Below are 57671 nucleotides of genomic sequence, written 5' to 3'. Positions count from 1 at the left end.
CCACTTCCTTGCCAAGCGCACGCAATTGCGCAATTTGTGCTGCCCAATTCGCGATGGCAGCATGATCGAGGCCCTTGCCATCGTTGGTTACCAGCGACGACCCGACCTTGATAATCAGCCGTTTGGCTTGACGGACCAGCGATTGCGGTTGTGTTGTTGCTGTCATCGGTCATCGCTCAAAAAATCACCTGCGAGTTGCTTGCTGCAGCAGGCGTAAAAAAAGCGCGAGAACAACTCGCGCCGGGGAGAGTCCTGAAACTCAGTCCATGACCTTGAAGCGTGGATCATCCGGGTCGATCGAAACGATCTGCCGTGCCTCTTCGGACATCTGGGTTTCTTCAGCGCGATATTCGAGTGCGCGCTGTTCAGCCAGGTAATTGTAGATCGCAATGACCAGTTCCGGACAACCATCGTGGTTCAATGCCGAAATTTCGAAGGTCGGACCCTTCCAGCCAAAGCGCTTGACGAAGTCCTTGACGCGCTTCTTGCGCTCGTCTTCCGGCACGACATCGAGCTTGTTCAACACCAGCCAGCGTGGCTTGTCGAACAGGGATTCGTCGTACTTCTGGAGTTCCTTGACGATCGCCTTGGCTTCCTTGACCGGATCAACCGAGTCAAATGGTGCCAGGTCGACGATGTGCAGCAGCACGCGCGTGCGCTGCAAATGACGCAGAAACTGAATGCCCAGACCGGCACCTTCTGCCGCACCTTCGATCAGACCCGGAATGTCGGCAATCACGAAACTCTTTTCGTGGCTGACGCGCACCACGCCGAGATTCGGATGCAGTGTCGTGAACGGGTAGTCAGCAATTTTCGGACGGGCGTTCGATACCGCCGAGATGAATGTCGACTTGCCGGCGTTCGGCATGCCGAGCAGGCCCACATCAGCCAGCACTTTCAGTTCGAGCCGCAGTTCGCGTCGCTCGCCTTCCTTGCCATCGCCCTTTTGACGTGGCGCACGGTTGGTCGATGTCTTGAAATGGATGTTGCCCCAGCCGCCTTCGCCGCCTTTGGCAAGCATGGCTTGCTGGCCGTGCTCGGTCATGTCGGCGATGACTTCGCCATTAACATGATCGATGATCAGGGTACCAACAGGCATGCGCAGGAAAATATCATCCGCGCCCTTGCCGTAACAATCCGCACCGCGGCCATTTTCGCCGTTGCGCGCCTTGTGCATTTTGGAAAACCGGTAGTCGACCAGCGTATTGATGTTGCGATCCGCGACAGCCCATATGGTGCCGCCCTTGCCGCCGTCACCACCGTCTGGGCCGCCAAACGGCCTGAACTTTTCCCGACAAAAGGAGGCGACGCCGTTGCCGCCGTCACCAGCAATGACTTCGATTTTTGCTTCGTCGATAAACTTCATGATGTCCCGCCATAAACTAAAAAGGCTCTACCGCTGGCAGAGCCTCTTGATTGAAGGCTTGCGCCTTGCTTGATGCTGGATGCTGCTGCTTGAAAATTAAGCAGGAACGACAGTTACGAACTGACGCTGGGTAGCACCCTTGACCACAAATTGAACTTTGCCTGGTATCAGTGCGAACAAGGTGTGATCCTTGCCCATACCAACGTTCTCACCAGGATGGGTCTTGGTACCACGCTGGCGAATGATGATGCCGCCTGCATTGATAGCCTGGCCGCCGTAAACCTTGACGCCTAAGCGCTTTGATTCCGAATCACGACCATTGCGCGTAGTGCCGCCGCCTTTTTTATGTGCCATTTCAAACTCCTTGGATTCTGGTTATCTGATCAACGTGGCTGAATCAGCCGTTGATCGAGACGATTTGCAACTCGGTATAGTTCTGACGATGGCCTTGGTGCTTCTGGTAATGCTTACGACGGCGCATCTTGAAAATCTTTACCTTGTCGTGTCGACCGTGCGACAAAACCGTCACCAGGACCGTAGCACCTTCAACCAAGGGCGCACCAAATTTAATGGTTTCGCCAGAGCCCACTGCGAGCACTTGATCAATGGTGATTTCGGAACCTATGTCTGCCGGTATCTGTTCTACTTTAAATTTTTCACCAGCGACAACTTTGTATTGCTTGCCACCGGTTTTTATGACCGCGTACATATGAAACCTCATCAATTATTAAGGGACTTTTTCTCGTTGAACTCGCTGCACGAAACGCAAAATGCTACACGCGGATTCGGGAAAACCGCAAATCATACATGATGTTTCCGACCGGGTCAAAATTTGATCAGGAATGCTTTGCGCCGACACTCCTGCCGCCAGCACTGTGCCAATCCCATGTCATCGTATAATCGCTGCAATTTCCGATACTTATCAGGCCTAACTTGTTCGCTGCTCAAGCTTCCGCAACACGTCCTCACGCCACGCAAGCCATTGCCAGCGATATGGACGCCGTCAATCTGGTCATTCGCCGACAACTGCACTCCGAGGTCGCGCTGGTCAACCAGATAGCAGAATACATCATCAGCGCCGGCGGAAAACGCATTCGGCCCGCCCTGGTATTGATGATGGCACGCGCCTTTGGCTATCAAGGCACCAGCCACCATGATCTTGCGGCAGTCGTCGAATTCATCCATACCGCGACCTTGTTGCACGACGACGTGGTCGATGAATCGTCATTGCGACGCGGGCGTCAGACCGCCAATGCCCTGTTCGGCAATGCCGCATCAGTGCTGGTCGGCGACTTCGTTTATTCACGAGCTTTCCAGATGATGGTCTCCGTCGACGACATGCGGGTCATGCGCATCCTGTCGGACGCCACCAATGTAATCGCCGAAGGCGAGGTACTGCAACTGCTGAACATGCATGACCCCGACGTCACCGAAGCGCGCTATCTGCAAGTGATCCGGTCGAAGACAGCCAAACTGTTCGAAGCCGCCGCCCAGCTGGGCGCACTCATTGCCGGTGCGTCGGAACAGGATGTGGAAGCAGCCGCTGAGTACGGGCGGTCGCTCGGCACCGCGTTCCAGCTCATCGACGACGTGCTCGACTATTCCGGCAACGCCGCTGATATTGGCAAGAATGTCGGCGATGACCTGCGCGAGGGCAAGCCGACACTGCCACTGATTCATCTGATGCACAACGGCAGTACCGAAGAGCGCGCGCTGGTCCGGAGCTGCATCGAACAAGGCGACGAACAGCATTTTGACGTCATCCTGGCGGCGATCAGCAGTTCAGGTGCACTCGACTACACGCGCAACGAAGCCGAAAAAGCAGCCGCCCGCGCCAGCGAGTCGATTGCCGGATTACCTGATAGCCAGTACAAAACTTCGCTGCTAGACTTGTGCACGTTCGCCGTCGACCGCAATCATTGATCCAAGTCAGTTCCAAGCGCACGCAGTGCTCTACCTTACTGGCCATGACCTGGTGATGCGTACCAACATCACTGCGGCCATGTTCTTCATGCTGTTCATTTCTTTGCGATGACTCTTTGGATACCGTTCCATTCTGGGCGCTACTACTAACGCTCGTCTGCCTGATCATACTGTCTGCTTTTTTTGCAATGGCCGAAACAGCGCTGATGTCGGCCAATCGTCATCGCCTGCGTCATCTGGCCAAGCGCGGCAGCCATGCGGCCATGACGACGCTGTGGCTGCTTGATCGCACCGATCAGGTTCTGTCACTGGTGCTGATCGCCAATACGCTGATCAATGCGCTGGCAACCGCGCTAGTCACCACCATCGCCATTGCCACTTTTGGCCACGAAGAAGCCGTCCTTGCCATCACCACCGGTGCGGTCGCCTTCCTGCTGATCGTGTTTGCGGAAATCGCCCCCAAGATCATTGGTGCCACCTTCCCGGAACGCATTGCGCTACCGGCAGCACTTGTACTCAAGCCACTGATGGCGGTCAGCAAGCCGGTGATCTGGTTCGTCAACCTGTTCGTCACGGCTCTGCTACGCGCGCTGCGCATCCGCAAGGAGACCAAGCGCGACCACAAACTGTCCCCGGAGGAGCTGCGCTCGATGGTGCTCGAAGGTGGTAATTTCATTCCAAAAAAACACCAGAGCATTCTGCTCAACCTGTTCGACCTCGAACATATGTCAGTCGAGGACGTGATGACACCGCGGGCCCAGATCGAGTCACTGAACCTGGCACAGAGCATCGACGAGATCAAGCGTCAACTCACGACCTGCTATCACAACAAACTGCCCGTCCACGACGGCGAGATCAACCGGATCATCGGCATCCTCCATGTACGCAAGGCCATTGGCTTGCTCAATGAAGACGAAGAACTGACCATCGATCATTTCCGCGCGCTGCTGACGCCACCGTACTTCATCCCGGAAGATACCGACGTGCTGATGCAACTGCAGTACTTTCAGGAGAACCATGAACGGCTTGCCATCATCGTCGACGAATACGGCGAAGTGCAGGGCCTGGTCACGCTGGAAGACATCATCGAAGAAATGATCGGTGAATTCACGACGTCAACGCCGGCAGCGGCACGCGCCGACAATGTCAGCTGGGACGAACACGGCACCTGTCTGCTCGAAGGATCCACTACGCTGCGCGACATTAACAAGCAGCTGGACTTGCGGTTCGCACTCGATGGTCCGAAAACAATCAACGGATTGCTGCTGGAGTACCTGCAGGATATTCCCGAGGCCAGCGTGTGCCTGAAACTCAATGACTGCGTGATCGAAATCGTCCAGGTGAAAAACCAGTCGATCAAGGTCGTCAAATTGCAGCGACCCGCAACAGCTTCCGGTAACCCGACCCGATTCGGATAATTTGTCGCGACACACCCACGACCAAAACTAGTCAACGCTGGCAATACCTTTACATTGAGAGTGCCTGTAGGCATCATCGAAGTTCAGTATCAGTAATACCAGTAGAACAGACACACCACACCGGATTCCGATCCAACATTGAATTGATAAATTTATGGCTGCAGTGTTGCCCAACCCGATTTCCAACACATCCATGTCGGGGCTGGCGCGCGCATTACTCCAGGCCGGTCGCCTGTCGGCAGTGCAAGCCGAGACCCTCAGCAAACAAGCCAGTACCGACAAGACCCAGTTCATCGACGCATTGATCTCGTCGGGCATCATCGATGCACGGTCGCTGGCCAATTTTTGTTCCGAGACGTTCGGCTATCCGTTACTCGACTTCTCGCTGTTTAATATGGCACTGCGGCCGGAAGGCGTCATCGATAACAAGCTCATGCAAAGCCAGCGCGTCATTGCGCTTGCCAAGCGCGGCAACAAGATTTCGATCGCGATCTCGGATCCTACCAATACGGCAGTCCTCGACCAGATCAAATTCCAGACCGAACTGACGGTCGAACCCGTTATCGTCGAACACACGGGTCTGCTCCAGCTCATCGAGCTGTTCGGCAAGAGCGCAGAAACCTATCTCAATGACATCAGTGGTGACGGCCTCGACATCGACTTCGCCATCGAAGAAACGGTCAGTCAGAACGATCCCGGCTTGACCGACATCGATGACGCGCCGATCGTCAAGTTCCTGCAAAAAATGCTGCTCGACGCCATCAACATGGGCGCATCCGACTTGCACTTCGAACCCTTTGAAAAGTTCTACCGGATCCGTTTTCGCGTCGACGGCGTGCTGCGCGAAATCGCCCAGCCACCGTTGGCCGTCAAGGAAAAACTCGCCTCGCGCATCAAGGTCATTTCCAAGCTCGATATTTCCGAGAAGCGGGTACCGCAAGACGGCCGCATGAAGCTCGTCTTGAGCAAGACACGTTCGATCGACTTTCGTGTCAGCACCCTGCCGACCCTGTTTGGTGAAAAAATCGTCATGCGTATTCTCGACGGTTCGCAAGCGCAAATGGGCATTGAGGCACTCGGCTACGATCCCGACCAAAAAGAAACGCTGATGAACGCAATCCAGCGGCCGTATGGCATGGTGCTGGTCACTGGCCCGACCGGTTCGGGCAAGACGGTCTCGCTGTACACCTGCCTGAACATCCTGAACCAGCCCGGCATCAACATCGCCACGGCCGAAGACCCGGCAGAAATCAACCTGCCCGGCGTCAACCAGGTCAACATCAACGACCGGGCGGGCCTGACCTTCCCCGTCGCACTGAAAGCCTTCCTGCGCCAGGATCCGGACATCATCATGGTCGGCGAAATCCGTGATCTCGAAACCGCCGATATCGCGATCAAGGCGGCGCAAACCGGCCACATGGTCTTTTCGACCCTGCATACCAACGATGCACCCTCGACGCTGACACGGCTAATGAACATGGGCGTCGCGCCCTTCAATATTGCCTCATCAGTGATCCTGATCACCGCGCAGCGGCTGGTGCGCCGGCTCTGCACCTGCAAGATCGCGGCCGATATCCCCAATGAAGTCCTGCTCGAAGCCGGCTTCAGTGCGGAGGATATCGATGGCAAGTGGACACCCAACAAGGCCGTCGGTTGCGAGCGCTGCAGTGGCAGCGGTTACAAAGGACGACTCGGCATCTACCAGATCATGCCGATCACCGAAGACATAGAGCGGATCATCCTGAGTCATGGCACCGCCCTTGAAATCGAAGCGCAAGCCAAGCTTGACGGCGTGCGCACACTGCGCCAGTCAGGCCTCGTGAAGGTCAGGCAGGGCTTGACCAGCCTCGAGGAAATCCTTGTCAGTACCAATGAGTAATCAAGAATAACCCAGGAGTAATCATGGCAACCGCAGCCCGAAAAACAGGTGGGTCACTGGCCGTCAAGGAATCAATCTACGCCTGGGAAGGCAAGGACAAGGCGGGCAAGATGGTCCGCGGCGAAATGCGCGCCAACGGCGAAGCCATCGTCAATGCAACACTGCGCCGCCAGGGCGTCATGACTACCAAGGTCAAGAAAAAAAACTTCCGTGGCGGCAAAAAAATTACCGACAAGGACATCAGCCTGTTCACCCGTCAATTGGCCACGATGATGAAGGCCGGCGTACCGTTGCTGCAATCGTTTGATATCGTTGCCAAGGGCCATGCCAATCCGTCGATGTCAAAGCTGATCATGGAAATCCGAAGTGATGTCGAAACCGGTACCAGCCTGAATCAGGCCTTCCGTAAATTCCCGCTGTATTTCGATCCGCTGTTCTGCAACCTGGTCGGTGCCGGCGAACAGGCAGGTATCCTGGAAGACTTGCTGACCCGACTGGCGATCTACAAGGAAAAGACAATCGCCATCAAAGGCAAGATCAAGTCGGCGCTGTTTTATCCGATCTCGATTCTGGTCGTTGCCTTTGTCGTCACCGCCGTGATCATGATTTTCGTCGTCCCCGCCTTCAAGGAAGTATTCAAGAGCTTCGGTGCAGATTTACCTGGACCAACGCTGATCGTGATGGCGATCTCGGATTTTTTCGTGTCCTACTGGTATCTGATCTTCGGCCTGCTTTTTGGTAGCGTCTACCTGTTTTTCCAGTCCTGGCGGCGCTCGCTCAAAGTCCAGCGCTTCATGGACCGGGCGCTGCTGCAAGCACCGATCTTTGGTGCGGTCATCCGCAAAGCGACCATCGCGCGCTGGACGCGCACGCTCGCGACTATGTTCGCCGCCGGCGTACCGTTAGTCGAGTCACTCGATTCGGTCGGCGGAGCAGCAGGCAACGCCGTGTATCTCGATGCGACCAAGAAAATCCAGTCCGAAGTCAGCACCGGCACCAGCCTCACGGTGGCGATGCAAAACGCCAACGTCTTCCCGAACATGGTGACCCAGATGGTTTCGATCGGCGAAGAGTCAGGCTCGCTCGACAATATGCTGGGCAAGGTCGCCGACTTCTATGAAAACGAAGTCGATGATGCCGTCGCCGCCATTTCCAGCCTGATGGAACCGCTGATCATGGTCGTTCTCGGTGTCATCATTGGTGGTCTGGTTATTGCGATGTACTTGCCGATCTTTAAGTTGGGAGCCGTGGTTTGATGCAGGATTTTGCAGTTTTTGCGACGCCCGGCAATGCGTTGGGCGCGGCCATTGCCGGTCTGCTCGGCTTGCTGATTGGCAGTTTTCTGAACGTTGTCATTTATCGGATGCCGAAGATGATGCAACGTGAATCCGATAATTATGTCGCCAGTGAAAGCGGGCGGCCGTTGCCGCACACCGACCGCTACAACCTGATGTTGCCGCGCTCAGCCTGTCCGCATTGTCACCACGCCATCAGCGGCATCGAGAATATTCCCGTCATCAGTTATCTGGCGCTGGGCGGGAAATGCAAGCAGTGCAAGGAACCGATTTCGGCGCGCTACCCGCTCGTCGAATTGTTCACGGCGCTGATGTCGGCCGCGCTGATCTGGCATTTCGGTGCAGGGATCACCGGCCTGGCGGCGCTGATCTTTGCCTGGCTACTTATTGCGATGAGCGGCATTGATGCCGACACCCAGTTGCTGCCGGATGATCTGACCTATCCGTTGCTGTGGATCGGCTTGTTATTGAACATCCACGCTACCTTCGTGCCGCTCAGTGATGCCGTCATCGGTGCCGTTGCCGGCTATCTGTGCCTGTGGACGATCTACTGGGTTTTTAAACTGCTGACCGGCAAGGAGGGCATGGGCTATGGCGACTTCAAGTTACTTGCTGCGCTAGGTGCCTGGATGGGCTGGCAAATGCTGCCTCTGATTATCCTGCTGTCGTCACTCGTTGGTGCCGTAGTCGGCCTCTGCCTGATCCTGTTCGGCAAGCACGGACGGGATAATCCGATCCCGTTCGGACCGTATCTGGCCGCAGCCGGGCTGCTGGCTCTGCTAGCGGGCCAGGCCCTGACGCGGTCGTACATGCAGTGGCTGGCGTGACCGTCGCCGGCTCCGGCGATTTTTCAGTCGGTCTGACCGGCGGTATCGGCAGCGGCAAGAGTACCGTTGCGGACCTGTTCGCTGAACGCGGCGTCACATTGATTGATGCCGATCTGATTGCACACCATCTGACCGAGCCCGGCGGTACTGCACTGCCAGCCATCGCCAGGTCGTTTGGTACGCAATTCCTGCAAGCAGATGGGGCGATGAACCGCGCGATGATGCGCGACCGGGTATTCAGTGATCCGGTCGCCAAAAAAAATCTCGAAGCGATCCTGCATCCGCTGATCAGACAGGAAGTGGCGCGCGCCGCCGCGCAGGCAACCGGCCTGTACACACTCTTCGTGGTGCCGCTGTTAGTGGAGTCCGGCCACTGGCGCGAACGGGTCACGCGCATTCTGGTCGTTGATTGTCCGGAAAAACTGCAAATCGCACGTGTCATGCAACGTAATGGCCTCACTGAAGAGCAGGTTCATGCCATCATGGCGACCCAGGCCACGCGCGCACAACGGCACGCGGCGGCCGATGACCTGATCTGCAATGATGGCGATACGGCTGCGCTGGTACCGCAGGTCGAGCGTCTGCATGCGCTGTACTGCGCGCTGGCCGCGTCGCCGTGACGCCGGCGCATGTCTGCGTTTGTAATTTCACGCTGCATCGTTCAGAATCATGCCAGTATCGGTTGCCGAACTTTTTAGGGATGCCATTTTGATTGTTTACGAATACCCTTTCAATGAGCGTATTCGCACGTTGCTGCGACTCGAAGACCTGTACGAAAAATTTGCTTTTTTCCTGCACCAGGAACACCCGCTGCAACACCACGTCGCGCTCTCCACGATTTTCGAGATGCTTGAAGTGGCCGGTCGCGCTGATCTGAAATCGGATCTCTTGCAGGAACTCGAACGACAAAAGCAGACCTTGATGGGCTTCCGTTCAAATCCGAACGTGCAACCCGAACGCCTCGACGCCGTACTCGCCGAACTCGACCAGATCAGCAGCGCATTAATCGCTGCCCAAGGCAAAACCGGCCAGAACGTGCGCGACAATGAATGGCTGATGAGCATCCGCGGACGCACCATCATTCCCGGCGGGGCCTGCGAATTTGATTTGCCATCGTATTACGCGTGGCAGCAGGGCCCGCCCCAAAAACGCTTCGATGACATCGCCGCCTGGTTTGCACCGATGGCACCGCTGTTCGGCGCGATCAATCTGGTACTGCGTCTGTTGCGCGAATCCGGGCGCGCCGCCCCGATGGTGGCGCACGCCGGCAGCTACCAACAAATGTTGCAGGGCAAGGTCTACCAGATGCTGCGCTTGACCATCGATGGACAGCTTGGCGCGATTCCGGAAATTTCCGCCAACAAGTACATGCTGTGGGTACGTTTTACGTCACAGGATGGCGACATGAAACCCAAACCCAGCGAAGCAGATGTGCCGTTTGAACTGACCCTCTGCAACTTTTAACACCCTCTTTTTTTAAGTGACTACCAGCACATGGCAACAGTAGTGGATTGCCCGACCTGCGGCACCAAGGTGACATGGTCGGAAGCCAGCAAGTACCGTCCGTTCTGCTCCGAACGCTGTAAACAGATTGATCTCGGCGCATGGGCCGAAGAAAAATACACCATCCCGGGAAGCCCGCCGCTCGATGACCCGGACGCGGACCCCGACGAGACACCACAACGCTGATGCGAGTCGTCAGCAAGAACAGGTGTGCGCTCTTGTCCGCGCATCAACTGTTGCTGCGTGACTCCCTGCTCTCGCCAAAACGCAGCTGATCAAGCCACGCAATCAATGGAATCGTCGCCGGTAATAGCGGCGCAAGGTCGACCCTTCCCTGCCAGGCAAAAGCCTGTCCTTCCAGACTTTGTGGCAAGCCGTGCCAATCCTCACTGATGTAAAAATGCAGCCGGACATGCGCGTGCGGGTAGACATGCTCGACGCCGCACCATGGCCGCGCACTGCGTATGTCGATACCGAGTTCTTCGACGAACTCACGCTGCAAGGCCGCGAAAATCGATTCCCCCGGCTCGACTTTGCCACCGGGGAATTCCCAGTAGCCGGCATACGGCTTGCCGGCCGGACGCTGGCCCAGCAAGACATCGCCATTCGGTTGCATCAGGATGCCGACCGCCACGTCGATCGGGACGGCCACGGGAGCATGATCAGCCATGCAGCTTGCCGGCATAATCACGCGCAAATTGCCATGCCACCCGGCCCGAGCGCGAACCGCGCTGCAAGGCCCAGCGCAGGGCATCGCCACGCGCTGCCAGCACCTGCTCGGGCGTAGAACCAAAATGCAATAGCCAGTGTCCGGCAATGGCCAGATAGTCATCCTGCTTGAACGGATAGAACGATACCCACAGGCCAAAGCGCTCGGACAGCGAAATTTTTTCTTCGACGGTTTCCCCCGGATGCAAATCCCCTGACTCATCGTTCCGGTACGTGGCGTTGTCGGCCATCCGTTCCGGCATCAGGTGGCGCCGGTTCGAGGTAGCGTAGATCAGCACGTTGTCCGATTGGGCGGCAATACTGCCATCGAGCGCCACCTTCAGTGCCTTGTAGCCATGCTCGCCTTCCTCGAAGGACAGGTCGTCGCAAAAAATGATGAACCGTTCCGGCCGACCCGCGATCAGATCGACGATGTCGGCCAGGTCGGCCAGGTCTTCCTTGTCGACTTCGATCAGGCGCAGGCCCTGTGCCGCAAACTGGTTCAGGCACGCCTTGATCAAAGAGGATTTTCCGGTACCCCGTGCGCCAGTGAGCAACACGTTGTTGGCCGGCCGGCCACGCACGAACTGCAGCGTGTTCTGTTCGATCTGTTCTTTTTGCGGTGCGATGTTCTGCAAGTCGGATAACGCAATCGTGGCGACTTGCCGCACTGCCTGCAAGCTGCCGATACCGTTACGCTTGCGCCAGCGGAATGCGGTACCGGCCTGCCAGTCGATCGCGGCAGGACTTTGTGGCAAGACTGCCTCGAGGCGAGCCAGCAGGTGTTCGGCACGTTGTAAAAATTGGTCTAGCTGGGTCATGGGTCAGGTGTCTGTTGGGAACGAAAATTAGGAACGGTAGTCGGCGTTGATGGTGACGTAATCGTGCGACAAGTCACAGGTCCAGATGGTGGCCGCTGCAGCGCCACGACCGAGTTTGACACGCACCGTGATTTCGCTCTGCTTCATCACGCGCTGGCCATCGGCTTCCTGATAGGCCGGATTGCGACCGCCATGACGCGCCACCAGGACGTCGTCGAGGTACAAGTCGAGCTTGCTCACATCCAGGTCATCAATACCGGCATAGCCGATCGCCGCAAGGATGCGGCCAAGATTCGGATCGGACGCAAAAAAAGCCGTCTTGACCAGCGGTGAATGGCCAATCGAATAGGCGATCTTGCGGCACTCCTCGATGCTCACGCCCTCTTCAACCGTGACGGTGATGAACTTGGTCGCACCTTCGCCATCACGCACGATCATTTGCGCCAGTTCACGCGACAGGTTCGTCACGGCCTCGGCCAACAAAACGTACTCGGGCGAATCACTATCAGTGATCTGCAACTTTGCGGTGCCGGTGGCGATCAGCATGAACGAATCGTTGGTCGAGGTATCGCCATCGATCGTGATGCAGTTGAATGACTGGTCGGCCGCCTGCTTGACCATATGCTCCAGCACATTTTGCGCAACACCCGCATCCGTGGCAAGAAAGCCCAGCATGGTGGCCATGTTCGGCTTGATCATGCCGGCACCCTTGCTGATACCGGTGAGAGTAATGGTTTCGCCGTTGATGACGACGGTTGCCGAGCCGGCCTTGGGCTGGGTGTCGGTGGTCATGATAGTTTCAGCGGCGTTGAACCAGTTATCGGCACGCAGGTTACCCAGTGCTTGCGGCAGACCGGCATTGACGCGCGCCACCGGCAGCGGCTCAAGGATCACACCCGTCGAAAACGGCAGGATTTGTGCAGCGTCGCAGCCCAGCAAACCAGCCAGCGCATCGCACACGGCGTTGGCATCGGCAAGGCCGGCTTCACCGGTTCCTGCATTGGCATTACCGGTATTGATGACCAGTGCACGGATCGGTGTGCCGGCGATGTGCAAGCCTTCCAGATGGGCCTTGCAGACTTGTACCGGAGCCGCACAAAAGCGGTTGAGCGTGAACACCCCGGCCACGGTAGCCGTCGGTGCCAGCGTCATGACCAGCACGTCCTTGCGATTGGGCTTGCGCACGCCGGCTTCGGCATGGCCAAGTTCGATGCCAGGGACCGGTTTCAGGTTCGCAGCAATGGGGAGAGGAGAATTAACGGCCATGGTGTCGGAGCAATCTGAGTGGTTGATCAAGGGAGCGAATAATAAGCCTGACGCTATTGTAGGCGAGTGAATTTGCGGTCGTAAAAAAAGGCAGGAAATCCTGCCTTTTTTAATCACAGTAACCGGTCAGGACAACTTGCCGTGGCACTGCTTGTACTTCTTGCCGCTGCCGCACGGGCACGGATCGTTGCGGCCGACCTTCATCGCATTGACCAGTGGCTCGTCGGTCTCGCTGGCCGGCTTGACAGTCGGTGCGAGCAACTCGGAGGGGTCCAGATCAGGATTGAAGTCGTCGTGCTGGAAATTGACATTGGCCAACCTGGTTTGCGCCAGCTGTTCTTCGGCCGCATCAATCTCTTCGCGTGACTGGATCCGTACCGTCATCACGGTCTTGACGACGTCGTTCTTGATCAACTCAAGCATCTGACCGAACAACTCGAACGCTTCGCGTTTGTATTCCTGCTTGGGATTTTTTTGCGCATAGCCACGCAGATGAATACCCTGACGCAGGTGATCAAGTGCGGCGAGGTGCTCGCGCCAGTGGGTGTCGATACTGCCCAGCATGACACTGCGTTCAAAGCCGGAAAATGATTCCTTGCCGACGATGGCGATCTTGCTTTCATACAAGACATCGGCAGCCTGGAGTACCTTGTCGAGCAACTCTTCGTCTGTCATGCTGTCGTTCGCAGCCAGGGTCTCTACCAGCGGCACATCGAGCGTCCACTCCGCTACCAGCGCGGCTTGCAGCGCCGGTACGCTCCATTGCTCTTCGACCGACTCGGCCGGAACATACTCGCGGAACAGATCATTGAATACGCCATGGCGCAGCGATGCAATGAGCGGTGTCACATCACTGGCTTCGAGCAGTTCGTTACGCTGGGTGTAAATCACCTTGCGCTGGTCGTTGGCGACGTCATCGTATTCGAGCAGTTGCTTGCGAATATCGAAGTTGCGTGCCTCGACTTTACGCTGCGCCGATTCGATCGAGCGCGACACGATACCGGCTTCGATCGGTTCGCCTTCCGGCATCTTGAGCCGGTCCATGATCGCGCGTACCCGGTCACCGGCAAAAATACGCAACAGCGCATCATCGAGCGACAGATAGAAGCGCGAGGAACCCGGATCACCCTGACGGGCCGAGCGACCGCGCAACTGGTTATCGACGCGACGCGATTCATGCCGCTCGGTACCGATGATGTGCAGGCCACCGGCCTTCACGACATGGTCATGCAGCGACTGCCACTCGTCGCGCAGTTTTTGGATGCGGACCTGTTTGTCTGCATCGCTGAGAGCGTCGTCGGCTTCGACATGCTGCGACTGCTTTTCAACGCTGCCGCCCAGCACGATGTCGGTACCGCGACCGGCCATGTTGGTGGCGATCGTGATGGCTTTCGGACGACCTGCCTGCGCAATGATCTCGGCTTCGCGGGCATGCTGCTTGGCGTTAAGCACGTTGTGCGGCAGACCTGCGGTATCCAGAATGCCCGACAGCAGTTCGGAATTTTCGATCGAGGTAGTTCCCACCAGCACCGGCTGTCCGCGCTCGTAGCAATCCTTGATGTCGACCAGCATGGCCTTGTATTTTTCTTCGTTGGTCTTGTAGACCTGGTCTTGCCTGTCCTTGCGCTGGTTCGGCCGGTTCTGCGGAATCACGACCGTTTCAAGACTGTAGATTTCCTGGAACTCGTAGGCTTCGGTATCAGCCGTACCGGTCATGCCGGAGAGCTTGCCGTACATCCGGAAATAATTCTGGAAAGTGATCGACGCCAGCGTCTGATTTTCGTTCTGGATCTTGACGTGCTCTTTCGACTCGACCGCCTGGTGCAATCCGTCGGACCAGCGCCGGCCGGTCATCAGGCGACCGGTGAATTCATCGACGATGACGACTTCATTGTCCTGCACCACGTAGTGCTGGTCCTTGTGATAGAGCGTATGCGCACGCAGCGCGGCATACAGGTGATGAATCAGCGTGATGTTGGCCGAGTCGTACAGCGACGCGCCTTCCGGCAGCAGGCCCATGTTGGTCAGGATCTGCTCGGCTTTTTCGTGACCGGCTTCGGTCAGCAGCACCTGATGGGCTTTTTCGTCCTTGGTGAAGTCCCCGGGAACGCTGACAGTGCTCTTGCCATCCGGCGTTTCTTCGCCGATCTGCAAGGTCAGCAGTGGCGGCACTTCATTGATCTTGTGATACAGCTCGGTATGATTTTCTGCCTGGCCGGAAATAATCAGCGGCGTGCGGGCTTCGTCGATCAGGATCGAATCGACTTCGTCGACGATCGCAAAATTGAGGCTGCGCTGGACCCGGTCGGCGGCATCGAACACCATGTTGTCGCGCAGGTAGTCGAAGCCGAATTCATTGTTGGTACCGTAGGTAATGTCCGCCGCGTAGGCCAGCTGTTTGTCGTCATGATCCATCTGCGACAGATTCACGCCACTCGACAGGCCGAGCCAGAGATACAGCCGCCCCATCCATTCGGCGTCGCGCTGCGCGAGGTAATCATTGACGGTCACCACGTGCACGCCCTTGCCAGCCAGTGCATTGAGGTAGGCCGGCAAAGTTGCCATCAGCGTCTTGCCCTCGCCAGTTCCCATTTCGGCAATCTTGCCGTAATGGAGCACCATGCCGCCGACCAACTGCACATCAAAGTGTCGCATCTTCAGTACGCGCCGACTGGCTTCGCGACAGACCGCGAACGCCTCAGGCAGAAGTGCGTCAACCGATTCACCCTTGGCAATACGCTCGCGGAATGCCGGCGTCCTGGCCTGCAGTTCCGCGTCGGACAGTTTCTCGATGACGGGTTCCATCGCGTTGATCTCGCGTACCGTTTTTTGATATTGCTTGAGCAGGCGCTGGTTGCGGCTACCGAAAATCTGGGTCAGTAATGACATGCTTGGATTCTAAAATAGGCGCCGTTGATACCGCTAAAAACAGCAGGCTGAACGAGCAAGCTGGGCGCGACAGAAACGGACGTGAGCGGAAAAAGAAGTGAGTTTATCATGCGATATTACGAACGTTGGGGTTACGCACAGGGAAACAATAGCTAACTAATCATAACCAACTATTTTCGCGTCACTTGCGGCACGGCGGCCTGACCCGCGCCGGCAATCAGGAATTTGTGCGGATCTTGCTGAACGCCCTTGACCAGCACCTCGAAATGCAGATGCGCCCCGGTCGAACGGCCAGTGGTGCCGATGTCAGCCACATGCTGGCCCCGTTGCACGATGTCGCCGACTTTCATCAGCAGACGCGAAGCATGGGCATAGCGGGTCACAATATCGTTGCCGTGATCGATCTCCAGCATGTTGCCAAACTGAGAATGGAATTCGGCCGCGATCACCACACCGCCCGCAGCGGCGATGATCGCCGTGCCGGTCGGCGCAGGAAAATCAATGCCCTCATGAAAAGTACTGCGACCAGTGAACGGATCCATGCGCCAGCCAAAACCGGACGCATTGTAGGACACGTTGACCGGCTGTATTGTCGGCAGCAACTTGCTGCGTATCTTATCGAACATAAGGGTGGACTCGACCGCATTCATGTAATCGGAACGATGTTCAATATCGACGACCAGCGCATCGAGCGCTTGCTGGAACTGGCTGATACCCAGGGGCGGCGCAACGCGAGCGTTTGGCGGCGCGGCCCCGCCGCGGCCCGGCAATTCCTTGAAATTGAACTCTTCCGGCTTCACTCCGGACAGGCCCTGAACCCGTTCGCCGAGTGCATCGAGACGCATCAACTGGGCTTGCATTTCGCCTAGCTTGATGGCCATGGCGGCGATATTTTCGCGAACATACCGATCGTTGCGCGCAACCTCGCCCTGATTGCCGGCATCAAGCAGTTTCTGCACCGACGGCGAATACATATTGATTGCGTGCGTCAGCGTCAACCAGGTCATTGCCGCCGTGGCACCAAGCACCAGCACCACGAGCAGCGCGATCGCCAGCAAACCGTGTCTGAGCGTGAGCGTGACCGATCGGGCTTGCGTAAAACGCGGGTGCAGCAAAATAATTTGCATCTCGACTCCGTTGATTCCTTGATTCCTTGATTCCTTGATTCCCTGATTCCTTGATACGTCTGCGGCGCAGCGCCAGCTAATGGATCTCGGTGCGATCTGCAACGGAATCAATTATGGTAAGGTTTCGCGATGACGAGCCCCTCCACTTTCGTACCCGCCAGGACCACACTCCGGAAAAAACCGACCTCGCACGGCATCACCGATTTTTTGCAACGCCATGACAAGATGGCGGCGCTGCTGCCATCGATTACGCGCATGATGTCCTTGCAAGCCGACTGTGCTGCGACGTTGCCGGCGATGTTTGCCGGCTGCGCTGTCTTGCAGTTCGAGTCGAACCAGCTGGTGCTGTCGACACCGAACGCTGCCCTGGCATCAAAACTCAAGCAACAGCTACCAAAACTTCAGGATGCCTTGCTTCAACGTGGCTGGCAAGTTAATGCAATTAGACTGAAAGTGCAAGTTGGCCGACCGCGTGACAATCCGCCTCCGCAGAAGCAACTGAGATTACCCGACCCGGCCGTGTCGGCATTGACGCAACTCGAAGGCGCGCTAGAAAACACGCCGCGCAATGCCACGTTGCTGGCTGCCATTCGTGCTTTGGCCAATCGGCCCAGATCACAAACTGCATAAACCGCACAAACCGTACAAACCAAATAGTCACCAGGAAATAAAAAACTTAAGCCAAGTCTATTGGCTTATTGCGCGCGGTTACAGCGAAAATCCTCCTCATTTGATTGCAAAACACCACGGGCTTCTTTGGCTATACAACCCGGACGGTTATACTTGGTCGCAGCAATGGCACGATTCGACTGGACGGATTCACAATGCGGACACGTGCTTAATCATTGCGCGAGCAACCAAATGGCTTCGTAACCATCAATTAACCCCGAGCGTCAGTCGCCACAACATTGGCGCGCACGACTTGCCGTTTGAAAGAATCTTTAGTGCCACAAAAAAAATCTGTCGACGCATTCGCACGCTCGCTACTCGCATGGATGTTTTTTCTGTACCCGATTTCACTGGCCCTCAACAAAACCATGAACGAGGCGTTATCCATTGCCTTGTTCGCGTTTTCCTGTGGCTACCTGGCATTGCGTCCGGCCGCACTGAAGGCGGCCTGCGCACGCAGTCGCTGGCCCTGGTTGCTGGCGCTGTGCGTGCCGCTGCTGCTGGCGGTAGCACAACATTTTTTCCTGCCACAACCATTGCCTCTGCGCGACATGGATGAAGTGTCTCGCTTCGTTGCCTGCATCCCGGTTTATTTTGCGGTGCTGATGCTGCGCCCCTCGATCCGCCCCTTTCTCTGGAGTTGCCTGCTTTTTCTGCTCGTGACGGTACCGCAGATGTTCTGGCATCTGCATGTGCTGGGACTATCGCGTAGCGTGCTGCCCAACGGTTTTGTGGGAATCATTCCGCATACCTCGATCGCACTGATTCTTGGCACGCTCGCTCTTACGCTGCTGGTGCAACCGGATGGATCGCTGCGACGGCGCTGGCTGGCCATTCCGATGATTGGCACCGCGCTGGCCGTGCCGCTACTCACGCAAACCCGCAGCGGCCTGCTGCTGGCATTGTGTCTCGGCGTACTACTCTGGCTACTGCTGCCAAACAAACGCATCAAGACATTGCTGATTAGCGCGGTGACCGTGTTGCTCATCATTGGCGCGGTGGTCTCGAACAGCACACTGTGGTCGCGCTCGGATCAGACGCTGACCGAAATCGAACATTACGTTTCAGAAGACAAGACCGCGATGACCTCCGCGACGACCCGTATCGAGTTATGGCGCTTCGCCGGCAAGATGTTTGTCGCGCACCCGCTGATCGGGATCGGCAATCACCGTTTTCAGGCGGAACTGGAAACGTACCAGGTCGCTGGCGACACCCCGTCCGATCTCGGCATGTACACCCATCCGCACAATGAATTCCTGAAATCCGCCGCCGAGGGTGGCCTCGCCGGTGTGCTTGCTCTGATGCTGCTGTATTTTGTTCCGCTGGACGCGGCCAGAAGGCGTTACTTCCGCGCGCCGTCGGCAGCCAATCCGGCACTGTTGATCATTGTTGTTTCGACCGGATTTCTCATCGCTGGCCTGGTCGACGTGGTCCTGATATGGCGTCCGACCATCATGTTTTACGGATTGGTCACCAGCCTGCTGCTGGCCTACATGGATAACGCGGATAACGCGGAAAAACAGGTCGCCGCGTGATCCGTATTGACTGCATTTCGTTGCCGGACCAACTGGATCGACGTGCCTTCATGCGCCGGCAGTTTGAACAGCATGACCTGCCATACCGGTTCTTCGACGCCATACGGGTCAACACCAGCTGGCCGGCCATTTACGACCGCAAGCGACGACTGGCCTACAGCGGCATCGACCTGCGTCCCGGCGAGATGGGCTGCTATTTAAGCCACCGTGCGGTATGGACCGAGTTCCTTGCCAGTGACGACGCGCTTTGCCTGGTTCTCGAAGATGATGTCGGTCTGTCGCCGGACTTTACCAGCGTCGTCGAGGCGCTCTGTGCAGCGCACGCGCAATGGCAATTCGTCCGTCTGTACGCGATGTTCAAAAAAGAAGCCTTTCCGGTACAACGACTTACCGGACCCTATGCACTGGTCGATTACCTGAATCAGCCAAACGGAACGCAAGGCTATCTGCTCAACCGGGTCGCCGCCGAACGTCTGCTGCGCTATACCGCCGTCATGTCGGCGGCCATCGATACGGCGATCGACCGCGAGTGGGAGCATGGCGTGACCATCAGGGGGATCGAGCCGTACGTGCTATCGCATGACGATCTCTTCGAGACCACACTGGGCCAGGCCGGCAACAGTGCGCTGTCAGTGCGGCGCAAACTGCTGCGCGAAGTCCACCGCATCGGCACCAGCCTGCGCAAACGCCTCTGGCTATTCAGAAAAAAAAGACGCCTGCAAGCAGGCTTACGCAACTAGTTTCTCATCCATTCCTGCGTGGCCTGACGCACATAGGTTGGCGGTGCCTGGTCGATCGACGCGAAGCTGACAATCTCGTAGGAATCCGGTGCCGCCAGCAAGGCCCGCAGCAATTGATTGTTGAGTCCATGTCCGGATTTGTGCGCGACATAGCTGGCCAGCAGCGGATGACCAATCAGGTACAGGTCACCGATGGCATCGAGAATCTTGTGGCGCACGAATTCGTTATCGTAGCGCAGGCCATCGGTATTGAGGATGCGGTACTCATCCATCACGATCGCGTTTTCGAGCGAGCCGCCGCGCGCCAATCCCATCCCGCGCAACATTTCGACATCCTGCATGAAACCGAAGGTACGCGCCCGCGATACTTCCTTCACATACGATTCAATCTCGAAATCAACCTCGGCGGTCTGGCCGGTGCCATCGACCGCAGGGTGATTGAACTCGATGAAAAACTTCAGCTTGAAACCATTCATCGGCTCCAGCCGCGCCCACTTGCGCGCTGCACCGTCACCTTCGGAGACTTCGATGGGGCGCAAGACGCGGATGAATTTGCGCGCCGCTTCCTGCTCCTGCAAACCGGCTTGCTGCAGCAGATAGACAAAGGAGGAAGCAGAGCCATCCATGATCGGAATTTCTTCGGCGGTGACGTCAACGATCAGGTTGTCGATACCCAGGCCGGCACAGGCCGACATCAGATGCTCGACGGTCGATACCTTGACGCCCTGATTGTCCAGCGTCGATGCCATCCGGGTGTCGCCCACCCCCATGGCGCTGGCCGGCAGTTCTACCGGCGGATCGAGATCAACCCGGCGAAACAGGATCCCGCTATCGGGGGGTGCCGGGCGCAACGTCAGCGCGACCTTGGTGCCTGAATGCAGGCCGACGCCGACGCTCTTGACCAGTTGTTTGACAGTACGTTGTTTGAGCATGGCGTGACCAATACGGGTACACGCAGAGCAAGTCCGTGCGTGCGGTCGGAACCAACAAAAAATGGCGCATCACTGCGCCATGTCATCCCCATCCTGCTATGAATCAGCCGAGTTGACCGACCAGCGTTTCAGCATTCGAGACTTCAAACTTGCCAGCTTGTTCGACATTGAGTTGCTTGACTACGCCATCGTCGAGGAGCATCGAATAGCGCTGCGAACGCGTGCCCATGCCGAACTTGCTGAAGTCAGCGTCGAGGCCGAGCGACTTGCAAAAATCGGCATTGCCGTCTGCCAGCATGCGGATCACGCCAGTGGCTTTTTGCTCGCGGCCCCAGGCACCCATCACGAACGCATCATTGACCGACACGCACCAGATCTCGTCGACGCCCTTGGCTTTCAGATCGGCCGCGTGCTCCAGGTAGCCTGGAACATGCTGCGCCGAACAGGTTGGCGTATAAGCACCGGGCAATCCGAACACGGCAATTTTCTTGCCTTTGGTCAGGTCCGACAGCGCGAAGGTATTCGGGCCGAGCGTACATCCTGCGGATTCGACTTCGATGAATTCTGCCAGTTTGCCTTCAGGCAGGTGGTCGCCGATCTGGATGGTCATGGTGATCCTTTCGTGTTGGGTAAGAAATTCAATAGTACACAATTCAATCGTGTCTGATCAGGTATGGCTCGCTGCTTGCATAAAGATTGTCCGACGCGCGGGCACAATGAAGCGGTGCCCGCGCCCGGCATCAGTCTGCCTGCTTGCGCAGGAAGGCCGGAATGTCGTAGGTTTCCATGCCATTTTTTTCCAGCGCACGCACTGTCTCCGAGGCCGACTCGCGACGCCAGACTGCTGGCGCTTTCAAGCCCTCGAACGAACCCGACGCCTTGCCATTGCCCATCGACGAACCGACCATACCCGAGTTGATGGCGGCATGGCCAATCATCGGCTCGTTGTGGGTGCCGGTACGCAGCATCGGCGTCGGAACCAGTTGCACGTTCTTGCGTGCACGACCCAGACCGGTTGCCACCACGGTGACGCGGATATCGTCGCCCATCGCATCGTCGTAAGCGATCCCTTGTGCGATCGAGGCATCAGCCGCCGCAAAAGCGCGCACGGTGGCCATGACTTCCTTGATTTCCTTGCCCTTGAGGCTGCGGCTGGCAGTGACATTGACCAGCACGCCGCGCGCGCCGGACAGATCGATCCCGTCGAGCAGTGGCGAGGCCACGGCTTGTTCTGCCGCAATCCGTGCACGATCGACACCCGAAGCGGTGGCGGTACCCATCATCGCCTTGCCCTGCTCGCCCATGATGGTCTTGACATCGTTGAAGTCGACGTTGATATGACCCGGCACGTTGATGATCTCGGCAATCCCGGCAACGGCATTGTTGAGTACATCGTCGGCATGCTGCAGCCATTCGATCATGCTGTCATCTTCGTAGATCTCTTCGAGCTTTTCATTGAGGATGATGATCAGCGAATCGACATGCTGCGACAGCGCTTCCAGACCTTCGTCGGCGATGTCCATGCACTTCTGGCCTTCATACGAAAACGGCTTCGAGACCACGGCGACGGTCAGTGCGCCCTGCTCCTTGGCAATCTGCGCAATGATAGGAGCGGCGCCGGTGCCCGTGCCGCCACCCATGCCGGCGGCGATGAAGACCATGTGCGCGCCGCGCAACGCATCTTCAATCCGGCCGCGTGATTCTTCGGCCAGCTGACGACCAACGGCCGGTTTCATGCCGGCACCCAGACCGGTTTCGCCGATCTGGATGATGTTGTGGGCTTTGGAATTTTTCAGTGCCTGCGCATCGGTATTGGCGGCGATGAACTCGACGCCGGAGACGCCTTTGTTGATCATGTGCTGCACCGCATTGCCACCGGCACCACCGATGCCGACAACCTTGATGACGGTACCCAGTGAAGCATTTTCCAGCAGTTCGATTTCCATGGTAGTTCCTTAAAGGGTAGGCAGTTGTCAGTCGGTAGGCATCACGTACTGGGTGACGCCTAGCGACTACAAACTGCGTGGTGACTCAATATTCAAAATAAGTTTTTAAAACCGACAGCTTTGCACTGCAAATTCAACAACCAAACCCGCTTCATGTAACGGACGTCGTGTAACGATTGCGTCCTCAGAAATTCCCCAAAAACCATTCCTTCATGCGATGCCATACCGCCTTCACCGAACCATCCTGACGCGTGACGACATTGCCTCGTAAATATTGTTTTTTCGCTTCGAGCAACAAGCCCAGCACCGTCGCGTAACGCGGACTGCGCACGACATCGGCGAGTTGCCCGTTGTATTCCGGTGTCCCCAGGCGCGCCGGCTTGAGGAAAATATCTTCGGCCAGTTCGACCATGCCCGGCATCATGGCCGAGCCACCGGTGAGCACGATGCCCGACGACAGCACTTCTTCGTAACCGGATTCGCGCACCACCTGATGCACCAGCGCAAACAGTTCTTCGATGCGCGGTTCGATCACGGCGGCCAGCGCCTGGCGCGACAAATTGCGCGGACCGCGGTCGCCCAGTCCCGGCACTTCCAGCGTCTCGCCCGGATCGGCCAGCACTTGCTTGGCCACGCCGTAGCGCAGCTTGATTTCTTCGGCTTCCGAAGTCGGCGTGCGTAACGCCATCGCGATATCGTTGGTGATCTGGTCGCCAGCGATCGGGATCACGGCGGTGTGGCGGATGGCGCCTTCGGTGAAGATCGCGACATCGGTCGTGCCGCCACCGATATCGATGAGCACCACGCCCAGCTCTTTTTCATCCGGGGTCAGCACCGCGTCGGCCGAGGCCATCGGCTGCAGGATCAGATCCGACACTTCAAGACCGCAACGGCGCACGCACTTGACGATGTTCTGTACCGCCGATACCGCACCGGTAACGATGTGCACTTTGACTTCGAGACGGATACCGCTCATGCCGATCGGTTCGCGCACGTCTTCCTGGTTATCGACGATGAATTCCTGCGGCACCGTATGCAGCAATTGCTGGTCGGTCGGGATGTTGACTGCCTTCGCGGTTTCGATCACGCGGGCCACGTCGGCAGCGGTGACTTCCTTGTCCTTGATGGCGACCATGCCGCTCGAATTGAAACTGCGGATATGGCTACCGGCAATCCCGGCATACACATTGCGGATCTTGCAGTCGGCCATCAGTTCGGCTTCTTCGAGCGCGCGCTGGATCGATTCGACCGTCGCTTCGATATTGACGACCACACCCTTCTTCAATCCTTTCGATTCGTGCTGGCCCAGACCGATGACTTCATGGCGACCGTTCGGCATGACCTCGGCCACGACGGCCACTACTTTCGAGGTGCCGATATCGAGTCCCACGATCAGATTCTTTGCGTCTTTTGTCATGTTGTTCTGCTTGCCGTGATGGTGATGTGCTGGTTGCTGTTGTGGATAAAGGAATTCATTTTTTGCGTGGTGCCCCGCTCTTGAGTGCGCCCGAGACCAGCCCGCTGGCTTTCAGCGCCATGCCGTTCGGATAGCGCAAGTCGACGCTGTCGATGCGGTCCTGCAATCGCGCTACCAGTTGCGGATAGATACCGATCAGGCGGGCCACCCGTTCCTGCAAGGTGGTCCTGGTCTGCTCGCGTCCGAGTTCGACCGTCATGCCGTTATTGAGCTTGACCGACCAGGCATAGCGGCTCGACAGCGTCAGACTTTCCGGCGCGAGATTGACCGGGACGAACCAGGCTTGCAGCTCCGCAAAACGTGCGACGACTTCTTTTTCGCTGCCAGCCGGGCCGTTGAATTCGGGCAGCTGACCGTTCTCCTCGGCCTCGGCCAGATTGGCCGTGAACACATCGCCCGCCACCGACAACAAGCGGCCTTCATCGCCCCAGGTGCCGAGCGGCTCATGTTCTTCAAGCTTGACCACCAGCCGGTTCGGCCATTCGCGCCGCACACTCGCCCTGCGCACCCACGGCACCGCTTCAAATGCTTGCCGTACCGTATTCAGATTGGCCGTGAAAAAATTACCCTTGATGCGCGGCAGCGCGGTGGCCTTGATCGTCAGCGCATTGACATGCAACAGCTGTACATCGGCGATGCCCTCGACATGGATTACCTTGAGCGTGAACATCGGCCGTTGCGCAAGCCACCAGACGCCGGAGGCGAGCAGCACCAGCAGCAGCGCGCCGAGCAGCGTGTTCGCCGTTGCGTTGAGCAGTTTGATGTCTTGCCACATGATCGTGTCGGGTCCGTTCTGGTCAGGTTGAAGAAGGAAGTGCGTTGTCAAGCCGGGCCGTCGACAGGATCTCGACGCAGACATCTTCGTAGCTGATGCCCGCTGCCTTGGCGGCCATCGGCACCAGCGAATGACCGGTCATGCCGGGAGAGGTATTGACTTCGAGCAGGAACGGCGCGTTGTCACTGGCGCGCAGCATGATGTCGACGCGGCCCCAGCCGGTGCAGCCAACCGCATTGAAAGCGCGTACTGCGAGGTCTTGCAAGCTGACCGTGTCCTCATCGGACAGCGGTGCCGGACACAGATAGACGGTCTCGTCGCTGAAGTATTTGTGCTCGTAATCGTAATTGCCTTCGGGCGCGCGGATCTCGACGATCGGCAGCGCACGCGCACCGTGACCGGACCCGAGCACCGGGACCGTGATCTCGCGCCCGCTAATGAATTCTTCGGCCAGCACCACGCTGTCGTACTTTGCGCACAGCGCAAAACCGGCATGCATGTCGGCATCGACAACCACCTTGGCAATCCCGATGGTCGAACCTTCGTGCGGTGCTTTCAGCATCAATGGCAAACCGAGTTCTTGCGGCACTTCATCGAGCACGTCGGCCGGGGTCTTGGCATCGAGCACCAGGAAACGCGGGGTCGGCAAATCATGACTGAGCCAGATGCGCTTGGTCATGACCTTGTCCATCGCGATTGCCGAGGCCATCACGCCGGAGCCGGTGTAGGGAATGCCCAGCAACTCCAGCGCACCTTGCAGGGTGCCGTCTTCGCCGAAGCGGCCATGCAGCGCAATGAAGACACGGTCGAACTGTTCGGCCGCCAGTTCGGCCAGCGAACGCTCGGCCGGATCGAACGGATGCGCGTCGATACCCTTGCTGCGCAATGCCGCCAGCACGCCCTGGCCTGACATCAGCGAGACGTCGCGCTCGGCCGAATGGCCACCGAGCAGCACGCCTACCTTGCCCAATTGTGATGCGAGAGTGGTCAGTGTCATGCGGCTTCCTGTGCTGAAAATTGGGTCAGTCTGGCGGGCACGCCACTAATCGAACCGGCGCCCATCGTGATGACGACGTCACCGTCGCGCAGCATGTTCATGATGGTCTCTGGCATGTCGGCAATGGCCTCGACAAACACCGGCTCGACCTTGCCGACGACACGTAACGCATGCGCCAGCGCCCGGCCATCGGCGGCGACGATCGGTTGTTCGCCGGCGGCATACACTTCAGCCAGCACCAGTGCATCGGTACTCGAAAGCACCTTGATGAAATCTTCAAACAGGTCGCGCGTGCGCGTGTAGCGATGCGGCTGGAACGCCAGCACCAGCCGGCGCCCCGGATACGCGCCGCGTGCTGCCGACAACGTGGCGGCGGTCTCGACCGGATGATGGCCATAGTCGTCGACCAGTGCAAAGGTGCCGCCCGGCTTGCCCTCGCGACCGGCAAAAGCGATTTCGCCATAACGGGTAAAGCGGCGGCCAACGCCGTTGAATTCGGCCAGCGCTTTCTGCGTGTCGCTGTCAGCCACACTCAGTTCGCGCGCGATCGCAATGGCTGCGCAGGCGTTCTGGACGTTGTGCATGCCGGGCTGATTCAGACAGATCGGCAAGGCCGGATAGCCGTCCTGGATCACCGTGAATTCCATCACGCCACCGACTGCGCGCGCATCGATGGCGCGCACGTCGGCGTCTTCGTGGAAGCCATAAGTCATGATCGGCTTGGGGATCTGCGGCATGATTTCGCGCACATGCACATCATCAAGACACAGCACGGCGATGCCATAAAACGGCAAGCGCAGCGTGAAGTCGACAAAGGCTTGCTTGAGCTTGTTGAAATCATGCTCGTAGGTTTCCATGTGATCGGCATCGATGTTGGTAATGACCTCGATGACCGGTGACAGGTTCAGGAACGACGCATCGGATTCATCGGCTTCGGCGACGATGAAGTCCCCGGCACCGAGCTTGGCATTGGCCCCGGCGCTGGTAAGACGACCGCCGATGACGAAGGTCGGATCGAGCCCGCCCTGCGCCAGCACGCTGGCAACCAGACTGGTGGTGGTGGTCTTGCCGTGCGTGCCGGCGATTGCGATGCCGCGCTTGAGACGCATCAGCTCGGCCAGCATCAAGGCGCGTGGCACGATCGGAATGTGCCGCTCGCGCCCGGCGATGACTTCGGGATTGTCATCCTTGACGGCAGTCGAGGTGACGATGGCGTCGGCCGACCCGATGTTGGCCGCATCATGGCCGAGCAGGACGTTGGCACCGAGGTCGGCCAGGCGGCGGGTCGCGGCATTGCTGCCGAGATCGGAGCCGGAAATCACGTAGCCGAGATTGAGCAGCACTTCGGCAATGCCGCTCATGCCGCTGCCACCGATGCCGACGAAATGAATGTGTTTGACTTTGTGTTTCATGGTTTTACTAATCCTTCGAGGACGGTGGCAATCGCGTCGTTGGCGTCGCGCCGTCCGTTGTCATGGGCTGCCTGGGCCATCGTCGCGCATTGTTCGCGCGTGATGGCCGTGAGCAGCCCGGCTAATTGAAAGGGGTGCATGTCGGCTTGCGGCAAGTGGATGGCTGCTTGCTGGTTGGCCATCCAGCGCGCGTTGTCGCGCTGATGGGTGGTGGTCGAAGCCAGCAGCGGCACCAGTACGCTGGCCACGCCGGCGGCGGTCAGTTCCGATAGCGTGATTGCGCCGGCGCGGCAAATCACCAGATCGGCGGCGGCGTAACGACGTGGCATGTCGTCGATGAAGGCCACCACTTCGGCCTCGACACCGGCCTTGGCATAGGCGGCGGTCAGCGCCGTGATGTGCTGCTTGCCGGATTGATGGGTGATGCGCGGACGCTGTTCGGCAGGCATCAGGGCCAGTGCCGCTGGCAAACACTCATTGAGTGTTTTGGCACCGAGGCTGCCGCCGACCACCAGCAATTGCAACGGCCCGCTGCGTCCGGCATAGCGCACTGCGGGCAACGGCAGTTGCAGGATTTCGGCACGCACCGGATTGCCGGTCACCGTGGCTTTGCCGGCAGCACGGCCGAAGTCGGCCGGAAAACCGAACAGCACGCGACTGGCCAGCGGCACCAGCGTCTTGTTCGACAGCAGCAATGCCGCATCGGCGTTGAGCAGCACCAGCGGTACGCCGCGCAAGCGCGCCATCGCGCCGCCCGGCACCGTCACGTAACCGCCCATGCCCAGCACTACGTCAGGCTGGCGGCGCGCAAGAATGCCAAAGCAAGTGAAGAAGCTACTCACCAGTTTGAGTGCACCGCGCAGCGTGTGCTGCCAGCCCTTGCCGCGCAAACCGCTGAAGGCGATGCGGTCCATCTCGAGTCCGTGGGCCGGTACCAGCTCGCCTTCCATGCCATGTTCGGTGCCGAGCCAGCTGACTTGCCAGCCGCGCGCGCGCATGGTGTCGGCAATCGCCAGACCGGGGAAAATGTGGCCACCGGTTCCGGCAGCCATGATCAAGAGTTTTTTCATGGGCGACCTCCGCGCATGCGCAGACGATTTTCATAATCGATGCGCAGCAGGATGGCCAGGCCGATGCAATTGATCAGCACGCCGGAACCGCCGTAACTCATCAGCGGCAGCGTCAGTCCTTTGGTCGGCAGCAAGCCAAGGTTGACGCCCATGTTGACAAAGGTTTGCACGCCAATCCAGATACCGATGCCTTTGGCGGTCAGGCCCGCGAAGGTCAGGTCGATGGCGATGGCCTGACGGCCAATTTCGAAAGAGCGCTTGATGATCCAGTAGAACATCACCACCACCGCCAGCACGCCGACAAAGCCAAGCTCTTCGCCGATCACGGCCAGCAGGAAGTCGGTATGCGCTTCGGGCAGGTAATGCAGTTTTTCGACACTGCCGCCGAGGCCTACGCCGAACAGTTCGCCGCGCCCGAAGGCGATCAGCGAATGCGATAACTGGTAAGCCTTGCCAAGCGCGTTCTCTTCGGCCCACGGATTGAGGTAGGCAAAAATCCGCTCGCGTCGCCACGGCGAAAGCATGATCACCAGGCTGAAGGTGGCCACCAGCGTGGCACCGATGCCGCCGAACCAGACCCCATTGATCCCGCCTAAAAACAGAATACCCATCGCGATGCAGACGATCACGCCGAATGCACCGAGGTCGGGTTCGAGCAGCAACAGCAGTCCGACCAGCCCGACCGCGCCGGCCATCGGCAGGAAACCCTTGGTCAGCTTGTGCATGAATTGCTGCTTGCGCACCGTGTAGTCCGCGGCGTACAGCACGACGAACAGCTTCATCAGTTCGGACGGTTGTATGTTGAAAACCTGAAACGACAACCAGCGGCGGGCACCATTGACACCCTTGCCGACACCCGGAATCAGCACCAGCAGCAACAGGATCAGGGTTCCGACGAACAGGTACGGCGCGAGCTTTTGCCAGTCATCGATCTTGACGCGGAAAGCCAGCAAGCCGGCGACCAGCGAGATCACGATGAAGATGGCCTGGCGGATCAGGAAATGCGCATTGGAATATTGCGCATACTTGCGCGAATCCGGCAGCGAGATCGAGGCCGAGTACACCATCACCATCCCAAACAGCATCAGCAACAGTACGACCCAGACCAGCGTCTGGTCGTAGGTCGCCATGGTGGTCCGTTGCGACAGGGTCTTGCCGGCCTTGGCCGGATCGAAGCTCGGTGCGGCGAATTTCATAGCATCACCTCGCCACGCGACAACGCCAGTTCACGCACTGCATCGACAAACACTTCGGCGCGGTGGGCGTAATTGCGAAACATGTCGAAGCTGGCGCAGGCCGGCGACAGCAGCACCGCATCGCCCGTTTGCGCCAGCGCTGCGGCCCGCTCGACGGCATCGTCGAGCGAACTGCAATCGATCAAGTCGACCAGTCCGACCTGACCGGCCAGCGCCAGGCGAATCGACCCGGCATCTTTGCCGATCAGCAGCACGGCACGCGCATGCCTGGCGACAGGTGCGGCCAGCGGCGTGAAATCCTGTCCTTTGCCTTCGCCACCGGCGATCAGGAGCAGCTTGCCTTGCTGCTGCAGGCCCAGACCATTGAGCGCCGCGACCGTGGCCCCGACATTGGTACCTTTGCTGTCATCAAAATAGGTGACGCCGCCCAGCGTGGTGACCAGCTCGACCCGGTGCGGTTCGCCGTGATACTCGCGCAAACCGTGCAGCAAGGGTGCCAGCGGCAGGCCAATCGCCCGGCACAAGGCGAGCGCGGCCAGTGCATTGAGAGCGTTGTGCTGGCCACGGATTTTCAGGGCATCGACGGGCATCAGACGCATGCTGCTCACTGCACGGATTTCGGCAAGACCGCGTCTGGACGGTTTCTTTTCGGCTTCGGCTTCGTTCGCGACGGCCAGCCATTGCATGCCGTTTTCAGTAAGCAAACCAAAACAGTCCGGCGTCAGTGCCTCATCGCTGCCGAAGGTAATGAGGCTGGTCGGTGCGCTGGCATGTGCCAGTTGCATGACTGCCGCGTCATCGCGGTTGAGCACGCGGATCGTCGCGTTGCCAAAAATACGTGCCTTGTCGGCGACGTAAGCATCCATGTCGCCATGCCAGTCGAGATGGTCTTGCGAAATATTGAGTACGGTGGCGGCATCGGCCTGCAAGCTGGTCGTGGTGTGCAGCTGGAAGCTCGATAGTTCGAGTACCCAGACTTGCGGCAAGCTGTCGTCATCGAGGCACGCACGCAGAACATCGAGCGCCGACGGGCTGATGTTGCCAGCGACCTGCACCGTCAGACCAGCGCGTTCGCACAGCAATCCGGCCAGACTGGTGACGGTGGTCTTGCCATTGGTGCCGGTGATGGCGATCAGTTTTGGCGCGTAGGCACGCTCTTCACGCAAGCTCGCGAGAGCATGCGCGAACAGTTCGATTTCGCCCCGCAGCGGGATCGCCAGGTCGGCGGCGGCGGCGGCAATGACCGCCAGTTCACGCCGGGGCGACAGGCCAGGACTGACCGCGACGAAATCAATTTGAACCAGCAGGCCTGCGGTGAATTCTCCGGCACGGAAATCGACTTCCGGCAGAGCGGCGCGCAAGGCGACCAGCCGTTCCGGTGCATCACGGGTATCGGCCACGCGCAGCTGTGCGCCGCAGCGCGCCAGCCACAATGCCATTGCCAGTCCCGACTCACCTAGCCCGAGTACCAATACCTGTTTGCCGGCGTAATTCATTGATGCGGTCAGATGCCTTTCATGATCAGCGTAATTTGAGGGTCGACAGGCCGAACAGCACCAGCATCATCGTGATGATCCAGAAGCGGACCACGACCTGGGTTTCTTTCCAGCCTTTTTGTTCAAAATGGTGATGCAGCGGTGCCATCAGCAAGACGCGCCTGCCGACGCCGAAGCGTTTTTTGGTGTACTTGAAATACACCACCTGCACCATGACCGAGACGGTCTCGACGACGAAGATGCCGCCCATGATGAAGAGCACGATTTCCTGTCGCACGATGACGGCGATCGTGCCCAGCGCGGCACCGAGCGCCAGGGCACCGACGTCCCCCATGAAGACTTGGGCCGGGTGGGCGTTGAACCAGAGGAAGGCCAATCCTGCACCAGCCATCGCACCGCAAAAAATGAGCAACTCGCCGGCACCGGGAATATGCGGAATGAACAGGTACCTCGAGTACGAAGCACTACCGGTCAGGTAAGCGAATATTCCCAGTGCTGTTCCCACCATCACGGTCGGCATGATCGCCAGTCCGTCCAGCCCATCGGTCAGGTTGACCGCATTACTGGTGCCGACGATGACGAAATAGGTCAGCGCAATGAAGCCCCAGACACCCAGCGGATAGCTGATGGTTTTGAAAAAGGGAACGATCAGGTCGGCCTTGGGCGGCAGGTCCATGCTGAAACCGGACCGCACCCACGCCACGAACAGATCGAGGAACTGGTCAGTGCCCGGCGCGGATACTGAAAACGCCAGATACAGCGCAGCGACAATGCCGATCAGCGATTGCCACAGATATTTTTCACGCGAGGGCATGCCTTGCGGGTCTTTGTAGACCACCTTGCGATAGTCATCAAACCAGCCGATTGCGCCGAAACCCAGTGTGACGAACAGGACCGGCCAGATGAACCGGTTGTTCCAGTCAGACCAGAGCAGCGTCGAGATGCTGATCGAAATGAGGATCAGCACGCCGCCCATGGTCGGGGTGCCGTTCTTGATCAGGTGGGTTTGCGGACCATCATGACGCACCGCCTGACCAACCTTGAGGCGGGCCAGCATGCGGATGACGGCTGGCCCGGCGATCAGGCCGATGGCCAGCGCTGTCATGGTGGCAAACGCAGCGCGAAACGTGATGAAGTTAAAGACCCGGAGGGGGCCAATATATTCCTGAAAATATTGGGCTAGCCAGAGCAGCATGTCAGTGTGTTTCCTGTGCAGATTGACCGGTCAGATGAAGGACCACTCGTTCCATTTGCATGAACCGCGACCCTTTCACCAGCACGGTTGAGTCGGGTGTGGCAAGCGTATCGAGGTCTTGCTGCAAGGTCTCGATGTCCTTGAAATGTTTGGCGTGCGCGCCGAACGCGCTGCCGCTGTGCTGGGCCAGGACGCCCATCGTCAACAAGTGCTGGACACCACGACCACGTGCGTAGGCACCAACTTCTTCGTGGTATTTGCGGCCGTCGTTGCCGACTTCACCCATGTCGCCCAGCACCAGGACGCGTGGCGACGGGGCCTGTGCCAGGACGTCGATGGCAGCACGGACCGAATCCGGATTGGCGTTGTAACTGTCATCGATGACTTGCGCACCGTTGATCGCTTGCTTGCGCTGCAGGCGTCCGCTGACCGGCGCGAAAGCGGCCAGCCCGCGCACGATCGCATCGATGCCGATGCCGATGCCGAGTGCGCAGGTGATGGCGGCCAGCGCGTTGCGTACATTGTGCTGACCGGCAGCGTCGATCGTCACCGCGAAGGTCCGCTCGCCAGCGCGTACTTGTAGTTCGCTACCAAAGCCGCTGGTTTTCCAGGTGCAGGTGACGTCGGCATCACCACTCAGTCCGAAAGTCATTACCTTGCGTTGACCGATGGCACCGGCGAGGCCGCGCCACAGCGGGGTATAAGGATCATCGGCCGGAAAGACTGCGATGCCATTGGCGGGCAGCGCGCTGAGGACGGCACCATTTTCTTTCGCGACGGCTTCGACGCTGACCATGAATTCCTGATGCTCGCGCTGGGCATTATTGACCAGCCCGAGCGTTGGCTGGGCGATCACCGATAACTGGGCGATCTCGCCCGGATGGTTCATGCCGAGTTCAATGACGGCCGCACGGCAACCCGTCTGCAGGCGCAGGACGGTCAGCGGGACACCGATGTCATTATTGAAGTTCCCGCGCGTCGCCAGAAAATGGTCGACACCCAGTGCCGTGCCAAGGATGGCAGCCAGCATTTCCTTGACCGTGGTCTTGCCGTTGCTGCCCGTGACGCCAATCACTGGCAACGAAAATTGCCGACGCCAGTGACGGGCGATTGCGCCGAGTGCCACACGGGTGTCCGGCACGATGAGGGCGGGAATGTCGAGGTTTTTCGGCACGCGCTCGACGACTGCGGCAGTCACGCCGCGCGCTGCCAGGCCACCCATGAACTTGTGGGCGTCAAATTTTTCACCGCGCAGTGCGATGAACAGGCTGCCGGCAGTGGCCGTACGACTGTCGGTCGAGATACCTTCAAAACTGGCGTCGCCGTTGGCGCGGGCACCCGCCAGCCAGAGTTGCAAATCGGAGAGTGTGGATTTCATCAGCGGGTTCCCTTGTGCGTCGCGCGGGTGGCCAATGCCAGAGCGGCATGATCGGCGTCGAGGAAAGGCAATTTCTTGCCCCGGATTTCCTGGTAATTTTCATGGCCCTTGCCAGCCACCAGAATCACGTCTGCATTGGCGGCGTGCCGCACTGCCCACAGGATCGCGGCGGCGCGGTCTTCGACAACTTGCGGTGCAGCGTGGCTGCCAGTGTGCGACGCGATACCGAGAAGAATTTGCGCAATGATGTCTGCTGCTGCTTCGCTGCGCGGGTTGTCGCTGGTGACGATGATGGCGTCGGCGGCCAGTGCGGCCAGTCCCATCTGCGGCCGCTTGCCGGGATCACGGTCGCCGCCGCAACCGAACACGCACCAGAGTTTGCCATGTCGCTGGTCGGCCACCTGCCGCAACGCTACCAGGGTTTTTTCCAGTGCATCGGGGGTGTGCGCGTAGTCGATCACCACCAGCGGTGCATCCTGGCCACCGAATTGCTGCATGCGGCCGGGGACTGCGGTCAATGCTTCGACGGCATCGACGATCGCGCGCAGCGCATGGCCTTGCCCGAGCAAGACACCGATGATGCCGAGCAGGTTGCTGACATTGAAATGCCCCACCAGACGGGACCGCACCAGCATCGTGCCATCCGGCGTACTCAACTGGAAACTGGTGCCGGCATGGCTGCTGCGAATATCCCCGGCGCGCAGGACACGAATACCGGCGGGCGCGGTATCGGTCTCTGCGGCTGCCAGCGTGTAACCGGTCAGCGCCAGTTGCGGCGCACTGCGCTGCAACTGCGCCAGCAGGCGCTGGCCCATCGCATCATCGAGGTTGAGCACCGCATGCTGCAGACCGGGTTGATCGAACAGCCGCGTTTTGGCCGCTTCGTAGGTCGCCATGTCGCCGTGGTAATCGAGATGATCGCGGGTGAAATTGGTGAACAGCGCAGTCTGGACGGGCAGGCCATTGAGACGGCCCTGGTCGAGTCCGATCGAGGATGCTTCGATCGCCAGTGACGTGGCACCAGTTCGACGCAGATCGCGCAGACGGCGCTGCAACAAAATCGCATCCGGCGTGGTGTAGCCCGTTTCGGCAAGCTGATCGACACTGCCGCGCCGGAATAGTCCGGTTCCCAGCGTGCCGATCACCGCGCTTGGCCCGGTCAGGCGTGACAGCGCTGCAGCGAGCCATTGACTGCAGGAAGTCTTGCCGTTCGTGCCTGTGACGGCAACCGTGAACAATGCCGGCTCGGCCTGGCCGTACCACAGTCCGGCAACGAGGCCGACGCACGCCTTCAGGCCGGCCACAGTAAGCACCGGAAAATCCGCGGGACCATGCCACGTCAAGCCTTCGGCTTCGCAGACGATGGCGACGGCACCGCGCTCGATCGCATCATCGATGAAGCGACGACCATCGGCTTCATCGCCCGGATAGGCAAAGAACACGTCACCAGCGGCAATGCGGCGCGAGTCGGACGACAATTCGGCAGCCGGTGCGCGATCACGTAGCCAGTCAACGATCTGCTCGGTCGTGGTGCTCACAGGCTCTCCTGTAGCGGATTGTCGGGGATCACGATACGCGTGACAGTGGAATCCGGCACCACATTCATTGCCCGCAACGCGTTTGCCGTGATGGCCGCGAAGACCGGTGCGGCAACGACCCCGCCGAAGTGACCATAGGCAGTGGGCTCATCCACCATGACAGCAACGATGATGCGCGGGTCCGAGACGGGTGCGAAGCCGACAAACGAGGCGACATACTTGTTGACGTAGCGACCGCCCACGACTTTCAGTGCGGTGCCGGTCTTCCCGCCGACCCGATAACCGGGCACCTGGGCTTGCGGAGCGGTGCCCTCGGGACTAATGACCGATTCCAGCATGGCACGCATCTCGATCGCCGTTTTTTTGGCGATGACTTGTTGTCCGACGGGCGGCTGTGACACCTTCGTAATCGACAGCGGAATCATGTCGCCATCACGGGCGAAGATCATGTAAGCCCTGGCCAGCTGGATCAGCGACACGGTAATGCCGTGACCGTAACTCATCGTGGCCTGCTCGATCGGACGCCAGCTCTTGAACGAGCGCACCCGGCCGGCGACGGCACCGGGAAAGGCTACCTTTGGCTGCTGGCCAAAACCGACCGTGGTGAACATTTCCCACATGTCCTGCGGCGTCATTTGCAGCGCGATCTTGACGGTACCGATGTTCGACGATTTCTGGATGATCTGGCTAACGGTGAGCAGTCCGTGGGCATGCGCGTCACCGATGGTCGCCGTACCGATGGTCATTTTTCCTGGCGCAGTCTGGAATACGGTGTCAGGCGTGATGTGGTGGGTGTCGAGCGAGAGCGCCACGGTGAAGGGCTTGAGCGTCGAGCCGGGCTCGAAGGTATCGGTCAGCACGCGGTTACGCAGTTGCGCACCGGTCAGCACGGTGCGATCGTTCGGGTTGTACGTCGGCAAATTGACCAGCGCCAGTATTTCACCGGTCTTTGCATCGAGCACGATCGCGCCACCCGCCTTGGCCTTGGATTTCTCGACCACTTCCTTGAGATGCGTGTAGGCGATGTACTGGATCTTGCTGTCAAGCGACAGCACCAGATCCTTGCCGTCATGAGGCTCGCGAATCGAGCCGATGTCTTCGACGATACGACCGAGGCGATCCTTGATGACGCGTCGGCTACCGAGCGAACCGGCCAGTGTTTTTTGCGCCGACAGTTCCATGCCATCCTGACCGGCATCCTCGATGTTGGTGAACCCGACCACATGCGCCATGACCTCGCCTTCGGGATAGAAACGCTTGTACTCCTTGCGCGTTTCGATACCCGTGATATCGAGCAGGGCGATCTTGTCGGTGGTTTCCTTTTCTACCTGACGTTGCAGGTAGACAAAATTACGATCCGAATCAAGCTTGCGATTGAGTTCGGCATCGGTCATGTCGAGCAACTTGGCAAGCTGCTGCAGCTTGGCTTTCGGTGCCTTCTGGACATCATCCGGGATCGCCCAGATCGCCTTGACCGGGATCGATGAGGCCAGCACATTGCCATTGCGGTCCGTGATCTTTCCGCGCGTGGCGGGTAATTCAAGCGTGCGGGCGTAACGCGACTCACCCTGCTTTTGCAAGAACTCGGTCGAAATCCCCTGCAGCCACAGAGCCCGTCCGGCCAAGGTGACAAAGGCGGCAAACAGCACAAACAGCACGACACGCGAACGCCAGACCGACAGCTTGACGGCGAGGACCGGACTGGCGGAAAACGGCGCGCCCTTGGCGGCAGCAACCCGGGCTCCGGCGGCGCTGTTGCGTGATGGCGGACGGGTCATTTGGCGTCCGTGGTCAGGTACTGGATACGCGCCGGCGTCAGCGACACCATATTCAGATCGCGCCGGGCACTGGCTTCGATGCGCACATGCTTGCCCAGCGTGGACTGGTCCAGCTGTAATTGCGACCATTCGATTTCGAGCTGGCGCGCCAGTGACTGGGTGTGTTCGAGCTCGATAAACAGACGCCGCGCCTGGTATTGCGCATTCACCAGCAACAGCGCGCACAGCACCAGCAAGATTGTCAGTATCAGATTGAGGCGTCCGGTCATTGCGCTCCCCCTGCCGGCAAGCGTTGCGCGACGCGCATGACTGCCGAGCGCGAACGCGGATTACCGGCAACCTCGTCGGCCGAGGGCTTCTCTTTTGAAATCAGGATCATTTCTGGCTGCGGCAAGTCGACTGCCCGGATTGGCAAACGTCGGTCGGGCTGCTCGACATGCGCCTTCGATGCCATGAAGCGCTTGACGATGCGGTCTTCCAGCGAATGGAAACTGATCACGACCAGACGGCCGTGCGGAGCGAGTCGCGCATAGGCTTGCTGCAAGCCTATTTCGAGTTCTTCAAGTTCCTGATTGATGTAAATCCGGATAGCCTGAAAGGTCCGAGTAGCCGGGTCCTTGCCTTTTTCACGGGTTTTAACGGTGCGTGCCACGATCTGGGCAAGCTGTCGTGTGCTTGAAATTGGCTCGATTGCCCGGCTAGCAGCAATCGCCTTTGCAATCTGAAAAGCAAACCGTTCTTCCCCATAATTACGAATCACTTTCTCAATGTTTTGTTCGGTTTCAGTGGCAAGCCATTCGGCAGCAGACAAGCCTCGGGTGGTGTCCATGCGCATGTCGAGCGGGCCGTCGGCACGAAAGCTGAAGCCACGCGCCGCATCATCGACTTGCGGTGACGAAATACCAAGGTCCAGCAGCACGCCATCGACTTGCCCGATGCCACGGGCCGACAGGGCCGCGTCCAGCGTGGCGAAGCTGTCATGCACGATGTCAAAGCGGGAATCGGTGATCTCGCTGGCAGACAGAATTGCCTGCGGGTCCTTGTCAAAGGCGACCAGACGACCGCCCTCACCCAGAGCAGACAAAATGCGGCGGCTGTGGCCGCCACGGCCAAACGTCCCGTCAAGGTAAATGCCATCGCTGCGCGCACCTTGCAGTGCAAGTGCATCAACAGCTTCTTCCAGCAGGACGGTACGATGCAGGAACTCGGGGGCCACGGATAAAGTATTCACGGGGCTCAAAAAGAAAAATTGCTTAATACATCGGGCATGCCGGTGGCAATTGCCGCGGCTTCGCTCTCGGCCAGCTTGGCGGCATCCCAAATCTCGAAATGGCTTCCCATCCCGAGCAGCATGACGTCGCGCGACAAACCTGCGGCAGCGCGTAACTCAGGCGCGATCAGGATGCGACCGGTGGAATCCATCTCGACATCGGACGCATTGCCCAGAAAAATACGCTGCCAGGAACGCGCCGACATCGGCCAGGCCGCAATCTGCTCACGGTGCGTCTCCCACACCGGGCGAGGAAAGAACAACAGGCAGCCATGGGGATGCTTTGTCAGCGTGATGCTTCCCTCACACTGCAATGCCAGCGCGTCACGATGCCTGGCAGGAATTGACATCCGTCCTTTCGCATCGAGATTTAGTGCTGAAGCCCCTTGAAACACCCTGCATTCCCCTTGAATTGTGATTTCAGTGACATTTATTGCAAAAAAGAAAATGAAAGAGTCTTGCTTTCATCCCACAAAACTGCACTTTTTCACACTGATATCCACTTTAGAGGATGCTGAATTTTCGGTCAAGTAATTATGAATGAAGAAAATAGTGATTTTTCCAATGAAGTCAACGACTTAGCGAGTTTTTCTGATGCAACACTCAAATAGTTAAACGTTCAAAATGAAGGACTTATGAGTGACATTGAAAGTAGCGCCTGAGCTGACTGACATAAAGTTCGACAATAAAGGTTACAAAAGATAATTCAAAAGACGACAGGGACGAGACACCGAGATCAAAGTAGCAATGGCGTCTTTGGAGAACTTGATGGATCGAAGAAAGGTTTGCTGTTCAACCGAACAAACGCACGGAGCGCCTGGCGAATACGGGTGAAGCGAGAGCGAGAGCGAGAGCGAGAGCGAGAGCGAGAGCGAGAGCGAGAGCGAGAGCGAGAGCGAGAACGAGAACGCGCACCATTCCGTTATCAGCAACAGTACGTTGCGTTTAATCGTCTTTTTTGCGGATACAGCAACGTATAAACTTTGTTCATCGATGAGAGCAAGGCACTACCGGATGCAACTCACCGAGGCGCAGACGCCGAATCGGAAGACGATCCGGAGGTGCCAAGTCATTACTCATCACCTTAACAACAATTAACTTCTCTGGAGAAACACCATGAATGCCAAAAAATTAATCGCCGCAGTTGCCATGTTCGCCGCCGCAGGCTCCGTCTTCGCCGCCGACCTGATGCCTTTCCCGGAAATGGATAACTTCCAGTCGACCAAAACCCGCGCCGACGTCCGGGCCGAAGTACTGCGCGACCGTGATCAGATCGCTTACGCCCACGGTGACATTGGTGCCTTCGAGCAACCAGCGACCACCACTACACGCACCCGCCTTGCCGTACGCAAGGAAGCGACCGAATCCGTGCGCAACCATCGTTCGACCAATATCGGCGATACCGGTAGCTAATTGACATCGCGACAACGCGAATCAACCGAGGAGGGGCGGCTCAAACGAGCCGCCCCTTTTTTGTCGTGCCTGCGCGGGCGGTCCAGTCGACCTAATTGAACAGATCGAAGCGGATCGGCAGGGCCACATTGATGACGTAATCGGGCGTGTTGCGGGTCAGCCCGATGCCGGCCGACACCGACAGCAGCGTGTTCTTGCCGATCAGCGAGCTCGCACCCAGCGTGAGTACAGCGGCGCGCTGATCGCTGCCGGCCACGCTGACTCCATTGATCCGGCTTGCTCTCGAAAAGGTCTGATCAACGCCCACGCTCAATGACGACTCCGGACTGGCTGCCAGCAATGCGGCCAATGACAGGCCAACTTGCGCACCGGGCTGGAATGCGCCTTTTTTGAAGGTGGATTCGTAGGCCAGATTGGTAGTCCATACGATAGGGTCCTGACGCTTGAGCATGGTCAGTTCGCCGCGAATTTTTCTGAAACCGTCGCCGATGTGAATGTCGTTGCTGGTTTCTTTCCCGTTTCCGGCCGTCCAGCCGATGCGCCCGATCAGGTCTGGTCGCCAGCCCTGTTCGCGCATCAGCGTTTTTGCCAATCCGAGCGACAGGTCACCGACGCTAGTGCTGGCGCGACGGGTCTCGCGGTCGCTCCCGGCATCCACTGGCTCGATCAGCGATTGCCGGATAACGCGATACGGCAACGTGACGTCGAGTTGTGCATCGGAAGGCAGGCCAAAACGCGCCGTGACGGTGGCACCGACATCCTGCCGGCGCAATGCCGTGGTGCCGGCTACGAATCGGTTGTCCTGCGCGATCAGCGTCGGGGCCTGCTGCTGGCTGTACGCATAACTTGCGCCAAACTGCAGTTCGGCCTGACCGACAGGTAGCAATAAGGCGCCTGATTGCGTCAATGTCCGTTCCAGTGCGCGCTCGGCCGACAGCGCGTCGACCGCAAACATGCTGCTGGCATTGGTGGCCGTGGCCGCAGCGGGTTGCTGCGACACTGCCGGCGGACGCTGATCACGTTCAAGGCGACGGATTTTTTCCTGCAGTATCTGAATCTGCTGGTCGCGTTGCCGCAGCTGTTCCAGTAGTCCGGCCTGATCGTCAGCATGTGCAGCGGCGCTGCCCGCGAGCAGCACACACAGCCCGAGGGCCCAAGAGTGCGAGCGGTTCATTGGATTACCCCTGGCGGCAAGGCCAGCAGATTGTTGGCCGCCGCTTGGCCATCGTGGCGTCGAACCAGAAAGCCGACCCGACCTAATTGCGGGAAGTCAATCCAGGCCTTCAGGAAGTCATCGAGCGGCATACTGCGATTGCCCCAGGCAGGATCAGCCAGCACGGCACGGTGATTGACGCTGCCGCGAAAAATCACGAAATGGTTGTAGCCGTGCAAGTTCACCGGCACCATCAATGGCGCGTACTGCATCAAGTCATCCAGATCAAGATTGCCCAACCCCACTCCGTCATAACCGCGTGACTGGACAAAGCGCTTCAGGTCCAGCAGCGAAAACCCTTCGCGCCGCCGAATCAGATCGGGATCATCGATGTATTCGCTGCGCCGCATCAGGCCAGTCGCGACGTCACGCTCGGTGACCGGTTCGCCATGCTGAAAGCGCAGCAGCGTAGCCAGTGCCGCCGCGCCGCAGCTGAGATCGAATTTCTGGACAATGACATGCTGCTGGCGCATTTCCAGCAACGAGGTCACGACGCGCGGCGCGGCAGTCGCGACCGACTGCAGGCACAGCAGCGTGCAGGCCAGCAGTCGCGATGAAGGGATCAAGGTTGTCATCAATACGGCTTATCGCATTTTCAAACCTTTGCCATACAGCAGCGTGACGTTGATGCGCCTGTCCTGGTAGGCATCGTTGAAAGCGAAGCGGTCGGTTTCATGAAACAGCGTCGAGTTAAAAATCACGCAGCGGTTTTCGCGGTACGGCACCCGGATCGATTTGGCACCGGACTCGCTGAGAAAGCGCCGGATCTGCGCTTCGTCGCCGTTATATTTTTGAAAGCTCCAGTCGCGTGGCGCTGCGACATCCCAGATCACCAGCCCACCGCGCTCCGGGTCCAGACAGGCTGCTTCGCGGGTAATCCAGAAGTTGACATTCACGGCAGCGAAATCGGCGTGCACGTTAATGCCCTTCATCGTGCTGTCGTACTTGAAAGCCCACGCCTGTTCCAGCAGATTCCTGCCAAAAATGGCAGGAAACGTGGTCCGCAATTCCTCCGCAATGCGCAGAATGAGCGGCGACGCAAAGCCATCCTTGAGTGTCGCGCCAAGATAACCGTTCGGGTATTCCTTCTTCCACACCGTCGCTTCATGGCAAAAATTGCGAATCGCCTCCAGCGTGGACTGCGACAGGAAATCGTCCACCCAGACCACCTCTGGCCTGGACTCCAGATAGGCGCGTTCCAGCTGGACAATGTCGAGTTGCGGATTGAGGCACGGTCCGTTGAACGCGACAGGTGCCGGCAGATGGACCAGCCGATTGTAAGACGGTGCAATACGACTTAGCGTCTCAGCGTCGATCAGCAAGTTTGTCGTGCTGTCTGCGGCCAATGATCGACTCACGCACAGCGCATCGAGCGCATCGGCGTAGTCCGCGAACTCCGGCACCAGCAACCCGCGCTCGCGCAGCAGGGCCATTTGTTCCCGGTCATGCTTGATCCGGTAGGCAGGAACGGCCAGGCGTTCGCCGAGCTGACGGCCGTGATTCTGGTTCAGGTCGGCGGCCTTGCCCAGCAGCACCAGCGCCTCGTCGAAGCGCTGCTGATGAATCCGTACCATCGCGAAATTGGAGTACACATCGGCATCGTCAGGATTGAGCCTGACCGCCTGCTCGAAGTACTGGGCTGCCTGTTCGTCATCGCCTCGTTCGTGCAGCGCAATGCTCAGATTGGCAAACGCATGCGGATGCAACGGGTTCAACGCTGCGGCCTGCCGGAATGCGGCGATCGCCTTGTCGTGCAGCGATTGTTCAAGCAGCACCACACCCAGATTGGACCACGCATCGGCGCAGTCCGGCGACAGGTCGATGGCACGCTGGTAAGCCGCAACGGCGTCGTCGGCCTGACCGATATCCTGCAATGCCACGCCCATGCTCAGATAGTTGTCGCTGGTTTCCATCCCGAGACTGATGGCGGTGCGGCACGCGGCAGCAGCGTCGCCGGGACGGCCCAGTGTCATCATCACCCTGCCCAGATCGGCATGCGCCTCGGCATAGTCCGGCTTGAGAATGGTGGCAACCCGCAACGCATTGGCGGCATCCTCGCTGCGGCCAAGCTGATTGAAGCAGACACCGAGATTGGCATGCGCTTCGGCATAATTTGGCCGCAAGGCTAGTGCGTGCCGAAACGCCTCGATCGCTTCGTCGAGCCGTCCTTGCAGACGCAGGATTACGCCCAGATTGGCATGGGCTTCGGTAAAGCGCGGCTTGAGCCGCAGCGCATGTTGCAGCGCGTCGATGGCGTCGCCGGAGCGGCCGCGTTCCTGCAGCAGTACGCCCAGATTGGACCAGGTCTGCGCATCATCGGGAGCCAATTGAACGGCCCGACGGAAGGCACCAATGGCATCGTCGACCTGCCCCAGCGACTGCAGCGCAATGCCCAGCATCGCATAGGCTTGCGGCCATTCCGGCTGCAGCGCGATGGCACGCGCATAGGCCGTCACGGCACCGGACAGGTTGCCGGCCTGCTGCAACGCCATCGCCAGTTCGACTTGGGCCTGGGCGTCGTCGCAATCGAGGCCGGGTTCAATTAATGGCATCGCATGGAAGGAGGCGACAAAGTCGGTCGCGGCGGCTGGCACGGCATTGCTGGACCGCACGGGATGTTCTGCAAGAGACGTGTTCATAGTCATGTTCATGATGGCACCTTTCAAATCGAATCGGTCTGCGTCAAAGTGATGGCCAGAGTGGCCGCTGGGCGCGTGAGGCAACGGCTTGCACAGCGGGCTCGCCGGCCAATTGCCAGGACAAGCATAGGCAAACGGATCGCAGAAATCTGTGAGTAAAACCACGCAAAGAGCACACGCAATGCGCACAAGCGGTTGACAGCGCGTACGATGCGCTCGCTAGCCGCGTACCGCCTGCACCATCCGGCGCAACCGCTCGATGTCCAGGATGACGATGCTGTGTTCTTCGCGACGGATCAACTTGTCACGCACCAGTTCATTCAATTCACGCGTGACCGCTTCGCGGTGCGTGCTGATCATGTTGGCCAGATCGATGTGGGTTGGTGCCGGCGTGATGATGGCCTGATTGGTGCCGGCCACTGGATCTTTGGCTAGCTGCAACAACGCGGCATGAATCCGGTTGCGCACCGCCAGCGTGCTGAAATCAAACACCCGCTCGGTGAGCCGGCGCACCTGGCCGCTCAACCGGCGCAGGGTTGCCATGGCAATCTGGGGATTGGTCTGGATCAGGTCAAGAAATGCTGCCGCTGGCATGATCGCGAGCAACGTATCGGTCCTTGCCACGCCGGTAGCAGAACGGCGCTGGCCATCAATGGCCGCCAGTTCTCCGAACATGTCGCCCGCGCTCAACTCACCCAGAATGACTTCATGACCGGATTTCGCATAGTGAGTCAGCCTGATCGTGCCCTGGATAATGAAAAAAATGCTGTCCCCGTCATCCTGGTAATGCAATACCACTTCGCCCGCAACCGCATTGCGCCATTGGCAGCGGCGTCCGATATCGTCCAGATCGGCGGCTTGCAAGGCCCGAAATTCGGCAATCACGGCCAACAGCGAATTGGCCGGGCCGGAGCGTTTCGTTTTCGCCAGCATGACAACTCCTGCTGTGGTCGCCCCTCAGGGGCAGGATTCCATCCATAATTTGCGGGCGCTGCCGCCCACAAACACCACGCAATACGGGTTGCGCTTGCCGGCCACGATCGTCAACGGCGTAATGTCAGAGAGCTCCAAGGTCAGCTTTTCTTGCGTCGGATCGATGAGGCGAAAGCTGCTATTGGGCTCTTCCGGCACGAACGGCACGACGTTACCGTTGACATCGACCACTAGCAGATAGGCGACATTTTTGACGCCTAGCCGGTCGGTCAACTTTTTGCTGAAGGTTTGTGGTTGTTGCGGCGGTTCAGGCTCCAGCTTGACGACCGGGGCTTGAAGATCTCGCGCCGTGGCCAACGTGCTGGCCAGCGCAAGACAAAGTGCCGCTGGCATCCAGCGCCGCAAGGAAGAAAAAGTCAGGGTGCGTGTCGCAATCATGAACGGACTCCATCGGTAGTTGAAAATGCGTGAGGCGGTGTGTGTTTAGAAGGCTGCGGTGAGCTGAATGACAACGCTTCGGGCGGGAATGAACGGTGGGCTTTGTTGCGCCGGAGTGCGGAAATTCGCATCCTGATAACGGAATTTCCGGTCCAGCAGATTCCTTCCCTCCAGTGTGATCGTGCCCATCCGTGCCGGCAGGCGCACGCCAAACGCCGCATTGAGCAGCGCGAAGCAATCGGTATTGCTCTCGACAAGCTCGCCATTGATCGAGTCAACGCGCTGGCGCACGGCAGTCGTGCTGATCCGGGCGAATACGCCGTTTGGTTGAAAGTAACGCACGCCAACGGTGGCGGTATTGGTCCGGATCAAGCTCGGACCGAACAGCAACGCGGATTGCCGGTCAAAGCGTTCGGCCAACGCTTCGCCAGCCACGGTCCAGCGCGGCGTAATTTGCCAGCCAAGCGACAGGCGCAGCGCTTTTTCGCGTTGTGTCTCGGTGTCGGTCAGCGTGTTATCCGCCAGCACCGGCAAGGCCAGTCGCCGGCGTGAGGCTTCCAGTTGTAAATTGACCTCCGGCGTAGCTTTCATCTCCAGCGCCATCGCATCGCGCCGGGCCCGACTGCCGTTGCCCTCGTCGAAAAATTGATTGAAGCCGCTGACCTCGGTCGGCTCGATGGTTTGCTGTACGTACAGCGCGGGCTTGACGGTCTGGAAGCTGGCCGCACGCAACAGCAGCCGTGGACTGATTTGCCATTGCAGGCCGAGTTTCGGATTCCATTTTTGCTGGCGGAAATCGGCTTCGGCATAGTCGTCGAGACTTGCGCCAACGGTCGCGATCACGTCCCCGGACAAGCGCACGCGCCCATACCCGTAGACGTTCCAGCGGCTGCGCGTGAACTGGTTCGGCGTATCAAACAGGGTCTCGTGCACGTCAAAACGATAGGAGCCGGCACCTGCCACCAGATTGAGGCGTGGAAAACGTAGCTGCTGCTGGACTTCTAACTGGGTGCCCTGATCGCGGGAGTTCAGGCTGGTCAGGCCATCGGCATCGAAACGCTGGCGTTCGTCGGCACGGGTATGGATGAGCGAGACCAATGTATCGGCATTGCTTGCACCAGCCCAGTGGAGACCGAGGCGCTCGCTCGACTGATCCAGCGTACGCCGGTAGAGCGCGGAATAGCGTCCCGGCACCAGATCGAGCGAAATGTCGCCGTGCTCGGTCGCCCGATGACTCAATTCGGCTTGCAGGTTCAGGCGCGGTGACAACGCGAACTGGACAAAGGCGTCGCCGATGGTGTGGCGAATCGCGTTATTGACGCGAAATCCTTGCGTGTCGAAATGAAAGCCGCCGACACTCCACGAGAACCGGTCCTGCACACCGGACAGCACGGTCTCGCCCGCTGCCGTGGCTTGTGTGCCCGCCACTGCCGAGGCCACCAGTTGTGTGGCGTTACGTTCAAAGAGCGGATTGAATTCGTTGAAGGCCGGCACTACCGGCCCGTTCAGGCCCGGTGTGTTGATGTTTGAAAACGCCAGTTTGGGTTGCACCGGATTGATGTTCAGCGGTTGCAGTAACTGGGCCTGCAAGCGCTCGCTGACGCTGGCAATTTCATGCCGCTCCAGCCGCGAATACGCGTCCGCCAGAAAATGGTGGCCGGAATAATTGGACGCATCGGCAGCCAGCGACTGGGTCGCTTCGCTGACGGCGAAACGCTCGAAGGCCAGATCATCGTAAATCCTGGCGATCCCGGACAGACGACTGGCACGGTCCGAGTCGAGCAGCAATTGCGAGCGATACACGGCGCGGTGTTGATTGAGGGCGATCGATTGTTCGAGATCGGCGAGCGCTTCGACCGGCCGGTTTTCACTTTGTTTGCGTACGGCGTCGTAGAGCCACGGGGTCGGATCATTCGGGTCCAGCGTCTTTGCCAGTTGCAGTTGCGTCGCCGCCAGCGCATCGCGCTTTTCCTCGAAGTAAGCCTTGCCGAGATAGCTGCGAATCAGTGCATCGAGCGGGTCGAGGCTGGCGGCGATGGCGATATCGGTGCGCCCGGGGCCAAGCTCGCCGTTGCGGATTTTTGCCAGACCCAGGCCCAGTCGCGGCAGCGGATCGGCTTGATCGAGTGCGATGGCACGGTCGAAAGCGACCAGCGCCGGTCCGGTTCGCATCTGCGTCAACTGCGCGAAACCCAATACTGTCTGGGTTTTGGAGAGTTGCGGATCGAGGGCCACCGCCGTGCTTGCTGCCTGTTGCGCAGCGTCCAGATTGCCATTCGCCATCTCCAGTTCCGCTACGCGGGCCCAGGCCAGCGCATCCTCGGTGGCGATGCGCGAAGCAATGCGGGTAGCAATGCGGGTAGCAATGCGGGCGCTACTGAGCGCGTCGTCGATCCGGAACAGAGCCTGCTCGACATAGCTCTGCGCCAGCCACGCAGCGGCCGATGGGGCATCGCCGGCGGTGGCCCGGTGCGCCAATGCCAGTGCCGTCTGCGTGTCGTTGTGCACTAGCGCGATGAGGGCTTTCAAGGCGTTGGCGCGACTGTCTGACGGATTGACTGAGAGCACCTGGTCGAGTTCGCGTGCGGCCTCCTCGTGGCGGCCAACGGCGAGTAACTGACTGGCATGTTCTATCCGCCAGTTGCTGTCGTGCCCGCCGCCGTCGGTGGCTGGCGGGTGGCTGCCATCGACGTGTTGCAAATCGGTCCGGCGCGCCAGCACTGTCGGGTAATACAGCGCCCATTGCACCGCATCAACCGGTCGGATCGTGACGGTTTTTTCCGGTCGCTGGCCCGTTGCGGCGATGCCGGCTTCGCCGTCGGCCAGCACGATGCGCCCATACGGATTGTCGAGCGCGACCTGGCCCTCGATGACGGCCACGGTGGCGGCAGTGGCATCGACACCGATGGCAAACTCGGTGCCCTCGATGTTGGCATTGACGAATGGGGTCGTAATGCTGAAAGGTTGCGGGGTTCGGGTGATGACGTGAATCGCGCCGAGCAGCAGTGCGATCAACGGATGTTGCCGGTCATCGAGCGCACTGATCGTGACGGTGGTGTTCTGATTCAGACGCAACGTCGTTTCGTTCGGCAGCAGCAACGCTGCCCGGCTGGAGAGCCCCACCCGAACCCTATCCTGCGGACACAGCGCCATGCCGCTACTGGCCGTCTGCCACCTGAGCGGTTCCGGGTGCCACAACTCGACCGACCCTTCCAATGACACCAGACGGGCAACGGGCGACGCACACCGGTCGGCGGCGCGCGCGACTTGCCCGGACAGAATCCAGACGATGAGCGCCGGCATGATCCATCGCACGCAACGGTGCGTACGATCCGGCAGGTTGGCGCAAACAAGTAATCCGAGGCGCACAAGGCGCAACGGTCGGGTTGCTATGGGTTCCGTCACGCGTACCCTTTCAGCGTTTCGCGTTCAAGGTCATGACGTCGTGTTCTGTTCATCATCGCCACATGGAAATTTTTCACGGTTGAACGTGGGCGGTTGCCACGCTGCTGCGCGCGCAATGCTATTTCTCGTCAATACGCATCACAGCATTCCACGGCTGCGCGGGCGCTTCAGTGATATTTCGCACACATTGGTGTAAATAAAAGCGCGACGGGCCATCTGTTGGCATGCGTTCCAGAATGCTGGAAAAAGTCGCCAGGGCGACCTCCCAGCGCTGCTGACGGAATGCATCAAGCGCAGTAGCAAACGTGTCGCACAGCCAGCTATCCTGCCGCGTTTGCCTGTCACGCCAGGTGCGCAGTTCGACCACGGTGACCGGGAGTGATTTGCCTGGCAGCAAAAAAGCCCCAAGCGGGCGCAGCACAAACTCGTCCAGACCGTCGATGACCGCTGCGGCTGCCAGCACCGAGGTGCCCAACTGCCGGTTCAGGTTCTCGATGCGCGACGCGGTGTTGACGGTGTCACCGACGGCGCGATATTCGTAATGCTGGCCGGCACCGACGTTACCCAATCTCAGCGGCCCCACATCGAGTCCGATACGGGTTGGCAGCACCCGACTGGCCATACCGGGTTGCTGCAAGCTGTCAAGGTTGTGCTGGATTTCCAGCGCCGCATTGCAGGCATGGGCGCGCAGGCGTCGATCGGCATGGTGGCCAGTCCAGATTGCCAGCATGGCATCGCCCTTGACGTCGGAGACGATGCCGCCATGGGCGGCGACCGGTGCAAACAGGATGGCGTAATACCGGTTCATCAACGCCGTCAGCGCGACTGGCTCCATGCTCTCGGCCAGACTGGTGTAGCTGGCAGCATCGGTGGCCAGGCAGATGCCGGAACATAACGCGCTGGCAGCGTCGATGGCGTGCGTCTCGCCAGCCAGTTGTTCGACCATCGCCGGCGGAATGAAATGACTGAAGGCGTGTTGTATATGGTCACGCTGACGACTTGCCGCCAGATAGCGCAGCACGGCGGCGCTCAGCAGGACCAGCGGCAGCTGTATCAGCAGCGGGGTAACGATGGGCAGCCAGAACTGGCAACGCAGGAACAGCCATTCTGCAGCAACCAGATAAGCGCCACAACCGAGCGTGAACGCCACGGCGATGTGCGACACACGCCAGCGTCGCGCCGCCAGCGCCAGCCCACCACCCCAGCCACACAGCAGAGCCAGCCGCCACACCGGATCCAGCGGACGCAGCATGCTGCCATCGAGCAAATTGGCGAACGCGGTGGCACCGATTTCCACACCACTGAGCTGCAATCCGTCGGCACCAGAAAACACCGTGTGGTAATCGTCGCGAAGTCGATCCTGATCGTTCACCGTCGCAGCCGAATAGCCGATGAAGACCGCCTTGCCACGCACGGCATCGGGCGGCAGCCCTTGCAACACACGGTCATATGCAATCGTCGTGATGGTGCGAGCCGGGCCATAAAAATTGAGATATCCGGCATCCGGTCCGGCGTACAGCGCAAGGAGCGCGCGTAATGTACTGGCGGTGCTGGCGGTGCCGGCATCGACTGACCTGTCGTGCGCCAGGTCCTGCTGCAACTGGTTGACCAAATGAGGATGCGCGAAAACATAGCGGCGCAATTGCCGCACGACGCGGTTGAAACTGCGGCTGCGCCGGAGCGCCGTCGCGTCGGCTGGCAGAGTCGCCGCAAATAGCGGATCGCGCTGCCGCAAGTGCTGCATGAGCCGGGTATATCCTGCCAATGCATGCCCCTGCAACGCCAAGGATGGCAAGGTCGCCATGGCACCGTCATCCGCCTTGAAAAACCATGCGGCATTGATCCGTTCATCGCGCGGCAGCGGTAACGCTGCGCTGCCCAGCGCAGCTTGCGCCAGCAGCGCGATCGGGACGATAGCCCGTTCCACCCTGACGGTGCCAACGCCGCTGCCATCGGTGCCGGCGACAACCAGCTGCTCCTGCACCAACGACTCCACCAGTAGCACATTGCCTGCCGCGCGCAGTGCGGCAGCCAGTGCGATGTCCTGCGACGGGATTGCGGCAGCGCGGTCGAACAACAGGTCAAAAATAATGGTCGATGCGCCTGCCTGCGCCAGTTGCGCGATCAACTGCGCATGCACGGTACGCGGCCACTGTGCTGGTTTGGGCGGCAATCCCAGCCGGGTCGCCGAGTCGCCATCGATCGCCACGATGACCACGTCGGCCGGGGCGCGGACAACGCCGCGCCAGTCGAACAACCACGCCAGAGCGTGAGTCTGTTCCAGCGTCTGGAGGGCGGGCAGCATGCCGAAGACCAGGCCGGACAGCCCCATCGTCAGGGCAAACAGGATGTGCTTGTGCTGGGTTGGCATGGCGCGATGCGTGCTGCGGGTTAAGTTGCGCGCATCCCGCGCGCAGGTTGGCAATGATCGTGGCGATGATTGTACTTGTCTGGTCACGCGCAGCCACGTCTGCCGTGTTACGAACGTGCTGAGAAATCGGACGGTGCAGGAGGAAATTCAAACGACAACGGCTGCCGGTCACCTCGGCAGCCGTTGCGATCTTGCCTGCTTACTTACGAATGACAACCCCGCCCAGCGTTGTTGCACCCAGCGTTGTTGCCCCAAGAGTTGTTGCGCGCAGCGTGGTCGCGCCGAAGGTCGTCGCACCGAGCGTGGTAGCGCCCAAGGTGGTGGCACCGAGGGTTGTTGCACCTAGCGTGGTGGCTTTGACCGTGGTAGCGCCCAAGGTGGTCGCGCCCAGTGTGGTGGCTCTGACCGTGGTGGCGGCAAACGTTGTTGCTCCAAAAGTGCCGATACTGCCGGCGGTCACGCGGTCGAGTTTTGCATCGTTCAGCGACACCGGTGCGGCTTGTGCTGCCGAGGCAAGTGCACCCAGTACCAAGGTTGGGATCAGAATGGATTTCATGTCGATTACTCCTTGAATGTTGAGGAAAGAAAACGTCGTGTGGGCATGAAGCAGAGGCCATCAGGTACCCACGGGACGTAGTATTGATTTGCCAGCAGCATCAGGTCTGTGGCAATCCTCACAAGATTCGGAATCAACGGTCAGGGCAGAACGAGGCCTGAACGAGCGACATCAGCAAGATGATAAACGGCGCAGTCACTACTCTGGCGTCCAGGGATTTGCGAAGGGAGTGTGCCAAAAAAAAGCCACTGAAAAGTGGCGTTTTTCTGGACAACTCAGATCGTGAGTCGCCCAGCCCCGAACAGGCCTATCAAACCTATCAGGATGAGATAGATGGCAACGATATAGTTCAGCAATCTTGGCATGATCAGGATCAGAATCCCGGCAATCAGTGAGACCAGTGGGGCGAGGGCAAGGTTGATGTTCATTGTTGATACTTTCCGGAATTGAGGAGTCAGACAGTTCCTCGAAGATACGTGACGCACCGTTGCACCTCTGTGCGGCAGCGTACATAACCGAAAATCACCCGTATCAAAAGCCATTATGTGGCAACAAAAGGACATTCCCTGAGAACCGGCAGGCATCTCGCAAACCGTTCTCTTGCAAAAAAGTGAAGCAAGCCGATAGGCCGGATTCTGTTACGACTCCCGGGCAAGCCCGTTCGTTATGACAGCCATTCCTCTAGGCCGTGAATTACTCCACGGCTCAAGCTTTCTACCCGCACGCTCCGCGAGTCACATCAACGCGTGCCTATTTGAAATTGCTCCGGGTGGAGGTTACCGCGTTTCACCGTAACTAAATACGCTCGTCTCTGTGGCCCTATTCCTCGCCTCACGGCGGACGGCCATTAACCGTCACCCTGCTCTATGGAGTCCGGACCTTCCTCCCGCCTTTGCCATGATCGAAATCATGGCAACGACCAGCGACTGTCTGGCTTGCTTCGGGCCGGATTATAGCTTGTCGCCGCACTTTCCCGAAATCTGCCGAACTCTATCGACCATCGCGCCAACAAAGCGCTATGTTAGATATCGAACATACGGTAGCGAATTTCAACTCACTTTCATGGATCAGCCCGCACGCCGTCAACAAATCCACGCATGATGCGTTTGTATTGAGCTAGTTGATAGCTATCGAGGCTTCAGGCTCTCCGATACATGGAGAACCATATTTTTGTTGTTTATGAATTTGCAAGTTACCCCTCGGAGAATCAAAATGAAAAAAGCGCTTCTGTCGTTAGCTCTCATTCAAGGCATCACCTTTTCAGCTTATGCCCAGACTGCAGCACCTGCCGATGGTCCCAAGACACGGACTGAAGTCAAGGCCGAAACCCGGGCCGCCAACAAGGCGGGCGAGTTGAACAAAGGCGGCAATGTCGGCGTCACCAATCCCGCCGCCGATGTCGCCAGCACAAAAGCACGGTCCGATGTCAAAGCAGACACCAAGGCCGCCGCCCAGGCCGGCGAACTGAAAGGCGGCAACGTCACACTGGCAGCACCAGTACCACCGAAAGCGGCCAACTCTACCGGCGGAAAAACACGTGCGGAAGTGAAAGCGGAAGCCAGAGCCGCCAACAAGGCTGGCAAGCTAAGCGACGGCAATATCGGCATGCAAGCCGCACCTGTCGTCAAGAAGCCCCGCGCCAAAAAAGTCGCCGAACCAGCAGCCGATCAGATGGCCAAGTAATTCTTCCAGCCATCGCTACTCCGGTGGCGACGATCGCCGGATAAACCCGTATCGACATCAACATGTCCATGCGGGGTTTTTTTATTGTTGAGCCAAATTTTTTGGAACTGACTCCGCGGTGCGGACCACAGAACCGGACCCACCGACCTGCATCGTGCACGTCGACCTTTTATTTATTGAACACTGCCATGAGAATTTCTGCCATTCACTCCGTCCTGACCTCTCCTGTTCCGCTATCGAACCGGCTGCTGATCGATGCTGCCCAGTCAGCCTCCGGAAACGATCCGCTGGCGCGGATCACGCCGGTCTCGGCACCGGGAGCACGCCAACCGGGGCTGCGCATGAACGATGGATCGCCAATGAAATTTTTCCTGCTTCAACAAATGGCGATCAGAAACGAAAAAAATGACCAGCGCTTCGCAACACCAGTCCAGCACGCCACGCCACTCAACACAGTCAAGACAGGCATGCCTGTGTTGAGACTGGCCGCATCGGCACCTCTGGTCGCGCGCTCGCTGGGACAAAGCAATCAGGCGAGGTTCATGCGCCTCTATGCGAGCGACGAGTCTCCGGAACCCATCGTGCGCACGCACAAACCCTATACGGTCAATGCGAAAAAAACCGTCATGCCAATACCACGGCGACGCAGCGAAACCCGCCGCCGCAGTGCCACCGATCCGAACAGCGCGATGGAGTTTGATCATTTACCAACGATAGAAAATAAAAATGACAGAGAAGACTCTGTCACCGGCAGTATTTCGCCGTATGTCACGGTGCCTATCGGCGATCCGCTGCCACTCTCCAGATCGTCAGCGACCTTGTCCCGTCAGGATTTCCTTCGCCGCAATCCGGCCGGCGCAGTGAAGTGAAAAGACACGTCACGCAGTCAGCGAGCGCGGACCAGTGCGACATAGCGGGCCAGGACGGCAGGCAACCCCAGCTCCAGGCATTCGACGATCAGCGCATGTCCGATCGAGACTTCAAGAATAGCGGGAATGGTCAAAAAGTCAGCCAGGTTATCCAGGTTCAGGTCATGCCCGGCGTTGACACCCAGACCGGCTTGCATCGCGATGGCGGCGGCCACCCGAAATTGTTCCAGCACCTGCGCTGATTGTGGCGTGCCGAACGTTTCGGCATACGGCTCGGTATAAAGTTCTACGCGATCGGCACCCAGCTCGCGTGCCAGCGGCAGATGCAGATTATTGACATCGACAAACAGACTCACCCGAATCCCATCGTCGTTGAGCGCCGCGATGACGGGCCGCAGAAAGTCGGCATCACGAACCAGGTCCCAGCCGTGATCGGACGTAATCTGATCGGGACTATCGGGCACTAGCGTGCACTGCGCCGGACGCGTGCGCCGCACGACTTCAAGAAACTCGGCCGTGGGATAGCCCTCAACATTGAGCTCCTTGCCGTGTGCCGCTGTGACCGCTTGCAATTCGCTCACATCGGTATAGCGTGCATGGCGCTGATCGGGTCGCGGATGCAGCGTGATGCCATCGGCGCCAAGTTGCAAAAACCGCTCGGCAAACCCGCACACATCGGGATAATTACGTCCACGCGAATTGCGCAACAGGGCGATCTTGTTAATGTTCACGGATAGCTGGGTCATGCGGAAACTCACTCCTGGTCAAGCGGTGATAAAAGGTAAATCTAGCGCTTCATGCTAACAGGGTAACAGTCCTGCTCAAGGAGGGCTTGCCGCAATGACGCAATTGCGTCCGGCATGCTTGGCCTGATAGAGCGCGGCATCCGCACTGCGCAACAGCGACGCCGCGCTGGCATGACCACTTGCCTCAGCCACGCCGGCAGACAGGGTCGAATAGAACTCGACCCCGTCGGCACTTTGCCGCACCTGTGCGAATGCCGCACAAATATCGGCGACGACGGCGATCGCCGCATCGAGTGTGGTCGCCGGCATCACAATCACGAATTCCTCACCGCCGTAGCGTCCGATGATATCGCCACGCCGCAATCGCTGTTGTAGCAGACGCGCAAGCGACCTGATCACCTGATCACCGGCAGGGTGGCCGTAGGTGTCATTAACTTTCTTGAAAAAATCCAGATCAATCATCGCCATCGACAGCGGCACAGCATGTCGCTCGATGTGCATCATCTCGCGTGCCAGATACTCCTTGATCGCTGCATGGTTGTAGAGTCCGGTCAGGCTATCGTGCATGATCAACCGGCGTAACGCACGATAGCGTTCTGCCCGACCAGCCACCGTCACACCAAAATGTGTGGCGTCAATCGTACCGGGCAGAAAATCATCAGCACCAGCAATGAGTGCTGGCAAGTGCAGCGTCTCGTCGGACTGGTCACCAATGCAGATGACCGGAATATCCAGGAAACAGGCGTTCTGGCGAATCAGCCGGATCAGATCAATACCATTGCAATCCTGGAGTGTTGCAGCGACCAGAATCAGCTCTGGTTGATACGTGCCACTCAGGTTGAACAGCTCTGACGGTCTATGGGTGCGGACCACCTCAATGCCGGCCCGCCGCAGCATCTCTGCATACTGTTCGTCCTCGCTGACCAGCATGACCCGGTAAAGCGACTGTTCGCGACGCCGGGTCAGTGCTTCGATTTCCTTCCCCACCATGAGCAAGTCAATCGGTCGGATGAAATACGCATCGGCACCCGCCTGGACCGCATTGAGTCGCGCTTCAAAATTGCCGCGCGACGACAGCAATATCAAGACAAAACCAGCAACCTGACGTAATCGCAGCAGCTCTTGCTGCAATTGCTTGCTCGCCGAAACCTTCCCCAAATCCACCATTATCACCGCCGGAACCTGACGATGGGTTGCACTCACCAGCTCAGCCAGCGTCGCAAATACCGTCAATGGATAGCCTATCTGCGCCATTTGCACAGCCGTGTCTTTGGCCAGTAGCGCATTGGGATGAAGCAGATAAATCAAGAAAGGTGAGTGAGCACTGGGATGCATGGGGCGATTCTTTCCTGAGGCAGGACGTCAATATAAAAAAAATGAAACTTAAGATCGCATGATGACACTTACCAATAGTAATGACAGCGTCAAATTGGGATTTATCGCATTTTTCAACGGGTGTTTCCGTTTGGCACTAGAGGCAAGAACATTTCCGACGCGCATCTAAGGGAGGTTGTATTTTCCGATCACCGCGAATAGACTGAAAGTACTGAATTCTAGATACCTTTGGTCACTAAAACAATCCTTCTCCTAACACGCTGGTCGACGCAACTGCCCCTACCGGGAGTCTGCCAAGGCCGCCTTACCGGGAAACTGTCATGCAATTTAGGTTATCGCTATGTACGACACAGGCGTTCGTTGCAATGCTGATCGCAGCCAGTGGCTTTCTCATGGTTGACTGCGCACGGGCAGACACGGAAATCCAGTGGTTCAAACCGACATTCACGTATCAGGCAAAGAATCGCGACTTGCAAAAGCTGCTGGCAAATCTTGCCAAGGCGCAGCACCTGAAATTCAAGATTGCTCCGGACGTCACTGGCCTCGTCACCGGCAATGTCAGTCTGCCACCGCAGCAAGTACTGGACGCCTTAGCCAAAGAGCATCATTTTTCCTGGCAAGTGACAGGAAACCTGCTCAGTATCAACAAACTAGAAACTGCCACTGGTGCGACGGACAGCCCCGGCATGGCGCAGACCGTCACCGTGCAGACTCCTGCCAGCAACACCCTCGACCCAGCCACGCCAATGGCAACATGGACTACGACACCGGCCGACAAAACGCTGCAAAACGCGCTCGCCCGTTGGTCCTTGACGGCAGGCTGGCAGCTCATTTGGGAACTGCCACAGGATATTTCGATTGAAGCGGCTGCCAGCATTAACGGGTCCTTCGAGGACGCGGTGAGTGCGATGGCAAACAGCATGCAATCGAGCGAAACGCCGATTGTCGCGATATTTTTTGAAGGCAACCGGGTGTTGCGCATCACGGCCAAAGGGGTGCAACAATGAAATGTGTCTCACTTGTCGCCTTGATGGGCACGATGCTGCTGCCAGCCTGTAGCAGCATGCAAAATGGCATTATTAATCGGGTGGACGCCAGCGAAAAGCGATCATCTGCGCTGACACGCGACGTTGGCAAGGTTGACGGTACGGAGAGCAAAGCGCTCCCGACCGTCCAGCATGATCCAGGCATCTGGATAGGCCGCGGCCTGGCGCGGTCTAGCCAGATACCACTGCCGCCAATATTCAATCAACCGACCACCTTCGAACGATCGGTCGATTCATTGGCGGAATTTGCCGAGAGGATTACGCTGCGTTCCGGTGTGCCGACCAAAATAACCTCCGATGCCAGCAACGCAGGACAGCCCGAAAAAGCTGCGACAAACACCAAAGGTCCACAACTTGGCATGCAGGCTGCCTCGGAGAAAGCATCGATACGTATCGATTTTTCCGGTGGCACCCTCAAAAGTTTGCTTGATACGGCTGCCGCCCGTTTCGGCGTGTCATGGAAATACGCAAACGGCAACATCCAGTTTTTTTACACGGATACCCGCACCTTCCAGATCGCAGCGGTGCCGGGCGATTCCACGCTGGCTGCTAGCGTCTCCAGTGGTGCCAGTTCAGGTGGTGGTGGTGGTGGCGGTGG

At 58.7% G+C, this 57671-nt stretch carries 52 protein-coding genes, 1 other RNA gene and 1 pseudogene (1 of these 54 running past the window's edge); 16 read left to right on the top strand and 38 right to left on the bottom strand.

Annotated features, from left to right (window positions below):
* The 4 genes from proB to rplU form a co-directional block, all read right to left on the bottom strand.
* A protein-coding gene (proB, locus tag QN370_RS09840) for a glutamate 5-kinase (RefSeq protein ID WP_322126294.1) crosses the window boundary here: on the bottom strand, positions 1–166 show its start. It extends 971 nt beyond the left edge of the window; only the first 166 of its 1137 coding nucleotides appear in the window; it begins with the start codon at positions 164–166; its stop codon lies off the left edge, out of view.
* Positions 167–259: 93 nt separating this feature from the next.
* Entirely contained in the window at positions 260–1366 is a 1107-nt protein-coding gene (cgtA, locus tag QN370_RS09835; protein WP_322126293.1) for an Obg family GTPase CgtA, read from the bottom strand.
* A 96-nt stretch (positions 1367–1462) separates the two neighbouring features.
* Entirely contained in the window at positions 1463–1720 is a 258-nt protein-coding gene (gene rpmA / locus QN370_RS09830; RefSeq protein WP_322126292.1) for a 50S ribosomal protein L27, read from the bottom strand.
* A gap of 43 nt (positions 1721–1763) precedes the next feature.
* Complete coding sequence (rplU, locus tag QN370_RS09825; RefSeq protein WP_009665832.1) at positions 1764–2075, bottom strand: 50S ribosomal protein L21; 312 nt, start codon at positions 2073–2075, stop codon at positions 1764–1766.
* A gap of 224 nt (positions 2076–2299) precedes the next feature.
* Here rplU and ispB point away from each other — a divergent pair, with 224 nt between their 5' ends.
* The 8 genes from ispB to yacG all read left to right on the top strand — a co-directional run bounded on the left by ispB (position 2300) and on the right by yacG (position 10397).
* Positions 2300–3289 carry an octaprenyl diphosphate synthase gene (gene ispB, locus QN370_RS09820; RefSeq protein WP_322126291.1) on the top strand — a complete coding sequence of 330 codons (990 nt, stop codon included), beginning with the start codon at positions 2300–2302 and terminating at the stop codon, positions 3287–3289.
* A gap of 116 nt (positions 3290–3405) precedes the next feature.
* Positions 3406–4707: an HlyC/CorC family transporter gene (locus QN370_RS09815; protein WP_322126290.1), complete on the top strand. Its 1302-nt coding sequence runs from the start codon at positions 3406–3408 to the stop codon at positions 4705–4707.
* Between the two features lie 154 nt (positions 4708–4861).
* Positions 4862–6586, top strand: coding sequence for a type IV-A pilus assembly ATPase PilB (gene pilB, locus QN370_RS09810; RefSeq protein WP_322126289.1), 1725 nt, complete (start codon positions 4862–4864; stop codon positions 6584–6586).
* A 23-nt stretch (positions 6587–6609) separates the two neighbouring features.
* Positions 6610–7842: a type II secretion system F family protein gene (locus tag QN370_RS09805; RefSeq protein WP_322126288.1), complete on the top strand. Its 1233-nt coding sequence runs from the start codon at positions 6610–6612 to the stop codon at positions 7840–7842.
* Positions 7842–8708: an A24 family peptidase gene (locus tag QN370_RS09800; protein WP_322126287.1), complete on the top strand. Its 867-nt coding sequence runs from the start codon at positions 7842–7844 to the stop codon at positions 8706–8708. Before QN370_RS09805 ends, QN370_RS09800 begins: the two co-directional genes overlap by 1 nt.
* Positions 8705–9328: a dephospho-CoA kinase gene (gene coaE / locus QN370_RS09795; protein ID WP_322126286.1), complete on the top strand. Its 624-nt coding sequence runs from the start codon at positions 8705–8707 to the stop codon at positions 9326–9328. Before QN370_RS09800 ends, coaE begins: the two co-directional genes overlap by 4 nt.
* A gap of 88 nt (positions 9329–9416) precedes the next feature.
* A complete protein-coding gene (gene zapD, locus QN370_RS09790; RefSeq protein ID WP_322126285.1) occupies positions 9417–10172 on the top strand; it encodes a cell division protein ZapD in 756 nt (251 codons plus the stop codon).
* Between the two features lie 30 nt (positions 10173–10202).
* The gene (yacG, locus tag QN370_RS09785; RefSeq protein WP_322126284.1) at positions 10203–10397 is read left to right on the top strand and encodes a DNA gyrase inhibitor YacG; all 195 of its coding nucleotides are present in this window, start codon (positions 10203–10205) and stop codon (positions 10395–10397) included.
* 43 nt (positions 10398–10440) lie between these two features.
* Here the strand turns inward: yacG and QN370_RS09780 are convergent, their stop codons facing one another.
* The 5 genes from QN370_RS09780 to QN370_RS09760 all read right to left on the bottom strand — a co-directional run bounded on the left by QN370_RS09780 (position 10441) and on the right by QN370_RS09760 (position 17022).
* Positions 10441–10881 (bottom strand): NUDIX domain-containing protein, encoded by a 441-nt coding sequence (locus QN370_RS09780; RefSeq protein ID WP_322126283.1) that lies wholly within the window; start codon positions 10879–10881, stop codon positions 10441–10443.
* Positions 10874–11740: an ATP-binding protein gene (locus QN370_RS09775; protein WP_322126282.1), complete on the bottom strand. Its 867-nt coding sequence runs from the start codon at positions 11738–11740 to the stop codon at positions 10874–10876. Before QN370_RS09775 ends, QN370_RS09780 begins: the two co-directional genes overlap by 8 nt.
* A gap of 27 nt (positions 11741–11767) precedes the next feature.
* Positions 11768–13006 (bottom strand): bifunctional glutamate N-acetyltransferase/amino-acid acetyltransferase ArgJ, encoded by a 1239-nt coding sequence (gene argJ / locus QN370_RS09770; protein WP_322126281.1) that lies wholly within the window; start codon positions 13004–13006, stop codon positions 11768–11770.
* A gap of 126 nt (positions 13007–13132) precedes the next feature.
* A complete protein-coding gene (gene secA / locus QN370_RS09765; protein WP_322126280.1) occupies positions 13133–15895 on the bottom strand; it encodes a preprotein translocase subunit SecA in 2763 nt (920 codons plus the stop codon).
* A 170-nt stretch (positions 15896–16065) separates the two neighbouring features.
* Positions 16066–17022 carry a M23 family metallopeptidase gene (locus QN370_RS09760; RefSeq protein ID WP_322126279.1) on the bottom strand — a complete coding sequence of 319 codons (957 nt, stop codon included), beginning with the start codon at positions 17020–17022 and terminating at the stop codon, positions 16066–16068.
* A 129-nt stretch (positions 17023–17151) separates the two neighbouring features.
* Here QN370_RS09760 and QN370_RS09755 point away from each other — a divergent pair, with 129 nt between their 5' ends.
* From QN370_RS09755 to QN370_RS09745, 3 genes are all read left to right on the top strand, one after another.
* Positions 17152–17652, top strand: coding sequence for a hypothetical protein (locus QN370_RS09755; protein ID WP_322126278.1), 501 nt, complete (start codon positions 17152–17154; stop codon positions 17650–17652).
* Positions 17653–17966: 314 nt separating this feature from the next.
* The gene (locus QN370_RS09750; protein ID WP_322126277.1) at positions 17967–19226 is read left to right on the top strand and encodes an O-antigen ligase family protein; all 1260 of its coding nucleotides are present in this window, start codon (positions 17967–17969) and stop codon (positions 19224–19226) included.
* Positions 19223–19966, top strand: a complete 744-nt coding sequence (locus tag QN370_RS09745) for a glycosyltransferase family 25 protein (RefSeq protein ID WP_322126276.1) — start codon at positions 19223–19225, stop codon at positions 19964–19966. The genes QN370_RS09750 and QN370_RS09745 overlap by 4 nt, the downstream gene beginning before the upstream one ends.
* On the opposite strand, the gene lpxC is transcribed toward QN370_RS09745, so the two are convergent.
* From lpxC to mraZ, 17 genes are all read right to left on the bottom strand, one after another.
* On the bottom strand, positions 19963–20898 hold the full coding sequence (gene lpxC / locus QN370_RS09740) for a UDP-3-O-acyl-N-acetylglucosamine deacetylase (protein ID WP_322126275.1): 936 nt from the start codon (positions 20896–20898) through the stop codon (positions 19963–19965). The genes QN370_RS09745 and lpxC overlap by 4 nt on opposite strands.
* Positions 20899–21001: 103 nt before the next feature.
* Positions 21002–21508 carry a peroxiredoxin gene (locus QN370_RS09735; RefSeq protein WP_322126274.1) on the bottom strand — a complete coding sequence of 169 codons (507 nt, stop codon included), beginning with the start codon at positions 21506–21508 and terminating at the stop codon, positions 21002–21004.
* 130 nt (positions 21509–21638) lie between these two features.
* Complete coding sequence (gene ftsZ / locus QN370_RS09730) at positions 21639–22844, bottom strand: cell division protein FtsZ (protein ID WP_322126273.1); 1206 nt, start codon at positions 22842–22844, stop codon at positions 21639–21641.
* A gap of 184 nt (positions 22845–23028) precedes the next feature.
* Positions 23029–24261 carry a cell division protein FtsA gene (gene ftsA / locus QN370_RS09725; protein WP_322126272.1) on the bottom strand — a complete coding sequence of 411 codons (1233 nt, stop codon included), beginning with the start codon at positions 24259–24261 and terminating at the stop codon, positions 23029–23031.
* A 55-nt stretch (positions 24262–24316) separates the two neighbouring features.
* A complete protein-coding gene (locus QN370_RS09720; protein ID WP_322126271.1) occupies positions 24317–25096 on the bottom strand; it encodes a cell division protein FtsQ/DivIB in 780 nt (259 codons plus the stop codon).
* A 22-nt stretch (positions 25097–25118) separates the two neighbouring features.
* Entirely contained in the window at positions 25119–26093 is a 975-nt protein-coding gene (locus QN370_RS09715; protein ID WP_322126270.1) for a D-alanine--D-alanine ligase, read from the bottom strand.
* The gene (murC, locus tag QN370_RS09710) at positions 26090–27505 is read right to left on the bottom strand and encodes a UDP-N-acetylmuramate--L-alanine ligase (RefSeq protein ID WP_322126269.1); all 1416 of its coding nucleotides are present in this window, start codon (positions 27503–27505) and stop codon (positions 26090–26092) included. The genes QN370_RS09715 and murC overlap by 4 nt, the downstream gene beginning before the upstream one ends.
* Entirely contained in the window at positions 27502–28575 is a 1074-nt protein-coding gene (gene murG / locus QN370_RS09705) for an undecaprenyldiphospho-muramoylpentapeptide beta-N-acetylglucosaminyltransferase (protein ID WP_322126268.1), read from the bottom strand. Before murG ends, murC begins: the two co-directional genes overlap by 4 nt.
* Complete coding sequence (ftsW, locus tag QN370_RS09700) at positions 28572–29771, bottom strand: putative lipid II flippase FtsW (RefSeq protein ID WP_322126267.1); 1200 nt, start codon at positions 29769–29771, stop codon at positions 28572–28574. The genes murG and ftsW overlap by 4 nt, the downstream gene beginning before the upstream one ends.
* Positions 29768–31267 carry a UDP-N-acetylmuramoyl-L-alanine--D-glutamate ligase gene (gene murD, locus QN370_RS09695; RefSeq protein WP_322126266.1) on the bottom strand — a complete coding sequence of 500 codons (1500 nt, stop codon included), beginning with the start codon at positions 31265–31267 and terminating at the stop codon, positions 29768–29770. The genes ftsW and murD overlap by 4 nt, the downstream gene beginning before the upstream one ends.
* 25 nt (positions 31268–31292) lie before the next feature.
* Complete coding sequence (mraY, locus tag QN370_RS09690; protein ID WP_322126265.1) at positions 31293–32462, bottom strand: phospho-N-acetylmuramoyl-pentapeptide-transferase; 1170 nt, start codon at positions 32460–32462, stop codon at positions 31293–31295.
* Between the two features lies 1 nt (position 32463).
* Complete coding sequence (locus QN370_RS09685; RefSeq protein WP_322126264.1) at positions 32464–33840, bottom strand: UDP-N-acetylmuramoyl-tripeptide--D-alanyl-D-alanine ligase; 1377 nt, start codon at positions 33838–33840, stop codon at positions 32464–32466.
* On the bottom strand, positions 33840–35378 hold the full coding sequence (locus QN370_RS09680; protein WP_322126263.1) for a UDP-N-acetylmuramoyl-L-alanyl-D-glutamate--2,6-diaminopimelate ligase: 1539 nt from the start codon (positions 35376–35378) through the stop codon (positions 33840–33842). The genes QN370_RS09685 and QN370_RS09680 overlap by 1 nt, the downstream gene beginning before the upstream one ends.
* Positions 35375–37156: a penicillin-binding protein 2 gene (locus QN370_RS09675; protein WP_322126262.1), complete on the bottom strand. Its 1782-nt coding sequence runs from the start codon at positions 37154–37156 to the stop codon at positions 35375–35377. The genes QN370_RS09680 and QN370_RS09675 overlap by 4 nt, the downstream gene beginning before the upstream one ends.
* Positions 37153–37425: a cell division protein FtsL gene (ftsL, locus tag QN370_RS09670; protein WP_322126261.1), complete on the bottom strand. Its 273-nt coding sequence runs from the start codon at positions 37423–37425 to the stop codon at positions 37153–37155. The genes QN370_RS09675 and ftsL overlap by 4 nt, the downstream gene beginning before the upstream one ends.
* Positions 37422–38387 (bottom strand): 16S rRNA (cytosine(1402)-N(4))-methyltransferase RsmH, encoded by a 966-nt coding sequence (gene rsmH / locus QN370_RS09665; RefSeq protein WP_322126260.1) that lies wholly within the window; start codon positions 38385–38387, stop codon positions 37422–37424. Before rsmH ends, ftsL begins: the two co-directional genes overlap by 4 nt.
* Before the next feature lie 5 nt (positions 38388–38392).
* Positions 38393–38821 carry a division/cell wall cluster transcriptional repressor MraZ gene (gene mraZ, locus QN370_RS09660; protein ID WP_322126259.1) on the bottom strand — a complete coding sequence of 143 codons (429 nt, stop codon included), beginning with the start codon at positions 38819–38821 and terminating at the stop codon, positions 38393–38395.
* A gap of 721 nt (positions 38822–39542) precedes the next feature.
* Between mraZ and QN370_RS09655 the strand changes: the two genes are divergently transcribed.
* The gene (locus tag QN370_RS09655) at positions 39543–39839 is read left to right on the top strand and encodes a DUF4148 domain-containing protein (RefSeq protein ID WP_322126258.1); all 297 of its coding nucleotides are present in this window, start codon (positions 39543–39545) and stop codon (positions 39837–39839) included.
* Positions 39840–39930: 91 nt separating this feature from the next.
* On the opposite strand, the gene QN370_RS09650 is transcribed toward QN370_RS09655, so the two are convergent.
* From QN370_RS09650 to rnpB, 10 genes are all read right to left on the bottom strand, one after another.
* A complete protein-coding gene (locus tag QN370_RS09650) occupies positions 39931–41013 on the bottom strand; it encodes a transporter (protein WP_322126257.1) in 1083 nt (360 codons plus the stop codon).
* Positions 41010–41627 carry a C39 family peptidase gene (locus tag QN370_RS09645; RefSeq protein ID WP_322126256.1) on the bottom strand — a complete coding sequence of 206 codons (618 nt, stop codon included), beginning with the start codon at positions 41625–41627 and terminating at the stop codon, positions 41010–41012. Before QN370_RS09645 ends, QN370_RS09650 begins: the two co-directional genes overlap by 4 nt.
* Before the next feature lie 9 nt (positions 41628–41636).
* Positions 41637–43703 (bottom strand): tetratricopeptide repeat protein, encoded by a 2067-nt coding sequence (locus QN370_RS09640; protein WP_323581714.1) that lies wholly within the window; start codon positions 43701–43703, stop codon positions 41637–41639.
* 207 nt (positions 43704–43910) lie between these two features.
* Positions 43911–44624 carry a Crp/Fnr family transcriptional regulator gene (locus QN370_RS09635; protein WP_322126254.1) on the bottom strand — a complete coding sequence of 238 codons (714 nt, stop codon included), beginning with the start codon at positions 44622–44624 and terminating at the stop codon, positions 43911–43913.
* A 24-nt stretch (positions 44625–44648) separates the two neighbouring features.
* Positions 44649–45062: a hypothetical protein gene (locus QN370_RS09630; RefSeq protein ID WP_322126253.1), complete on the bottom strand. Its 414-nt coding sequence runs from the start codon at positions 45060–45062 to the stop codon at positions 44649–44651.
* Between the two features lie 45 nt (positions 45063–45107).
* Positions 45108–48467 carry a TonB-dependent receptor domain-containing protein gene (locus QN370_RS09625; protein WP_323581713.1) on the bottom strand — a complete coding sequence of 1120 codons (3360 nt, stop codon included), beginning with the start codon at positions 48465–48467 and terminating at the stop codon, positions 45108–45110.
* A 118-nt stretch (positions 48468–48585) separates the two neighbouring features.
* Positions 48586–50838 carry an adenylate/guanylate cyclase domain-containing protein gene (locus QN370_RS09620; protein WP_322126251.1) on the bottom strand — a complete coding sequence of 751 codons (2253 nt, stop codon included), beginning with the start codon at positions 50836–50838 and terminating at the stop codon, positions 48586–48588.
* Positions 50839–51037: 199 nt separating this feature from the next.
* Positions 51038–51394, bottom strand: a complete 357-nt coding sequence (locus QN370_RS09615) for a hypothetical protein (protein WP_322126250.1) — start codon at positions 51392–51394, stop codon at positions 51038–51040.
* A 275-nt stretch (positions 51395–51669) separates the two neighbouring features.
* Complete coding sequence (locus QN370_RS09610) at positions 51670–51822, bottom strand: DUF3096 domain-containing protein (protein WP_322126249.1); 153 nt, start codon at positions 51820–51822, stop codon at positions 51670–51672.
* 180 nt (positions 51823–52002) lie between these two features.
* Positions 52003–52336: RNase P RNA component class A (rnpB, locus tag QN370_RS09605), an RNA gene on the bottom strand.
* A gap of 270 nt (positions 52337–52606) precedes the next feature.
* Here rnpB and QN370_RS09600 point away from each other — a divergent pair.
* Positions 52607–53077 (top strand): DUF4148 domain-containing protein, encoded by a 471-nt coding sequence (locus QN370_RS09600; RefSeq protein ID WP_322126248.1) that lies wholly within the window; start codon positions 52607–52609, stop codon positions 53075–53077.
* Between the two features lie 188 nt (positions 53078–53265).
* Complete coding sequence (locus tag QN370_RS09595) at positions 53266–53946, top strand: hypothetical protein (RefSeq protein WP_323581712.1); 681 nt, start codon at positions 53266–53268, stop codon at positions 53944–53946.
* A gap of 17 nt (positions 53947–53963) precedes the next feature.
* Here QN370_RS09595 and QN370_RS09590 read toward each other — a convergent pair whose 3' ends face one another.
* Positions 53964–54692: a pyridoxine 5'-phosphate synthase gene (locus QN370_RS09590; protein ID WP_322126246.1), complete on the bottom strand. Its 729-nt coding sequence runs from the start codon at positions 54690–54692 to the stop codon at positions 53964–53966.
* 75 nt (positions 54693–54767) lie between these two features.
* Positions 54768–56027, bottom strand: a complete 1260-nt coding sequence (locus QN370_RS09585) for a diguanylate cyclase (protein WP_322126245.1) — start codon at positions 56025–56027, stop codon at positions 54768–54770.
* A gap of 320 nt (positions 56028–56347) precedes the next feature.
* Between QN370_RS09585 and QN370_RS09580 the strand changes: the two genes are divergently transcribed.
* Together QN370_RS09580 and QN370_RS09575 are read left to right on the top strand one after the other, a co-directional pair.
* The gene (locus tag QN370_RS09580) at positions 56348–57034 is read left to right on the top strand and encodes a toxin co-regulated pilus biosynthesis Q family protein (protein WP_322126244.1); all 687 of its coding nucleotides are present in this window, start codon (positions 56348–56350) and stop codon (positions 57032–57034) included.
* Positions 57031–57671 (top strand): annotated as a pseudogene (locus tag QN370_RS09575) (PilN family type IVB pilus formation outer membrane protein); the annotation flags it as partial. The gene QN370_RS09580 and the pseudogene QN370_RS09575, both read left to right, overlap by 4 nt.

Source organism: Actimicrobium sp. CCI2.3 (assembly GCF_035019065.1).
Taxonomy (GTDB): Bacteria; Pseudomonadota; Gammaproteobacteria; order Burkholderiales; family Burkholderiaceae_D; genus Actimicrobium.
The sequence above is the reverse complement of the archived record's forward strand: the minus strand, read 5'-3'. Positions and strand labels throughout refer to the sequence as shown.

Bases quoted from the DNA above. Each gene is read 5' to 3' on its own strand.
- QN370_RS09600 (WP_322126248.1), top strand. From the start codon at position 52,607: ATGAAAAAAGCGCTTCTGTCGTTAGCTCTCATTCAAGGCATCACCTTT.
- ftsZ (WP_322126273.1), bottom strand. From the start codon at position 22,844: ATGGAAATCGAACTGCTGGAAAATGCTTCACTGGGTACCGTCATCAAG.
- QN370_RS09585 (WP_322126245.1), bottom strand. From the start codon at position 56,027: ATGCATCCCAGTGCTCACTCACCTTTCTTGATTTATCTGCTTCATCCC.
- QN370_RS09805 (WP_322126288.1), top strand. From the start codon at position 6,610: ATGGCAACCGCAGCCCGAAAAACAGGTGGGTCACTGGCCGTCAAGGAA.
- QN370_RS09650 (WP_322126257.1), bottom strand. From the start codon at position 41,013: ATGAACCGCTCGCACTCTTGGGCCCTCGGGCTGTGTGTGCTGCTCGCG.
- QN370_RS09775 (WP_322126282.1), bottom strand. From the start codon at position 11,740: ATGACCCAGCTAGACCAATTTTTACAACGTGCCGAACACCTGCTGGCT.
- QN370_RS09800 (WP_322126287.1), top strand. From the start codon at position 7,842: ATGCAGGATTTTGCAGTTTTTGCGACGCCCGGCAATGCGTTGGGCGCG.
- QN370_RS09590 (WP_322126246.1), bottom strand. From the start codon at position 54,692: ATGACCCAGCTATCCGTGAACATTAACAAGATCGCCCTGTTGCGCAAT.
- QN370_RS09620 (WP_322126251.1), bottom strand. From the start codon at position 50,838: ATGCCAACCCAGCACAAGCACATCCTGTTTGCCCTGACGATGGGGCTG.
- cgtA (WP_322126293.1), bottom strand. From the start codon at position 1,366: ATGAAGTTTATCGACGAAGCAAAAATCGAAGTCATTGCTGGTGACGGC.
- argJ (WP_322126281.1), bottom strand. From the start codon at position 13,006: ATGGCCGTTAATTCTCCTCTCCCCATTGCTGCGAACCTGAAACCGGTC.
- QN370_RS09780 (WP_322126283.1), bottom strand. From the start codon at position 10,881: ATGGCTGATCATGCTCCCGTGGCCGTCCCGATCGACGTGGCGGTCGGC.
- rpmA (WP_322126292.1), bottom strand. From the start codon at position 1,720: ATGGCACATAAAAAAGGCGGCGGCACTACGCGCAATGGTCGTGATTCG.
- QN370_RS09610 (WP_322126249.1), bottom strand. From the start codon at position 51,822: ATGAACATCAACCTTGCCCTCGCCCCACTGGTCTCACTGATTGCCGGG.
- ftsL (WP_322126261.1), bottom strand. From the start codon at position 37,425: ATGACCGGACGCCTCAATCTGATACTGACAATCTTGCTGGTGCTGTGC.
- lpxC (WP_322126275.1), bottom strand. From the start codon at position 20,898: ATGCTCAAACAACGTACTGTCAAACAACTGGTCAAGAGCGTCGGCGTC.
- QN370_RS09720 (WP_322126271.1), bottom strand. From the start codon at position 25,096: ATGTGGCAAGACATCAAACTGCTCAACGCAACGGCGAACACGCTGCTC.
- murD (WP_322126266.1), bottom strand. From the start codon at position 31,267: ATGAATTACGCCGGCAAACAGGTATTGGTACTCGGGCTAGGTGAGTCG.
- secA (WP_322126280.1), bottom strand. From the start codon at position 15,895: ATGTCATTACTGACCCAGATTTTCGGTAGCCGCAACCAGCGCCTGCTC.
- murC (WP_322126269.1), bottom strand. From the start codon at position 27,505: ATGAAACACAAAGTCAAACACATTCATTTCGTCGGCATCGGTGGCAGC.
- ftsW (WP_322126267.1), bottom strand. From the start codon at position 29,771: ATGAAATTCGCCGCACCGAGCTTCGATCCGGCCAAGGCCGGCAAGACC.
- mraY (WP_322126265.1), bottom strand. From the start codon at position 32,462: ATGCTGCTCTGGCTAGCCCAATATTTTCAGGAATATATTGGCCCCCTC.
- QN370_RS09760 (WP_322126279.1), bottom strand. From the start codon at position 17,022: ATGCAAATTATTTTGCTGCACCCGCGTTTTACGCAAGCCCGATCGGTC.
- QN370_RS09595 (WP_323581712.1), top strand. From the start codon at position 53,266: ATGAGAATTTCTGCCATTCACTCCGTCCTGACCTCTCCTGTTCCGCTA.
- QN370_RS09630 (WP_322126253.1), bottom strand. From the start codon at position 45,062: ATGATTGCGACACGCACCCTGACTTTTTCTTCCTTGCGGCGCTGGATG.
- QN370_RS09635 (WP_322126254.1), bottom strand. From the start codon at position 44,624: ATGCTGGCGAAAACGAAACGCTCCGGCCCGGCCAATTCGCTGTTGGCC.
- QN370_RS09685 (WP_322126264.1), bottom strand. From the start codon at position 33,840: ATGAAATCCACACTCTCCGATTTGCAACTCTGGCTGGCGGGTGCCCGC.
- yacG (WP_322126284.1), top strand. From the start codon at position 10,203: ATGGCAACAGTAGTGGATTGCCCGACCTGCGGCACCAAGGTGACATGG.
- QN370_RS09735 (WP_322126274.1), bottom strand. From the start codon at position 21,508: ATGACCATCCAGATCGGCGACCACCTGCCTGAAGGCAAACTGGCAGAA.
- QN370_RS09655 (WP_322126258.1), top strand. From the start codon at position 39,543: ATGAATGCCAAAAAATTAATCGCCGCAGTTGCCATGTTCGCCGCCGCA.
- murG (WP_322126268.1), bottom strand. From the start codon at position 28,575: ATGAAAAAACTCTTGATCATGGCTGCCGGAACCGGTGGCCACATTTTC.
- QN370_RS09580 (WP_322126244.1), top strand. From the start codon at position 56,348: ATGCAATTTAGGTTATCGCTATGTACGACACAGGCGTTCGTTGCAATG.
- QN370_RS09675 (WP_322126262.1), bottom strand. From the start codon at position 37,156: ATGACCCGTCCGCCATCACGCAACAGCGCCGCCGGAGCCCGGGTTGCT.
- QN370_RS09645 (WP_322126256.1), bottom strand. From the start codon at position 41,627: ATGACAACCTTGATCCCTTCATCGCGACTGCTGGCCTGCACGCTGCTG.
- ftsA (WP_322126272.1), bottom strand. From the start codon at position 24,261: ATGACAAAAGACGCAAAGAATCTGATCGTGGGACTCGATATCGGCACC.
- QN370_RS09755 (WP_322126278.1), top strand. From the start codon at position 17,152: ATGACGAGCCCCTCCACTTTCGTACCCGCCAGGACCACACTCCGGAAA.
- QN370_RS09615 (WP_322126250.1), bottom strand. From the start codon at position 51,394: ATGAAATCCATTCTGATCCCAACCTTGGTACTGGGTGCACTTGCCTCG.
- rplU (WP_009665832.1), bottom strand. From the start codon at position 2,075: ATGTACGCGGTCATAAAAACCGGTGGCAAGCAATACAAAGTTGTCGCT.
- QN370_RS09640 (WP_323581714.1), bottom strand. From the start codon at position 43,703: ATGAACATGACTATGAACACGTCTCTTGCAGAACATCCCGTGCGGTCC.
- QN370_RS09715 (WP_322126270.1), bottom strand. From the start codon at position 26,093: ATGACACTGACCACTCTCGCATCACAATTGGGCAAGGTAGGCGTGCTG.
- pilB (WP_322126289.1), top strand. From the start codon at position 4,862: ATGGCTGCAGTGTTGCCCAACCCGATTTCCAACACATCCATGTCGGGG.